Source organism: Ruegeria sp. HKCCD3925 (genome assembly GCF_057221175.1).
This window is the reverse complement of the sequence record NZ_JBWVBI010000001.1, coordinates 562149-619819: the sequence shown is the minus strand read 5'-3', so window position 1 is coordinate 619819 and position 57671 is coordinate 562149. Positions and strand designations below refer to the sequence as shown.

Annotated in this window: 54 protein-coding genes and 1 tRNA gene (2 of these 55 cut by a window edge); 35 read left to right on the top strand and 20 right to left on the bottom strand. The window is 56.5% G+C overall.

Annotation, left to right across the window (positions count from 1 at the left end):
* The 5 genes from AC2TEM_RS03120 to AC2TEM_RS03100 form a co-directional block, all read right to left on the bottom strand.
* On the bottom strand, positions 1-2191 hold the 5' portion of the coding sequence (locus AC2TEM_RS03120; protein WP_170421241.1) for a GcvT family protein. 227 nt of this gene lie to the left of the window's left edge; the window shows 2191 of its 2418 coding nt (coding positions 1-2191); it begins with the start codon at positions 2189-2191; its stop codon lies off the left edge, out of view.
* A 105-nt stretch (positions 2192-2296) separates the two neighbouring features.
* Positions 2297-3604, bottom strand: coding sequence for an HlyC/CorC family transporter (locus tag AC2TEM_RS03115; RefSeq protein ID WP_170393312.1), 1308 nt, complete (start codon positions 3602-3604; stop codon positions 2297-2299).
* A gap of 63 nt (positions 3605-3667) precedes the next feature.
* Positions 3668-4624, bottom strand: coding sequence for a site-specific tyrosine recombinase XerD (locus AC2TEM_RS03110; protein ID WP_170421243.1), 957 nt, complete (start codon positions 4622-4624; stop codon positions 3668-3670).
* Positions 4625-4626: 2 nt separating this feature from the next.
* Positions 4627-6153, bottom strand: coding sequence for a hypothetical protein (locus AC2TEM_RS03105; protein ID WP_170421245.1), 1527 nt, complete (start codon positions 6151-6153; stop codon positions 4627-4629).
* The gene (locus AC2TEM_RS03100; protein WP_170393309.1) at positions 6143-6292 is read right to left on the bottom strand and encodes a hypothetical protein; all 150 of its coding nucleotides are present in this window, start codon (positions 6290-6292) and stop codon (positions 6143-6145) included. The genes AC2TEM_RS03105 and AC2TEM_RS03100 overlap by 11 nt, the downstream gene beginning before the upstream one ends.
* A 79-nt stretch (positions 6293-6371) precedes the next feature.
* On the opposite strand from AC2TEM_RS03100, the gene AC2TEM_RS03095 reads away from it, so the two are divergent.
* Both AC2TEM_RS03095 and aroB read left to right on the top strand, forming a co-directional pair.
* Entirely contained in the window at positions 6372-6959 is a 588-nt protein-coding gene (locus tag AC2TEM_RS03095) for a shikimate kinase (RefSeq protein WP_170421247.1), read from the top strand.
* Positions 6959-8071: a 3-dehydroquinate synthase gene (aroB, locus tag AC2TEM_RS03090; RefSeq protein WP_170421249.1), complete on the top strand. Its 1113-nt coding sequence runs from the start codon at positions 6959-6961 to the stop codon at positions 8069-8071. The genes AC2TEM_RS03095 and aroB overlap by 1 nt, the downstream gene beginning before the upstream one ends.
* Positions 8072-8074: 3 nt before the next feature.
* Here aroB and AC2TEM_RS03085 read toward each other — a convergent pair whose 3' ends face one another.
* Positions 8075-9145: a site-2 protease family protein gene (locus AC2TEM_RS03085; protein ID WP_480855979.1), complete on the bottom strand. Its 1071-nt coding sequence runs from the start codon at positions 9143-9145 to the stop codon at positions 8075-8077.
* Between the two features lie 18 nt (positions 9146-9163).
* On the bottom strand, positions 9164-9649 hold the full coding sequence (ssb, locus tag AC2TEM_RS03080; RefSeq protein WP_170393305.1) for a single-stranded DNA-binding protein: 486 nt from the start codon (positions 9647-9649) through the stop codon (positions 9164-9166).
* A gap of 207 nt (positions 9650-9856) precedes the next feature.
* On the opposite strand from ssb, the gene AC2TEM_RS03075 reads away from it, so the two are divergent.
* The 3 genes from AC2TEM_RS03075 to AC2TEM_RS03065 all read left to right on the top strand — a co-directional run bounded on the left by AC2TEM_RS03075 (position 9857) and on the right by AC2TEM_RS03065 (position 12601).
* Entirely contained in the window at positions 9857-10435 is a 579-nt protein-coding gene (locus tag AC2TEM_RS03075; RefSeq protein ID WP_170421251.1) for a lytic transglycosylase domain-containing protein, read from the top strand.
* 87 nt (positions 10436-10522) lie between these two features.
* Complete coding sequence (locus AC2TEM_RS03070) at positions 10523-11485, top strand: LuxR C-terminal-related transcriptional regulator (protein WP_170393303.1); 963 nt, start codon at positions 10523-10525, stop codon at positions 11483-11485.
* A gap of 129 nt (positions 11486-11614) precedes the next feature.
* Positions 11615-12601 (top strand): MBL fold metallo-hydrolase, encoded by a 987-nt coding sequence (locus AC2TEM_RS03065; protein ID WP_170421253.1) that lies wholly within the window; start codon positions 11615-11617, stop codon positions 12599-12601.
* 115 nt (positions 12602-12716) lie between these two features.
* Here the strand turns inward: AC2TEM_RS03065 and AC2TEM_RS03060 are convergent, their stop codons facing one another.
* The 5 genes from AC2TEM_RS03060 to miaA all read right to left on the bottom strand — a co-directional run bounded on the left by AC2TEM_RS03060 (position 12717) and on the right by miaA (position 20458).
* A complete protein-coding gene (locus tag AC2TEM_RS03060) occupies positions 12717-14804 on the bottom strand; it encodes a dipeptide ABC transporter ATP-binding protein (RefSeq protein WP_170393301.1) in 2088 nt (695 codons plus the stop codon).
* 93 nt (positions 14805-14897) lie between these two features.
* Positions 14898-16361, bottom strand: coding sequence for an ABC transporter permease subunit (locus AC2TEM_RS03055; RefSeq protein ID WP_170393300.1), 1464 nt, complete (start codon positions 16359-16361; stop codon positions 14898-14900).
* A gap of 13 nt (positions 16362-16374) precedes the next feature.
* Positions 16375-17421 (bottom strand): ABC transporter permease, encoded by a 1047-nt coding sequence (locus tag AC2TEM_RS03050; RefSeq protein WP_170393299.1) that lies wholly within the window; start codon positions 17419-17421, stop codon positions 16375-16377.
* Between the two features lie 121 nt (positions 17422-17542).
* On the bottom strand, positions 17543-19213 hold the full coding sequence (locus tag AC2TEM_RS03045) for an ABC transporter substrate-binding protein (RefSeq protein WP_170421255.1): 1671 nt from the start codon (positions 19211-19213) through the stop codon (positions 17543-17545).
* A gap of 351 nt (positions 19214-19564) precedes the next feature.
* Complete coding sequence (miaA, locus tag AC2TEM_RS03040; RefSeq protein ID WP_170421257.1) at positions 19565-20458, bottom strand: tRNA (adenosine(37)-N6)-dimethylallyltransferase MiaA; 894 nt, start codon at positions 20456-20458, stop codon at positions 19565-19567.
* Positions 20459-20555: 97 nt separating this feature from the next.
* On the opposite strand from miaA, the gene pyrH reads away from it, so the two are divergent.
* The 11 genes from pyrH (at position 20556) to AC2TEM_RS02985 (ending at position 31846) form a co-directional block, all read left to right on the top strand.
* Entirely contained in the window at positions 20556-21308 is a 753-nt protein-coding gene (gene pyrH / locus AC2TEM_RS03035; RefSeq protein ID WP_170393296.1) for a UMP kinase, read from the top strand.
* 137 nt (positions 21309-21445) lie between these two features.
* Positions 21446-21655 (top strand): hypothetical protein, encoded by a 210-nt coding sequence (locus tag AC2TEM_RS03030; protein ID WP_170421258.1) that lies wholly within the window; start codon positions 21446-21448, stop codon positions 21653-21655.
* Entirely contained in the window at positions 21642-22868 is a 1227-nt protein-coding gene (locus AC2TEM_RS03025; protein WP_480855978.1) for an aminotransferase class V-fold PLP-dependent enzyme, read from the top strand. The genes AC2TEM_RS03030 and AC2TEM_RS03025 overlap by 14 nt, the downstream gene beginning before the upstream one ends.
* Before the next feature lie 47 nt (positions 22869-22915).
* A complete protein-coding gene (locus AC2TEM_RS03020; protein WP_170421262.1) occupies positions 22916-24340 on the top strand; it encodes a cryptochrome/photolyase family protein in 1425 nt (474 codons plus the stop codon).
* Positions 24341-24409: 69 nt separating this feature from the next.
* Entirely contained in the window at positions 24410-25618 is a 1209-nt protein-coding gene (locus tag AC2TEM_RS03015) for an SAM-dependent methyltransferase (protein ID WP_170393292.1), read from the top strand.
* A gap of 16 nt (positions 25619-25634) precedes the next feature.
* Positions 25635-26075 (top strand): TrgA family protein, encoded by a 441-nt coding sequence (locus AC2TEM_RS03010; protein WP_170421264.1) that lies wholly within the window; start codon positions 25635-25637, stop codon positions 26073-26075.
* A 29-nt stretch (positions 26076-26104) separates the two neighbouring features.
* Positions 26105-27223 (top strand): NUDIX domain-containing protein, encoded by a 1119-nt coding sequence (locus AC2TEM_RS03005; protein ID WP_170421267.1) that lies wholly within the window; start codon positions 26105-26107, stop codon positions 27221-27223.
* A gap of 66 nt (positions 27224-27289) precedes the next feature.
* Entirely contained in the window at positions 27290-28324 is a 1035-nt protein-coding gene (locus AC2TEM_RS03000; protein WP_170393289.1) for a cysteine synthase A, read from the top strand.
* A complete protein-coding gene (locus tag AC2TEM_RS02995) occupies positions 28324-30777 on the top strand; it encodes a DUF3772 domain-containing protein (protein ID WP_170421269.1) in 2454 nt (817 codons plus the stop codon). The genes AC2TEM_RS03000 and AC2TEM_RS02995 overlap by 1 nt, the downstream gene beginning before the upstream one ends.
* An 87-nt stretch (positions 30778-30864) precedes the next feature.
* Entirely contained in the window at positions 30865-31692 is an 828-nt protein-coding gene (locus AC2TEM_RS02990; RefSeq protein ID WP_170510728.1) for an exonuclease/endonuclease/phosphatase family protein, read from the top strand.
* A 64-nt stretch (positions 31693-31756) separates the two neighbouring features.
* Positions 31757-31846 (top strand) — tRNA-Ser (locus AC2TEM_RS02985).
* A gap of 107 nt (positions 31847-31953) precedes the next feature.
* Here AC2TEM_RS02985 and AC2TEM_RS02980 read toward each other — a convergent pair.
* Complete coding sequence (locus tag AC2TEM_RS02980) at positions 31954-32832, bottom strand: LysR family transcriptional regulator (protein WP_170421273.1); 879 nt, start codon at positions 32830-32832, stop codon at positions 31954-31956.
* 96 nt (positions 32833-32928) lie between these two features.
* Here AC2TEM_RS02980 and AC2TEM_RS02975 point away from each other — a divergent pair, with 96 nt between their 5' ends.
* On the top strand, positions 32929-34236 hold the full coding sequence (locus AC2TEM_RS02975) for an aminotransferase class I/II-fold pyridoxal phosphate-dependent enzyme (protein ID WP_480855977.1): 1308 nt from the start codon (positions 32929-32931) through the stop codon (positions 34234-34236).
* 58 nt (positions 34237-34294) lie between these two features.
* Here AC2TEM_RS02975 and AC2TEM_RS02970 read toward each other — a convergent pair whose 3' ends face one another.
* Complete coding sequence (locus AC2TEM_RS02970; protein ID WP_170405336.1) at positions 34295-34966, bottom strand: GntR family transcriptional regulator; 672 nt, start codon at positions 34964-34966, stop codon at positions 34295-34297.
* 128 nt (positions 34967-35094) lie between these two features.
* Here AC2TEM_RS02970 and AC2TEM_RS02965 point away from each other — a divergent pair, with 128 nt between their 5' ends.
* From AC2TEM_RS02965 to AC2TEM_RS02945, 5 genes are all read left to right on the top strand, one after another.
* Complete coding sequence (locus tag AC2TEM_RS02965; RefSeq protein WP_170421277.1) at positions 35095-36039, top strand: class II glutamine amidotransferase domain-containing protein; 945 nt, start codon at positions 35095-35097, stop codon at positions 36037-36039.
* Positions 36036-36749 (top strand): GltB/FmdC/FwdC-like GXGXG domain-containing protein, encoded by a 714-nt coding sequence (locus AC2TEM_RS02960; protein WP_170393282.1) that lies wholly within the window; start codon positions 36036-36038, stop codon positions 36747-36749. The genes AC2TEM_RS02965 and AC2TEM_RS02960 overlap by 4 nt, the downstream gene beginning before the upstream one ends.
* Positions 36734-38158: an FMN-binding glutamate synthase family protein gene (locus tag AC2TEM_RS02955; RefSeq protein ID WP_170393281.1), complete on the top strand. Its 1425-nt coding sequence runs from the start codon at positions 36734-36736 to the stop codon at positions 38156-38158. The genes AC2TEM_RS02960 and AC2TEM_RS02955 overlap by 16 nt, the downstream gene beginning before the upstream one ends.
* 50 nt (positions 38159-38208) lie before the next feature.
* Entirely contained in the window at positions 38209-38853 is a 645-nt protein-coding gene (locus tag AC2TEM_RS02950; RefSeq protein ID WP_170421279.1) for a type 1 glutamine amidotransferase, read from the top strand.
* An 89-nt stretch (positions 38854-38942) separates the two neighbouring features.
* Complete coding sequence (locus tag AC2TEM_RS02945) at positions 38943-39293, top strand: hypothetical protein (RefSeq protein WP_170421281.1); 351 nt, start codon at positions 38943-38945, stop codon at positions 39291-39293.
* Here AC2TEM_RS02945 and AC2TEM_RS02940 read toward each other — a convergent pair.
* Positions 39290-40429, bottom strand: a complete 1140-nt coding sequence (locus AC2TEM_RS02940; protein WP_170421283.1) for an FAD-dependent oxidoreductase — start codon at positions 40427-40429, stop codon at positions 39290-39292. The two genes, AC2TEM_RS02945 and AC2TEM_RS02940, sit on opposite strands and share 4 nt — an antisense overlap.
* A 92-nt stretch (positions 40430-40521) precedes the next feature.
* Here AC2TEM_RS02940 and AC2TEM_RS02935 point away from each other — a divergent pair, with 92 nt between their 5' ends.
* The 13 genes from AC2TEM_RS02935 to AC2TEM_RS02875 all read left to right on the top strand — a co-directional run bounded on the left by AC2TEM_RS02935 (position 40522) and on the right by AC2TEM_RS02875 (position 51906).
* Positions 40522-41814: a glutamine synthetase family protein gene (locus tag AC2TEM_RS02935; RefSeq protein WP_170405351.1), complete on the top strand. Its 1293-nt coding sequence runs from the start codon at positions 40522-40524 to the stop codon at positions 41812-41814.
* On the top strand, positions 41814-42080 hold the full coding sequence (locus AC2TEM_RS02930; protein WP_170421285.1) for a EutN/CcmL family microcompartment protein: 267 nt from the start codon (positions 41814-41816) through the stop codon (positions 42078-42080). Before AC2TEM_RS02935 ends, AC2TEM_RS02930 begins: the two co-directional genes overlap by 1 nt.
* 43 nt (positions 42081-42123) lie before the next feature.
* Entirely contained in the window at positions 42124-42432 is a 309-nt protein-coding gene (locus AC2TEM_RS02925; RefSeq protein ID WP_170393275.1) for a BMC domain-containing protein, read from the top strand.
* Positions 42433-42455: 23 nt separating this feature from the next.
* Positions 42456-43640: a hypothetical protein gene (locus tag AC2TEM_RS02920; RefSeq protein WP_170393274.1), complete on the top strand. Its 1185-nt coding sequence runs from the start codon at positions 42456-42458 to the stop codon at positions 43638-43640.
* A complete protein-coding gene (locus tag AC2TEM_RS02915; protein ID WP_170393273.1) occupies positions 43640-45019 on the top strand; it encodes an aldehyde dehydrogenase family protein in 1380 nt (459 codons plus the stop codon). Before AC2TEM_RS02920 ends, AC2TEM_RS02915 begins: the two co-directional genes overlap by 1 nt.
* Entirely contained in the window at positions 45016-45639 is a 624-nt protein-coding gene (locus tag AC2TEM_RS02910; protein WP_170421289.1) for a BMC domain-containing protein, read from the top strand. Before AC2TEM_RS02915 ends, AC2TEM_RS02910 begins: the two co-directional genes overlap by 4 nt.
* Positions 45639-46820, top strand: coding sequence for a malate dehydrogenase (locus AC2TEM_RS02905; RefSeq protein ID WP_170421291.1), 1182 nt, complete (start codon positions 45639-45641; stop codon positions 46818-46820). Before AC2TEM_RS02910 ends, AC2TEM_RS02905 begins: the two co-directional genes overlap by 1 nt.
* On the top strand, positions 46817-47227 hold the full coding sequence (locus AC2TEM_RS02900; RefSeq protein ID WP_480584880.1) for a Rid family hydrolase: 411 nt from the start codon (positions 46817-46819) through the stop codon (positions 47225-47227). Before AC2TEM_RS02905 ends, AC2TEM_RS02900 begins: the two co-directional genes overlap by 4 nt.
* Before the next feature lie 96 nt (positions 47228-47323).
* Positions 47324-48604, top strand: coding sequence for an ABC transporter substrate-binding protein (locus AC2TEM_RS02895; protein ID WP_170393270.1), 1281 nt, complete (start codon positions 47324-47326; stop codon positions 48602-48604).
* Positions 48605-48669: 65 nt separating this feature from the next.
* Positions 48670-49521: a branched-chain amino acid ABC transporter permease gene (locus AC2TEM_RS02890; protein ID WP_170393269.1), complete on the top strand. Its 852-nt coding sequence runs from the start codon at positions 48670-48672 to the stop codon at positions 49519-49521.
* Between the two features lie 2 nt (positions 49522-49523).
* Positions 49524-50471 carry a branched-chain amino acid ABC transporter permease gene (locus tag AC2TEM_RS02885; RefSeq protein WP_170393268.1) on the top strand — a complete coding sequence of 316 codons (948 nt, stop codon included), beginning with the start codon at positions 49524-49526 and terminating at the stop codon, positions 50469-50471.
* Positions 50468-51199: an ABC transporter ATP-binding protein gene (locus AC2TEM_RS02880; RefSeq protein ID WP_170393267.1), complete on the top strand. Its 732-nt coding sequence runs from the start codon at positions 50468-50470 to the stop codon at positions 51197-51199. The genes AC2TEM_RS02885 and AC2TEM_RS02880 overlap by 4 nt, the downstream gene beginning before the upstream one ends.
* Positions 51199-51906, top strand: coding sequence for an ABC transporter ATP-binding protein (locus AC2TEM_RS02875; RefSeq protein ID WP_170393266.1), 708 nt, complete (start codon positions 51199-51201; stop codon positions 51904-51906). Before AC2TEM_RS02880 ends, AC2TEM_RS02875 begins: the two co-directional genes overlap by 1 nt.
* A gap of 7 nt (positions 51907-51913) precedes the next feature.
* Here the strand turns inward: AC2TEM_RS02875 and AC2TEM_RS02870 are convergent, their stop codons facing one another.
* The 5 genes from AC2TEM_RS02870 to AC2TEM_RS02850 form a co-directional block, all read right to left on the bottom strand.
* Positions 51914-52666: an outer membrane protein gene (locus AC2TEM_RS02870; RefSeq protein WP_480790395.1), complete on the bottom strand. Its 753-nt coding sequence runs from the start codon at positions 52664-52666 to the stop codon at positions 51914-51916.
* Between the two features lie 82 nt (positions 52667-52748).
* Positions 52749-53993 (bottom strand): DUF3179 domain-containing (seleno)protein, encoded by a 1245-nt coding sequence (locus tag AC2TEM_RS02865; protein ID WP_170421293.1) that lies wholly within the window; start codon positions 53991-53993, stop codon positions 52749-52751.
* 45 nt (positions 53994-54038) lie between these two features.
* Entirely contained in the window at positions 54039-55706 is a 1668-nt protein-coding gene (locus tag AC2TEM_RS02860; RefSeq protein ID WP_170421294.1) for a sulfatase-like hydrolase/transferase, read from the bottom strand.
* A 99-nt stretch (positions 55707-55805) separates the two neighbouring features.
* Positions 55806-57446 (bottom strand): sulfatase-like hydrolase/transferase, encoded by a 1641-nt coding sequence (locus AC2TEM_RS02855; protein WP_170421296.1) that lies wholly within the window; start codon positions 57444-57446, stop codon positions 55806-55808.
* Positions 57443-57671, bottom strand: partial view of a hypothetical protein gene (locus AC2TEM_RS02850; RefSeq protein WP_170421299.1) — the 3' portion only. Its footprint extends 50 nt past the window's final position; 229 of the gene's 279 nt are visible here — the last part of the coding sequence; the start codon falls outside the window, past its right edge; its stop codon occupies positions 57443-57445. Before AC2TEM_RS02850 ends, AC2TEM_RS02855 begins: the two co-directional genes overlap by 4 nt.

The following is a 57671-nucleotide window of genomic DNA, read 5'->3' as shown; positions in this document are numbered from 1 at the left end:
CTGCATCTGCCGCGTCGACCTCAAAAGCCACCAAGCGGCGATCAGCGCCAGATGCGCGCTCGGCCTCCGCCGCTGCTCGGCCTATGAAATCGCTGCTCTTGGAGAATGAGATGAACCGATCCAACCCGGTTTCTGCAGCTGTATAGTCGGGTGAAAATTCTCGCATCCACGAGCCAAAGAACTTGTCCAGACGCAGACTCATCATTGCGCGCATGCCAAATGGGGTCATGTCATGGGCTTGACCCGCTTGCCACAAACTCCACCAGAGTTGCCGTTGGGCCATTGGGTCGCAATAAATCTCATAACCCAGATCGCCGGTATAGCTGACACGCTGAACGATGCAGTCGGTCATGCCAATTGTCATCTCGCGCACGTCGAGGAACCTGAGCGAGTTGACTGCTTCTCGGGTGCAGGCCGACAAAACCTCGGTGGCCTTGGGGCCTGCGATCTGAAACCCATTCAACCGGTCGCTGATGTTCTCGATGCCCACGCCACGGTCCTGGTTTTGCAGGAACCAGCGCATATGAAATGCCTGACTGCCGTATGAGGCGGTCAGGTGAAACAGGTCGTCGCCCAAGCAGGAGACGGTGAAATCCCCGATCAGCTTACCTTTATGCGACAACATTGGCGTCAGTGAAACGCGGCCTGGTTTGGGTATGCGGCCCGCCATGATGCGATCCAGCCATGCACGAGCACCGGCACCGGTAATACGGTATTTTCCGAAATTGTGGACTTCGTTGATCCCAACACCTCCACGCACGGCACGAACTTCGCGGCCGGTGGCCTCAAAGGCGTTGGAACGGCGGAACGAGGGTGTCTCGAAATCCGGTTCATCGCCTTGGGCAAAGTAGTTTGGTACTTCCAGCCCGTATTGCTGCCCCCAAACGGCACCGAGATCGCTGAAGATGTCGTACATTGGTGTGGTTCGGTTGGGACGCGCTGCAGGCAGTTCCTCGTTCGGATAAGCGACGCTGAACCGCTTCTGATAGTTCTCGATCACCTTGGGGCGCGTATAGCCCGGGCTGATCCAATCGCCAAACCGCGCCACATCCATGGCAAACACATCGCGTTCGGGTTCGCCTTCGATCATCCATTGAGCAAGGGTCAAGCCAACACCACCGCCTTGGCTGAAACCGGCCATGACACCGCAGGCTGACCAGTAGTTCCGCACGCCAGGCACCGGACCGACCAGAGGGTTGCCATCCGGGGCAAAGGTAAACGGCCCATGGATGACGGATTTGACACCCGCCTCAGCGAGAACAGGGAAGCGTTTGTAGGCGAATTCGATGCTATCGGTGATCTTGTCGAAGTCATCGGGCAGCAATTCATGGCCAAACTCCCACGGGGTGCCGTCGACCGCCCAAGGCTTGCAGGGCTGTTCGTAGAAGCCGATGCACAGTCCACGCCCTTCCTGCCGCAGATAGCTTTCGCCAGCGGGGTCCATCACATGCGGGTGCTCGCTACCTGCGTCGATGATGGCCTCGATCTCGGGTATGTTATCGGTGACCAGATATTGATGCTCCATCGGATGCAACGGGAAATAGATCCCGGCCATCGCACCGACCTCGCGCGCCCACAATCCGCCCGCATTGACGATATGTTCGGCGTGAATTGTACCCTTGTCGGTCACCACGTCCCAAGTTCCGTCCGGGCGCTGGTTGGTCTCGCGCACCATGCAATGTGTTTCGATCGTAGCCCCGCCCATACGCGCGGCCTTGGCGTATGCGTGTGTTGTACCCGACGGATCAAGGTGCCCGTCCAGCGGATCATACAGCGCACCAAGGATGCCATCGGTGTTGGTGATCGGAGCAATTTTTTTGATCTCCTCAGGCCCGACGATCTCGGTCTCAAGACCCATGAATCGGTGCTTGGCGCGTTCGGCAAGCAACATGTCGAACCGGTCTTGATTGTCGGCCAGCGTGACGCCGCCGACGTGGTGCAGGCCGCACGACATGCCCGTGATCTCTTCCAGCTCTTTGTACAGCCGGATGGTATAGCCCTGCAGGGCGGCCATGTTTGTGTCACCGTTCAGGGTGTGAAACCCGCCCGCCGCATGCCAGGTCGAACCGCTGGTCAGCTCAGACCGTTCCAGCAGCATCACATCCGACCAACCGAGCTTGGTCAGGTGATAGAGGACCGAGCATCCGACAACGCCGCCTCCGATAACTGCGACACGGGTGGTGGTTTTCACGATGTTTCTCCCTCGGCTTTTGGCCGAGCCTGCCGAGGGCTCTGGCGTATTACTGTTCCGTTCGCGACACCGCGCGTCGTTTGCTGAATACGCGCGCTGTAGGGCTTAGAGAGGACGAACCTTGAGGGCGGTGATCCTGTTGCCTTCGCGGGCCGTGACCTCAAATCGGAAACCGTGGAACGAGAATACTTGGCCCACAATGGGGATCATCTGAGCCTCGTGGATCACCAACCCGGCCAGCGTGTTGGCTTCTTCATCCGGCAGCGACCAGTCTAGCGCGCGGTTTGCGTCGCGGATGGTCATCGCGCCTTCGACCAGATACTGGCCGTCGTCAGATCGGGTAACGGGGACATCTTCGTCGATGTCGAACTCGTCTGCGATCTCGCCCACGATCTCTTCCAGAATATCTTCCAGCGTGATCAGCCCGCGCAGCGATCCGTATTCGTCGACAACCAAGGCAAAATGGCTGTGCATCCGAAGAAACTCACGCATCTGGTCGTCCAGAGTGGTGGTTTCGGGCACGAAATAAGGATCGTTGGCAACCTTCGCGATGTCGAAATTCTTAAGCCGCTCTGGATCACCATCCGCGCCACCTACCTGCGCATACATTGCGCGAAACAGGTCTTTGGCGTGCACGACACCCACGATGTTTTCCTGTTCTTCACGGAACACAGGCAGGCGGGTGTGCGGGCTTTCCAGACATTGTTTCAAGATCGCTTCGGGTTCGTCATCCGCATCGATCATCTCAATATTCGAGCGATGAAGCATGATCTCTTCCACCGCGCGGTCGCCAAGATCGAGCGCGCCCAGAATACGGTCGCGATCTTCTTTTTCGACCACACCTTCGGAATGGCCCAGTTGCAATGCGCCAGCGATTTCTTCACGGACCGCAAGGATGTTGCTATCAGGGTCGATCTGTACGCCGAACAGGCGCAATACACCGCGCACCAGCAGTCGGACGGCAGCCACCACCGGAGAGAACACCGTTACGACGACGCTGATAACGGGTGCCACCAAGGCGGCGGCTTTTTCGGCGTTGGTAATCGCGTAGGTCTTGGGCAGCACCTCGGCAAAGATCAGCACCAGAAGGGTCATCACGAGCGTCGCTAGCGCCACACCGCTTTCGCCGAACAGGCGAGTAAACAGGGCGGTTGCCAACGAAGCGGCAAGGATGTTGACAAGGTTGTTGCCGAGAAGGACCGAGCCGATCAGACGTTCGTTATCATCGGTGATTTCCAGCGCTTTTTTCGCCCCGCGCGAGCCTTTGTCAGCCTGCGCTCTCAGCTTGCCACGCGATGATGCGGTCAGCGCAGTTTCGGAGCCCGAGAAAAAGCCCGATAGGACAAGGAGAAGAAGAATGGATCCTGTCGTGATCCAGAATGCGCCATCAAGCAGAGAAGGAGTGGGTTCCATTGGTCCTAGGTTGTTCGTGTTGCTGCATTCGTTATGGGGGTGCGGGCCCGGCCAATCAAGGGGTTAGCCCTGATCTGTGGTGTCGTCTTTGGCCAGCGGGTGGTGTTCCAACACCAGTTCCGACAGGCGTTCATCCAGAACATGCGTATAGATCTCGGTTGTCGCCACATCTGCATGGCCCAACAGCGTCTGGATCGAGCGCAAATCCGCGCCATTGGCCAGCAGGTGCGTCGCAAACGCATGGCGCAGCGTATGAGGTGTGACTTTTTCAGGCAAAACACCGCCTTCGATCGCCAGTTCCTTGACCAGCAGAAAGAAGCGATGCCGCGTCAGGTGCCCGGACTTCCCGCGCGACGGGAACAGGAAACGTGACGCTTGCCCCCCTTTGGAAATGGCTTTTTCCTCCGCGGTATCGCGGGCTTTCAGCCAATCTGCCAACGCCTCGTGGGCAGGGGGGGACAGCGGAACCATCCGCTCTTTCCCGCCTTTGCCGAGAACCAGCAGCATGCGCGGATCACCTCTGGCTGAACTGACCGGCAGCGATACCAGTTCTGTCACCCGCATCCCCGTCGCATAGAGCAGTTCCATCAGGCACGTGTTGCGAATTTTGTCTGCGTCGGAACGACCCGTGCGCCGCGCTGCTGCAAGCAGGCGGTCAACTTCTGGCACGTCCAGTGTCTTAGGCAATCGCTTGGGGCGCCCTGGTCCCTTGATCTGGATGGCCGGGTTGCTTTCGCGCCAGCCTTCTTCGAAAGCAAATCGATACAATTGTTTGATCGCCGACAACCGCCGTGCCCTTGTCGAGCGCGACAGGCCCTGCGCATCGCAATCGATCAGGTAACCTTCGATCCGATCGCGATCCGCTTCGGAAAAGCCCGATTTCCGACGCGTCAACCAATCAGAGAAATCTTTCAGATCCCGGCCATAGGCGAGCAGGGTGTTGGTGGCAGCGCCAAGCTCGGCAGCTTGCGCTTCGAGGAAGGTGGAAATCCACAGCTCCTGAGACGCGGGCGCGGTCATGCTCAAGCCCCGTTCAATATCATCAACTGCAACGCGGCCCGACGTGCGGTGTCTTCAAGACCCACGCGGCGGAACGCAGCGATTGCAGCGGTCAGGTCGACCAGATTGCCGCGCGCGCCATGGGCGAACAATTGCATCGTTTCCAGAATGGCTTCGCCCAATTGATCGTTACTCAGCAGCCCGTCGATATCCGAAGGGATGGGCGCGGACCAGGCAAAGCCCTGCGAAATGGCATCCGCCAGAGGGGTTGGCGACGGCGCGCGTTGCGGATCGCCCTGTGCCAGGGCGGCCAGAAACATATTCGCATCGGAACCTTCGGGCACATCTTGCGCCGCGTCTTCATAAAGCTCGGACAACAGCAGAATACGCCACCGCAGATTCTCGGCGGCCGAACCAGATAGTTTCATTGCTGCCAGACGCGGGGCAAAAAGTTCGGCAAACGGAACCTCAAGCCCGACGGTTTTCATCTGAGCCCAGACCTCAACAAGAGTTTTGGAAACTGCCTCGGGATTTCCGGTTTCCAATGCGGTTTCGAACCGTTGGATGGCAGCCACGCGGTCCCAGACAGCACCCGAAGCAGCCGGCGAACGTTCGGTATATAGGCCAAGCAACTGATTGGGTGTCAGCGCCCCAATCCGCGTCAATCGTTCAGCAGCTTCGACCTGGGCTTTCCAGCCCGCCACATCGCGCAGATCGGCATTGGCGAACGCCCGTGGTAGTGAAGCCGTGGGCAAACGTTCACCAATGGCTTCGAACAGACGGAACGTAAGCGGATTCGGGTCGTCGGGCTGAGGAAGATACTCGGCCCCTTCGAACAATTCCGGGCTGAGAAAGCGATCGAGCAACGCAAGCTGGTCTTCGGGCAGCACCTGCAGCGCATGAGCGGCTTCGAGTGTCAGAGCAGCTGACGCCCAATCTCCACGACGGGCCTTGCAGAATATTTGCGCTGCGTAATCCCGAGACAAATTCGGCTGCGCGATCAGCGCGGTGCAACTCCGGTCTTCGTCACCCGTCAGCAACGTCGCATTGAACCAGCGTTTGAAACGAGCTTGCGTATCGGTCGGACCGGCCAGCTGAACCAGAGATTGTACCGGATCGGATGCGCCCAATTGCATAAGGCGGTCCAGTCGCGCCATCAGCAATTTGTCTTCTGCCTGTCCTCCGCTCGGGGGACGTGCCTCGGAAAGGAGCAGGGTGAACAGCAGCCGTTGCATTGCGGGGTTGGACTTGACCCGCACCTGCGCGATCAGTTCCGCCAAGCGATCCGCATCGCTGTTCTGCCACAAGTTGACCGGCAGACCTGTGACGGAAGAGGCCACCAAACCCAGCGGTGGCGACAGCGCTTCAAGCGGGGTGACCTGAATATCCGGCTGCAACCCTGTCTGGGTCACAGGCGGTTCCATCAGCACTGTGCCCGGCAGATTTTCTGGGGGGTCGGTCAGCCAGTCAATGATCGACAAGGGCTCCGTCGATTGTGCCTGCGCAGTTCCGGCCAGTAAAAACGCCAGAAGAGTGGTTCTAGTCGGCATTCAAGATGACCGGTTCGCGGACTTCACTTTGAGGAGCGGAAAAGTCCGCACCAAAAAACGGCCCGACATAGGCATACCCAACCAGCCCGATGAAACACAGGCAGATGAGGTAAATCAGGAACTTGATTAAACGGCCCATGGGTGAACGCTGCCTCAATTTTTGCTTTTGCCCAAGTTATAACTAGCATTTTTCTTAAGATCACGTCATTCACGACGAAATGAGCGAAATTAAGCATAACACGGTGCGTTCCGACACAGCGGCGCAGTTTCAACTGCACAAAACCGTCGTTTTGGTCGGAATGATGGGGGCTGGAAAGACTGCGGTGGGCCGGGCTCTGGCGGCTCGGCTCGGCGTTCCCTTTCTCGATAGCGATTCCGAGATCGAATCGGCGGCCAACATGACCATCCCCGAGATCTTTGCACGCGATGGTGAGGCGTTCTTTCGCAGCAAGGAAAGTCAGATCATCGGGCGGCTTCTGGACGAAGAAAAAGGCATCCTGTCGACCGGAGGCGGCGCGTTTCTGGCAGAAGGCAATCGAAAAATGATCTCAGATCGCGGTGCATCTGTGTGGTTGCGGGCCGATCTGAGCGTGTTGTGGAATCGCGTCAAACATAAAGACACGCGCCCGTTGCTGCGTACGGCAGACCCGTATGCAACGTTGCGCGGTTTGTACGAGGCGCGGGTGCCGATCTATGAACAGGCCGATCTGGTGGCTGACTCAGATGGCGAAACCGCAATCGAAGATATGGTGGATCGGGTGATTGCCGCATTGGTGACGCGCCCGGATATATTGGAACGAATTTAATGCATCAAACCGTACATGTTGATTTGGCCGAGCGTTCTTATGATGTAGAGATCGGCCCCGGCCTTTTGGCGCAATCAGGGGAACGGATTGCCCCGTTGTTAAAGCGCCCGCGCGTCGCGGTTCTGACTGATGAAACGGTCGCGGGCATGCATCTGGACGCCCTGCGCGATGGCTTGGCATCAGCCGGGGTCGGGATGAGCGCCCTGGCGCTACCAGCAGGTGAAGCGACCAAAAGCTGGCCGCATTTTGAGCGCGCTGTAGAATGGTTGCTGGCAGAGAAGGTCGAACGGAACGACATCGTCGTTGCGCTAGGTGGGGGTGTGATCGGTGATCTGGCGGGATTTGCTGCAGCAGTGATGCGGCGCGGGGTGCGCTTTGTTCAGATACCGACCTCGCTGCTGGCACAGGTCGACAGCTCGGTTGGCGGCAAGACCGGGATCAACGCGCCACAGGGCAAGAACCTGATTGGAGCGTTTCACCAGCCGTCACTGGTGTTGGCCGACACGGACGTGCTGGGCACGTTACAGGCGCGGGACTTTCTCGCTGGATATGGCGAAGTCGTCAAATATGGACTGCTGGGCGATGCCCAGTTCTTTGAGTGGCTTGAAGATAACGGGCCTCTGTTAGCATCCGGCGACATGGCTGCGCGCGTGCAGGCCGTCACACGCTCGGTTCAGATGAAGGCCGATATCGTGGCACGCGACGAGACCGAGCAGGGCGACCGGGCGCTGCTCAATCTTGGTCATACTTTCTGCCACGCGCTTGAGGCTGCAACCGATTATTCTGATCGATTGCTGCACGGTGAAGGTGTCGCCATCGGCTGTGCGCTGGCGTTTGAAACTTCTTCTCGGTTGGGGCTTTGCCCGCAAGAAGATCCAAGCCGTGTCAGGGCGCATTTGCGCGCCATGGGCATGAAGACTGATCTGGCCGATATTCCGGGTGAACTGCCGGATGCAGAAACACTGGTCGATCTGATGGCGCAGGACAAAAAGGTAATGGATGGCCAGTTGCGTTTCATTATGGCACGAGGCATCGGACAGGCGTTCGTCACTTCAGAAGTGCCGCGCGAGACAGTGGTCTCGGTGCTTGATGATGCGCTGGCCGCCTGCTGAGATTCAGCGCCCCTGGATTACCATCAGCTCGCCGATGTTTTCGCGGGTGATATAGCCAACCATGTGTCCCGATTTGGTACAAACAGCAATTGCGGGTGCACCTTTATGCAGGCCATTCAGAACTTGATCCAAACCGCTGGTGAGCGCGACTTGTGGTATGTCCTTATCCATAATCGACGCTGCAGGCTCGGATCGGGGATGGTCGCTTGCTAACGCTGCGAACAGTCGGTCACGGGTGACAAAACCCAAAAGGCTGCCATCCTCGGCCAAGACCGGAAACTCGTGCTGGGTCGTATGAATGACCGCTTGAGCCGCCGTCGCCAACGTATCATCGGGCGACAATGCCTTGAACTCGGTGATCATCGCATCCCGGGCCTTAACACGCCGCGCAACCGAACGTAGCGCAACGTCCTGGTTTTCGGAATTCGCGGCAATGAAGACAAAGACGGCGATCAGAACCAGTATCGGGTTGCCAGAGGTCAGCCCCAGAAAGCCAAGCCCGACCGCTACGATCTGACCGCCAAGGGCGGCGATCCGCGTGGCCTTGGTACGTTCCATCTTCATACATAGCAAGGCGCGGAATACACGCCCGCCGTCCATCGGAAATGCCGGGATCATGTTGAAGGCCGCCAGCAGCAGATTCACATAGGCCAGACGGCTCAATAGGTTCGTGCCTGCCGAGTCGATCTGGGCCAGCGATCCAAGTTGTATCCCCGCGCCTAAAACCACAAGGATGGCCCAGATGACGACGTTTACGGCCGGGCCTGCTAAGGCGACCCAAACCTCCTGCATCGGTTTTTCTGGCATCCGCTCAAGACGTGCCAGTCCACCGATTGGCAGCAAAGTGATATCAGGGGTGCGAATCCCGTATCGCCTTGCCATGAGCGCGTGACCGAATTCATGCGCCACGACACAAGCAAACAAAGCCAGAACGAACAGGATGTTGTTGAGCGCAGCGGGCCAACCGCCGCTGGAATACGCTGCAAAACCAACCCAGGCGAGCAGCAGGAAGAAGGTGACATGGACCCTCAGTTCCGAGCCGAGCAATCGGCCAAGTGAGAAGGACCATGCCATGTTGTTTCTCCGTTTGGTTTAGAACGGAATCTCGTCGTCATCGATGCCGCCGGATGCAGGGGCAGGGGCGCTGGACTGGCCGCCATAGGGATCACCATAGCCTCCTCCGGCCTGACCACCGCCATAGCCACCACCGCCGCCACCGCCTTCACCGCGGGCATCCAGCATAGTCAGCTCGCTGCGGTAAGGGCGCAGGACAACCTCAGTCGAATAGCGATCCTGCCCCGACTGATCCTGCCACTTGCGGGTCTCTAACTGGCCCTCGACATAGACTTTGCTGCCTTTACGCAAATACTGCTCGGCAACGCGAACCAGAGGTTCCGAAAAGATGGCGACTGTGTGCCATTGGGTTCGATCCCGACGCTCACCAGTGTTGCGGTCTTTCCATGTCTCTGACGTTGCGATGCGCAGGTTGCACACCTTACCACCGTTCTGGAACGACCGCACCTCGGGGTCGGCACCGAGATTGCCGATCAGAATGACCTTGTTGACTGAACCCGCCATATATTCCCTCGTTTTACTCTGACTGGATGGCGCCCGAATCTGGCGCTGTATTCTGGTGCTGACCCTATACGGGCTACGACTTGGTTGAAACATGATTGATCGTGCAACGCTGAGCAGGAAAACATTAGGACTGTCTTAACCAAGCTTTCATTTCCGGCTGATTTAACTATAATCTGATTGGTTGTTGAGGGTGCAGGATTGGCATTAATGCGTTTTCTGGTCGGCGGTATCTCGGTATTGGGTCTTTGTCTGACGTCGTTCGCGACGCAGGCAGAAACGCTGTCCACCAAGAATCGCAAGGCGATATTCCTCAAGCAATCCAAGGTTTTGGATAATCGGGCCGCTACGCAATATCGCGGCTCTGAACGGCTTAAACCCAAGACCGAGCGTGGGAAATTCGTCAAGCGTTACTCTGGTAACTATCGAGGCCAGTATCTGGATCATGCCAGAAAAGCAGCGCGGCAACATAACGTGCCGGAAGAACTTTTCCTGCGACTTGTTCAACAAGAAAGCGGGTGGAACCCGAATGCCAAATCCCACAAAGGGGCCTTGGGTCTTGCGCAACTGATGCCCCAGACCGCGCGGCTGCTTGGCGTCAATCCGCACGATCCGATCCAGAATCTGGAGGGTGGTGCGCGTTATCTTTCCTGGCAATACCGCAAGTTCAAGTCCTGGCGCCTTGCACTGGCAGCTTACAATGCAGGGCCCAAAGCAGTTGAAAAGCACGGCGGAATTCCACCCTACAAGGAAACCCAGAACTACGTAAAAGTGATCTGGGGGGGCTAGCTGCGCCGCAGCGTGTCTGTTTCTTGATCTACCGCCAAACGCTGTCCTAGTCTGATTGAATAACTTTTCGGACTGGTGCGAATTGCGATGATCCAAGATCGACCCAACATACCGCCCGAAACAATGGCGAACTGGCAGCGTTTGGTCGACCTTGTTTCGCAGCTGGCCGATGTGCCCGCCACTTTGATCATGAAGACCGAAGCGCCGGATCATGCGGTTCTGATCACATCGGATCATCCAGAAAACCCATACCCGGTCGGCATGAATTTTCGACTGAACCCCAAGCTCTATTGTCAGGGCGTTCTGGAACGCGACGGCGAATTTGTTGTCGAGGACGCAACCTGTGACCCGGCCTGGAGCGACAATGAGGACATGGAGCATGGTATGTCCTTCTATATCGGTTTTCCGCTGAAGTGGCCGGATGGTTCGGTATTCGGAACAATCTGCGTCTTGGACCGTCACCGCAATCGCCGAGCCTTGTTGTTTCGTGAAGGTTTGGCACAGTTTGCGCGCATGGTTGAATCGGATTTGGCTTTGATCCAAGAGGTTTACCTGCGCCGAGCGCTGGAAGTGAAGCTGAATGAAACTCTGGCGCAACTGGAGCACCGCGTCGCGGCGAGGACGCGTGAGCTGCAGGAAACAAACACGGCGCTACGGGTGCTGCTGACCAGTTTGGACGACGATCGGAAAGACCGGGATCAGGATATCGTAGATCAGGTTCGCACGTTGGTGTTGCCTTATCTGGACAAGTTGCGCGGGCTATTGACCGAAGGCGACGCCTCGCAAGTTTATCTGGATCTCGCCGAGCGTAATCTGCAAGAGATTACTTCAATGATTTCCGACAAACTATCGGATGCGTTTTCGGTCATGACGCCGACTGAGATCGAAATTGCTCAGCTGGTCATGTCGGGCAAAACCACGAAAGATATCGCCCGGGCGCTGTCGCGCGAAACTTCTACAATTGATTTTCATCGTAACAATATTCGTCGAAAACTTGGCCTCGAAGGCCGTGATCAGAACTTGCGAAGCCATCTTTTGTCGATTTCGTGATTTCTGAATATGGGGATTTCCCCCATATTCCCCCCCGATTTTTCTGATCTGAGCAACCTGTGCCACGCGCGCTAGGCTGGTCGCAAGGGTGCGGACCAAGCCGGGCCTTTTCAACTCGGGAGGATAAAAATGGATCGCAAAGATCTGAAACCCACAATTCTAAACGGAGAACGCGACACATTGGCAAGTGGTCTGTCGCGTCGGTCGTTCTTTATGGCTGCCGGGGCCGCCGGCGTCGGTGCAGGGGCCTCACTGTTGGGTAGCAAACCGGCCGAGGCGCAATCGCAGGCCTGGCTGCAGCCTGGCAATAATAACCACGTAATCGATCTACAGGGCTCGACTGGTCAGGCAAGCACGGGAGCGGTTGGAATAGATTATTACGGTCACTGCGCGATTAAAATCACCTCTCCAAACGGAGCGACCGTGTTGTTTGATCCTTGGCGCGATGATCCCTCCGGCGCATGGGGCCTGTGGTTCCGCAACGAGTTCCCGCAGATCCCAGTTGATATCACTATGTCCACTCATGCTCATTTTGACCATGACGCTATCGAGCGGCCAAGTTCCACAATGGTTTTAGACAGGATGGCGGGCAATTTTGAATTTGCTGATCTTAAGATCACAGGTTTTGCTGACAAACATGCCTGCGTTGCGCCGGGTTGGTACGAATGGACCAACGCCTTGGCCGAGTTTGGCGCGGAAGCTTGTCCGCCCAACAACGTCGGACATATGGATATGGTGGTCTACCTTGTCGAAACCGGAGGCATTCGCACCTTGATCTGGGGCGACAACCGCCACAATCCGCCTCAGGAGTTCTGGGATGCTATAGGACAGGTAGACGTGCTGACTTTGCCCGTCGACGGATCGGAACACATCCTTAGCTTCGATCAGGGCAACGATATTGTCGCCAAGCTCAAGCCCAAGATCATCATCCCGACGCATTACCTCAATGATGTTACGTCATACACGCTTACGACGCTGCAGACCGCAGACGATTGGGTAAAAAGCCAGCAGAGTTACAAGATGCTCGACAGCGCCAGTCTAAAACTGGAAGCCGGAGATGTGGCGGGTATGAATCAGGAGTTCATGCACTTCGGCAACAACGTGATGACGGGCTGATTACGATCAGAAACTGCCACTCACCCACGACCTGCGTCGCCTGTCTCCCCAAAAAACGTGACGCAAATTGAAAGGGCCGGTCTTTGACCGGCCCTTTTCTTTCGTTCGCGCGGATTTATTCGGCCGCAATTTTGATAACCGGCTCCATTTTGGCCAGAATGTCTTCGGCAAGGTGACATTTCACCTGATGACCATCCGCAAGTGTTTGCACCGGAGGCACATGGGATTCGCATCGCCCATCCGGCACTTCTGATTTCCAGCGACAGCGTGTTTGGAACGGGCAACCCGGCGGCGGGTTCATGGCCGAGGGGATATCGCCCTCAAGCACGATGTGCTGTTTTTCGATCGATGTGTCCGCGATTGGAACCGCACTTAGCAATGCCTCAGTGTAGGGATGATAGGGTGGGCTAAAGACCTGATCGGTGGTGCCCAGTTCAACCACATGCCCCAGATACATCACCATCACACGGTCACTGAGATAGCGCACGATTGAAAGGTCGTGACTGATGAACAGCAGCGTGGTTTTGTGCTCGCGCTGAATCTCCATCAACAGGTCCGTAACGGCAGCTTGTACAGATACGTCCAGTGCCGACACCGGTTCATCCGCAACCACGATCCGTGCATCACCGGCAAAGGCGCGGGCGATACCGACGCGCTGCTTCTGACCGCCTGATAGCTGGCGTGGCATCCTGTCCGCGAAGGCGCGGGGCAATTTCACGAGATCCAGCAGTTCCAGCATCCGCTTCTTGCGATCGGCCTCGGAGTCACCGACGCCAAAGATTTCCAGCGCCCGGATGATTTGACGGCCTACGGTCATCGACGGGTTCAGCGTGTCGAACGGGTTCTGAAACACCATCTGCACTTCGCCAACGGTCTTGGCGTCGCGTTCTTCGATGGGCACGTCCTCGATATTGCGATTGTCCAGCAGGATCTGCCCGTCGGTGGCTGTTTCTAGCCCCATCAAAACCTTCGCAAAAGTGGATTTGCCGCAACCGGATTCGCCGACAATGGCAAGCGTCTCGGATTCATGCGCTTCAAAGCTTAGCGTCTCATTGGCCTTGACCACTTTGGTTTCACCACCGCCGAACAATGCATTCGCAGCCACCTCATAGTATTTCTTGAGGTTATCCATTTTCAGAACAGTCCGGCCAATCTCGCCTTTCTCTTTCTGCTCACCTACTGTGATCGGTGCGTTCCAGTCGATTTCCTGGAATTTCAGACACCGCGTATGATGGCGGTCATTGCCCGGCACCGCCTCCATCAGAATGTCTTTTGCGTCACAGCGACCTTCTTCGAAATAGTCACAGCGCGGGCCAAAATTACAGCCTGGGGGGCGCTCATGGGGCAGGGGAAAGTTCCCCGGGATGGCAACCAGCGGGCGCGAGTTCTTATCTGCCCCCGGCAGCGGGATCGAGCGGAACAGCGCCTGCGTATACGGGTGCTGCATTTCGTCGAATACATCCTTGATCGAGCCACGCTCGACGGCCTCACCTGAATACATCACACACAGCCGGTCGCAGGTTTCCAGCACCAGACCCAGATTGTGCGAAATGAACAGCATCGAGGTGCCGTATTTCTTGCCCAGATCCTTGACCAACTCGACCACGGCGGCCTCGACCGTCACGTCCAGAGCGGTTGTTGGCTCATCCAAGATCAACAAGGCAGGTTTCGACATCAGCGCCATCGCAATCACGATCCGCTGCTGCTGACCGCCTGACAGCTGATGCGGGAACGAGTTCAGCATCCGCTCAGGGTCGGGCAGGCGTACATCGGTGACCACTTCCAACGCACGAGCATAGGCCTCTTCGGCACCAACGCCCTCATGAATCATTGGCACTTCCATCAGCTGTTTGCCGATCTTCATCGCCGGATTCAGCGAGGCCATCGGCTCCTGATAGATCATCGCGATTTCATTGCCACGTATGTCGCGCAGCTCTTCGGTGGTCATTTCACCCAGATCACGCCCTTTGAACTTGATCGAGCCACCGACGATGCGGCCATTCTTGCCCAAATCCTGCATGACACCCAGCGCCACGGTAGATTTCCCACAACCTGATTCACCCACCAAACCGACGGCTTCGCCGGGTTGCACACTGACCGAGAAATCCATCACGGCAGGGATCTCACGAAGGCGGGTAAAGAAGGAAATCGAAAGCTTGTCGATCTCCAGGATTGGCCCGTCATAATCCGCCAGTTTGTTCATCTTATTACTCCTCGCGAGAGTCCGGGGGTTCCCCTTCATCTGGCTAAAAATATCTCGGGGGTCCGGGGGCAGAGCCCCCGGCCTCGATCACAATCAGTCCTTCAGACTTTCTTCGCGCAGACCATCCGCCAGCAGGTTCAAGCCAAGAACCAGCGACAGCAATGCCAGCGCGGGCGGCAGTGCGGGATGTAGATAGATCGACAGAAGCTTGCGCCCCTCGTTGATCGTCGAGCCCCAGTCCGGGCTTTCCGGTGGCAGCCCCAGCCCAAAGAAACCCAAGGTTCCAAGCAGGATGGTCGTGTAGCCGATGCGCAGGCAGAAATCGACGATCAGCGGACCACGCGCGTTGGGCAGGATTTCCCACAGCATGATGTACCATGGACCCTCGCCGCGCGTTTGGGCCGCAGCCACATAGTCGCGAGTTTTGATGTCCAGCGCCAGTCCGCGCACGATGCGGAACACGGTCGGTGAGTTCACGAAGACCACCGAGACGAACACCACCAGAATACCGCCTGGAATATCGAACAGATCAAGGTAGGTCGGGAGACCCCAGATGCGGTAGCTGTCGGTGTTGATGATGTAGCCACCGGTCGAAATCAGCGACAGGTAGAGCCAGAGCGCAACACCCAGAACCCCGATCAACAAAGGCGTTCGAAAACTGGGACGCGTATAGAAACGCGAATTCAGCAGAACGCCGAGGAAGATGATCGGGAACACGAACAGGATCGCGGCCATATAGTTCGGCACGCCGGTCGCTACGATCTCGGGCGTGACCAAAAGGTAGAACAGCAAGATCACGGGAAAGGCCAGGATCAGGTTCGCGAGGAATGACAGGAGCGTATCCAGACGCCCGCCATAGTAGCCTGCGGGTAAACCCAGAGTGATACCAACCATGAAGGCAAACATCGTCGCCAGCGGCGCGATCTGCACGACGATCCAGGCACCTTTAACCATACGGCTAAAGACGTCGCGCGCGAGGTTATCTCCACCCAGCAAATACCAAGCGTATTGACCGTCCTCCAGATTGGGAAGCGGGGTGCCCGGCACCTTGTTCTTCATGCCTGAGACCTGCGACAGCGGATCGTGGGTTACGATCAGATCGAGTGCGCCAAATATGCCGGTGAACACCCAGAACATCACAAGGCCAAAGCCGATCATACCAATGGGGCTGTCGAACAGCTTGCCGTATAGGCCCAGCTTGCGCTTGAACGCAATCGACATCGCATAAAGGATGATCAGCGACAGCCAGACGGGCAGAAACTGCTGAGAGATTGCGCCGATGATGCCAGCACTGGTCCCCATCAGGATGCCAAGGACAATGTACGCCACCGCAATTCCCACACTTGCCAGAAAGCTATATCGCAGCGCCGATTGTATCAGGATTCTCAGGCCAGAGCTCGAACTGAGCGTCCCATCGGCATTCACAATCATCTGATCTTCGGGCAGCACGATACTTGCCAGCATCCAGACAACGATGGACAAAAGCATCAGTCCCAACGCAAGCATCAACAGCGGGTTCAGGAAGGCGATAGAGCCGGTCCAGGTAAGTGGTTCCATGATCTATCCCTCCTTACGAAATGCGGATGCGCGGGTTGAGGTAGACATAGCCGATATCCGAGATCAGCTGCGTCACCAGCACCACAAAGACCGACACGACCGAGATCGCCAGCAGAAGCTGTATGTCATTGTTGCCCGCCGCCTGTACAAGCGCCCAGCCAAAACCCTTGTAGTTGAACAGGGTCTCGACGATCACGACACCATTCAGCAGCCATGGGAACTGCAGCATAATGACAGTAAAGGGCGCGATAAGCGCGTTGCGCAGCGCGTGTTTCATGACGATATTCGGGAATGACACGCCTTTCAGACGCGCCGTCCTGATGTATTGCGCCGTCATCACCTCGGTCATTGAGGCGCGGGTCATCCGGGCGATATAGCCCATCCCGTAAAGCGCGATGGTCAGAACTGGTAGGAAGAAGTTCTCGAACGTCGGGTTCTCCATCGCTTGCGTGGCGGTGCCTTTGAACCATTTCAACCCGACGGCGGAGGATGTGAAGATCGCTATGAAGATAACGCCCGAGACGTATTCTGGCGTCGCCGTCGTCGTGATGGCAAAGGTTGAAAGCGTCCGGTCAGTGGCCGAACCTTCCTTCATCCCGGCCAGGATGCCCAGAATGAGTGCCGAAGGGACCATCAGCAGCATCACCCAGAACATCAGCCGTCCGGTCAGTGCCAGCCGGTTGCCAACAACGGTAGAGACCTCTTCCTTGAAGACAGTTGAATATCCCCAGTACCCCTGCAGGATACCGCAGAAATTCGGAGATTCCTCGGCAGTTTTGCCTGGCAGGATACATCTGCCCTGAACGGTACCGTCCTCATTCGTGTGTCGGAACGAGGGCAGGACACCCAGCCATTCACCGTATTTGATCGGCGTGGACTGGAGGTAGCCGTTTTTCTCTAGATAGCTTTCGACCTGTTCATCAGACATCCGGAAATTGCCCTGCGTCTTCGCAAGTTTTTCCAGGTTCGGATAGAGATTGGTAAGGAAGAAGACCAGGAATGTCAGGCACAACGCTGTAAGCAGCATAATCCCCACACGCCTTAGAATGAAAAGTCCCATGTTAGCCCCTGTTGATCGGCTGGCGTGACAGGCATTTCGCCCCACGCGTTGCTATTATTCTGGTCGCCGTATTGAGGACGAAGGGCCGCGCCAGTTCGGCGCGGCCCTTGTAGGTTTCGGCTTAGGAAGTCAGGCCGAACTTATAAAGCTGCGGCAGGTCCGCAATGTGCTTTTCGACACCGACCATATTGTCGCGGTGGTGACGCATCGCGGTCCGCCAATAGGGCTGGATGACCACGCCTTCGTCGATCATGATCGTCTGCAGCTTCGCCATCACCTCACGGCGCATATCGACATCCGCGATCGAGTTCGCCTCGGCCAGCAGCTTGTCGAACTCTTCGTTAGCAAAACCAGATTCATTCCAAGCGACACCCGACTTATACGCCAGTGCCAGAACCTGCGTGCCCAGCGGGCGGTGGTTCCAGTTGGTCGAGGAATACGGGTACTTGGTCCAGTCGTTCCAGAATGTCGAACCGGGCAGAACCGTGTGCTTTGCCTTGATGCCCGCATCGTTCAACTGAGCCACTACCGCAGCCGTGGTATTGCGACGCCAGTCATCGTCGATCGACTGCACTTCGTGCTCGAAATCGCCCATACCCGCTTCGTCCATCAGCGCCTTTGCGCCTGCCGGATCGTAAGGGATACGCGTCACAGCCGAGTCGTACTCGGGGTGCATCGGGCCGACATGACAGTTGTCGGCAGTGATGCCGTAGCCGGACATGCCAAGTTCAAGGCAGACGGCGTTGTCAACTGCCATGGCAAGGGCCTGACGGACCCTCTTATCGCCATAGATTTTGTTGCCATCGGCGTCTTCAGCCAGCTGGTTGGGGCGAATGACAATGGTAAAGCCCGATGGGATTTCCGAGCGGACAAGGCCAATACTGTCAAAGATGTCGACAAACTCGCCAACCGATTCCCAGTTCATATCGATCTCTTCGGCCTCATAGGCGGCCAGGAAAGCAGCAGGGTCAGTGCCATAATCGATGAATTCGATCCGGTCGATATAGCCGCCTTTACCAGCTTCGTAGCCCCACCAATCAAAGCCTTCGTTGCGGACCAGTACGCCCTTCACGCCGACCTCATGGCTTTCGGGCATCATGAAACCCGTACCAACTGGGTTGGACAGCATATCATTTGCATCAAAGCTGCTGTGTACGATTGCACCCGGATAATCTGCCATGCCGGGGATGATCGTGATATCCGGCGCGTTGCACTTCAGCTTGACTGTATGCGAGTCGACAACGGTGATGGCGCCATCTGCGGCTTTCTGAGTGCTCTCATCCATCAGTGAGGCCATGCGCGAGGCCATCGAGTTCCCTTCCAGAGACCCGTCGCACCAACCTTCGATATTGCGAGCTACGTCTTCGGCAGTGAAATCGTCACCATTGTTCCACTTCACACCTTTGCGGACGTTCAGCGTGTATTCAGTGGCGTCATCATTGGCTTCCCAGCTTTCCAGCAGCATGGGTTTGAACGAGCCGTCATTATTGTATTCGACAAGATATTCCAGCCAGCCAGCCGTGAAGGTTGCGATCTGCGTCCAGTCATATGTGCGCGGGTCTTTCAGTGCGCGCACTTCCATTTGATAGCGGATGGTGCCGCCACGCTGAGGTTCGGCAGCGGCTGCCGGTGACTGCAGGCCAATCATGCCATATGCGGTCGGTACGGCAACGCCCAGCGCGGTTACACGGGCCAGAAATTCACGACGGCTCAGATTGCCCTCACGATATTCCTTGGCGTGCATCTCTGCCGCCCAATGCATCGGCTTTCCGTTGATTGTCTGGTTTTCCATAGATGTCTCCCTGTGACACATAATTTTTTTAGATTTCGTGTTTCTGATTGATAGAGCCGGGCACTACAGGGACCGTTTGGTCTCGGTTGGTAGGGCCACGGGCTTGGATTTACGATTTATCAACATCCCCATAGCCGCATTCGGCACCAGTTTTTTCCCTGCGTCAATGTTGGAAATCGTCATAGATGGTACAAAAACGACATCCGGGCAGAAAGTGAGGTTCGGAAAGTTTCAATGTGAAAGGAACCGAGTCGCGTTGTGACGGATAGATGGATACATATCTATCCCTCACCATAGTGCTGATTAAAGCGTTGTTATATTAGGCTTTATCGTCTCCGGCGACTGCAGCCTTCAACACGCAGCGTCAAGGTGATGCCAGAACTTCATGCGCGCACGGAACCATGTGCGTTGGCGCTTGGCAAACTGACGTGTCGCGATCGTCGCTTTTTCGCGCGCCTCATCCAGTGTCATGCGGCCGTCCAGGTAGCCCATTAGCTCCGGAACGCCGATCGCTTTACAGGCGGGAAAAGAGGGGTCATAGCGATCGCGCATGGCCTCCACTTCCTCTATAGCTCCTTGGTCCAACATCAGGTCGAACCGTCGGTTGATGCGATCCAGCAGCCAGTCTTTTCTGGCGTCGAAAACAATCGGTACCGTGTTTTGAATATCCAGTATCGGGGCGGGTGTGTCAGCCTGCCAATCCGAAAGGGATCGCCCGGTTGCGTTCTGAACCTCCCAGGCGCGCTGAACACGCGCGCGGTTTTGGGTGTCGATCCTCTGCAGGGTCAGACCGTCCAAACCCGCGATCAGTTCTTGCAACGGCAACTTATCCGCGTGTTCCCGGATTTCCGGCGGGGTTGCAGGGATATCGGCCATCCCCTCGGTCAGAGCTGTGAAATACAGACCGGTCCCTCCGACGATTATCGGACGAGGGCGTTGCGACAGCATCGGCGTGACCTCTCGCAGCCAATGACCAGTCGAATAGGTCTGGTCATAGGCAACATGCCCATACAAACGGTGCTGTGCGCGGGCCTCATCCTCGGGCGAGGGTCGGGCCGAGATAATACGCCAGCAGTCATAGATTTGACTGGCATCGGCGTTGACAATCACGCCTCCGAAACGCTCGGCGATCAACAGCGCCAGCGCCGATTTGCCCGAGGCAGTGGGCCCGGCGATCAATACAGGTTTGTCATCGGGAATCGACGGCAATTGCGCCAAAAGCCGGTTCTCAGAGTTGTCGGCCATGACTGGTTGCCCCGTTCCTGACTATCCGCATTGAACCTGCGGAGGTTTTGCTTCATTTTGCGCCGGAAAATAACCCCGTGCCAGCCCGGAGCGCAACATGAGCCTTTCCCCTTCCGTCGAGACCACCGAGACCCCAAAAACAACATATGACCGTGTCATGTTGAAGATTTCCGGCGAGGCGCTGATGGGAGATCAGGGATTCGGACTGCATCCGCCCACCGTTCAGCGCATCGCGCAAGAGGTCAAATCGGTTCATGATCTTGGTGTTGAGATTTGCATGGTCATCGGGGGTGGCAATATCTTCCGTGGTCTGTCTGGATCTGCGCAGGGGATGGAGCGTACGACAGCCGACTACATGGGCATGCTGGCGACTGTCATGAACGCGCTGGCGATGCAATCCGCTCTGGAGGGGGTAGGGGTCTTTACACGTGTAATTTCGGCCATTCGGATGGATGAGGTGTGCGAGCCTTACATTCGCCGCCGTGCTGTTCGTCACCTTGAGAAAAAGCGGGTTTGCATCTTTGCCGCAGGAACCGGGAACCCCTATTTCACCACCGATACCGCTGCGACTCTGCGTGCTAACGAAATGGCGTGTCAGGCGATCTTCATGGGCAAGAACGGTGTGGATGGCGTATATGACAAAGACCCCAAGGTGCACGCGGATGCAGTGCGCTATGATCAGGTTTCTTATGACGATGTTTTGGCCAAGCGGCTGCGCGTGATGGACGCATCGGCCATTGCATTGGCGCGCGACAACAATCTGCCACTGATCGTCTTCGGTCTGGATGAACCCGGCGGGTTCCGCGGCATCCTGGCGGGTGAGGGGACTTATACCAAAGTTCAGGGCTAATGCTGATTTGAACAACACTGAGCCGGGCATCTCTGCCCGGCATTTTCGTACTTAAAAGAAACTGAGCCCGGCGTGAGCCAATGACGTCGTCAGTGCACGCATTGCGTGGCGGCAAAAAATACCATTAACGCAATCACTTGACCCAACCTTCTGCCTCTGGCTATCTGGCCGGGTCCGCTGGTGGTGATGGGGCCATCATGGGGGCTGCCGTCGATCCTTACCCGTTCCAAGGACCTGCGGCTGGGCTGGAAGACCTGCCTTGTTTTCGGGGATGTCCGGACTTTGCGCTGGCAACAACCCGGACTGTAGTGCATGATAAGGGAGAGAGATGCGATGGGCGCTCTTGATATTGAATTCGTTCGGGCACAGTTCCCGGCCTTTTCGGAACCCAGCCTTCAGGGACAGGCCTTTTTTGAGAATGCAGGTGGATCCTATACCTGCAAACCTGTGCTTGTTCGGTTGAGCCGGTTCTACACCCAGCGAAAGGTTCAGCCCTACGCGCCCTATGAGGCGAGCCGTGCGGGTGGCGCGGAAATGGACGAAGCACGAGCGCGACTTGCCGCGATATTGGGGGTGGAAACAGATGAGCTGAGCTTTGGCCCTTCGACGACGCAGAACACCTATGTACTGGCTCAGGCATTCCGGCAGTGGATGCAGCCGGGCGAAGCGATTGTCGTGACCAATCAGGACCACGAAGCAAACTCGGGGCCCTGGCGGCGATTGGCCGATGAGGGGATCGAAATTCGGGAATGGAAGATTGATCCGGAGAGTGGGTCTTTGAACCCGCAAGATTTGGAGAATTTGCTGGACGAGAAAGTGCGGCTGGTGTGCTTTCCGCATTGCTCGAATGTCGTTGGGGAAATCAACCCGGTCACGGAAATCACCGCGATCGCCCATGCTGCGGGTGCTTTTGCCTGTGTCGACGGGGTTTCTTACGCACCGCACGGGTTCCCCAATGTCGGTGATCTGGGCCCTGATATCTATCTGTTTTCCGCCTACAAAACCTATGGCCCGCATCAGGGTTGCATGGTTATTCGACGAGCTTTGGGTGAATTGCTGCCCAACCAAGCGCATTATTTTAACGGCGACACTCTTTTTAAGCGGTTCACACCAGCCGGGCCTGACCATGCTCAGATCGCGGCCAGCGCAGGCATGGCGGACTATGTGGACCTGCTTTGTGCCCATCATGGAGGACCGGAAACAGGAGCTTCGGCAAGGGGGTCCTTTGTGCATGATCTGATGCGGGAACACGAGGTCACTTTATTGCAACCTCTGCTGGACGCGGTCAAAGACCGGAACGCTCTGCGCCTCATCGGACCGTCTGATGCCAGCCGGCGTGCACCGACGGTAGCGTTAAGTCTGAATAAGAAGGCCGAGCCTGTTGCTGCCGAGCTTTCCAAACACGGTATCATGGCAGGTGGCGGTGATTTCTACGCACATCGCCCGTTGCAAGCGATGGGCGTTGACGCAGAACAAGGGGTCTTGCGCCTTAGCTTTACACACTACACCAGTCGACAGGAAATTGATCAGCTTTTGGAGGCGCTTGACCGCGTTTTGTGATCCAGTTTCTGCGGCGCTTCGTAGTTCGAAGAAAACATGGGGCGGACATGAATTTTGATCATTCTCCGATCATTTTGTGGTTCAGGCGCGATCTTCGGTTAGGAGATCATCCGGCGCTGAGCGCGGCGGTGCAATCAGGTCGACCCATCGTGCCCGTATTTGTTCTCGATCATCAGGTTCAGACTTTGGGTGCCGCGCCGAAATGGCGCCTTGGTCTGGGCCTTGACGCTTTTGCCGGCAGGCTTGAGCAGCTTGGCAGCAAGTTGATACTGCGCCAGGGTCAAGCACTGGATGTTCTTTGTGAACTGGTCAGAGAAACTGGGGCAGGCTCCGTATTCTGGACGCGGGCTTATGATCCGGAGGCGATCAACAGGGATACCCAGATCAAGGCCGCTTTGACCGAACAGGGTATCCAGGCACAGTCTTTTGCTGGCCAACTTCTGTTTGAGCCTTGGACGATCGCCACCAAAACCGGCCAGCCGTTTCGGGTCTTCACTCCGATGTGGCGATCAGTGCAGGGGCGCGAAGTCTCTTTGCCCGAGCCCGTGCCCACGCGGCTTATGACGCCGAAAACCTGGCCTGCGTCCGATCAATTGTCTGATTGGCGACTGGATCGGGATATGCAGCGCGGGGCCGCAGTGGTCCGCCCGTTTGTCCACCCGGGCGAAAATGCGGCGCTGGACCAGTTGGATGCGTTTCTAGAACGTATTGATCAGTATCGCGAACAGCGGGACCAACTGGATCAATCTGGAACCTCTGATCTTTCAGAATACCTTGCTCTGGGCGAGATCGGGCCGCGTACAATCTGGCATCGAGTGCAAATCGCCGACCAAACCGGGGCGCATGGTGGTGAAGGCTATCTGCGTCAGCTTGTGTGGCGTGAGTTCGCATATCACTTAATGTACCACTGGCCGCATCTTCTGAGTGCCAATTGGAAGCCTGAATGGGACGCATTCCCTTGGAATACTGATCCCGACACGCCCGAAGTGCGCGCGTGGCGTCAGGGAAGAACCGGAATTCCGCTTGTCGATGCCGGTCTAAGACAAATGTATGTCACCGGACGCATGCACAACCGAGCGCGGATGATTGTCGCGAGTTATCTGACAAAGCATCTGATGACGCATTGGAAAATCGGCGCCGACTGGTTCGGGGATTGCCTGATCGACTGGGACCCAGCTGCAAATGCGATGGGATGGCAATGGGTGGCCGGTTGCGGCCCTGATGCCGCACCGTATTTCCGTATCTTCAATCCCGACACACAGCGCGAGCGGTTTGATCCAAACTCAGGTTATGTGCGTCGCTGGATTGCCGAGGGCCAATCCGAGCCGCCATCGACCGCGCTGGCCTATTTTGATGCCGTGCCGCGATCATGGGGGCTTTCTCGTGACCAGATGTATCCCGCACCGGTGGTGGGGCTGAAGGAAGGCCGCGCCCGTGCGTTGGGCGCGTATAATGCCGGAAAAGACCAGTAAGGAACTGAAAACTTGCCAGAAACCGAATCCCGTCCTAGCTTTGACCCGCAACCGCAGAGGGGAGAGCGGATGTTCCTGACGAGCACCGAAGGGCAGGAAAACCTGCCGAGATATTTTACACAAGTCTTCAAGATGCTGAAGAGGATGGAGCGCGGCCGACTTGACATCGCGCTGCCAGACGGACGCATTTTCCGCGCGGATGCGCCCCAACCAGGCCCCGTGGCACATGTGGACATCCACGACCCCGACGTCTTTTCCCGGCTGGTTCGCGAGGGAGAGCTGGGCTTCTCGGACGGCTACCTTGAAGGCGATTGGAGCACACCGGACCTACGCAGTTTCATGGACCTCGTGCATCTGGGAACTGAAACGGTCTACGATGATTTTACCGGACAGTTTCTTGTGCGAGCCTATGAAAGACTGCGGTTCTGGTTGCATCGTAACAACCGGTCGCAGGCGAAAAAGAACATCTCGTATCACTATGATCTCGGCAATGACTTCTATGGCCTGTGGCTGGATGACACGATGACCTATTCCAGCGCCATATTTGAAACGGGTCAGGAAAGCCTCGAAAAGGCGCAAACTGCGAAATATGCCAGCCTGGTGGATGAAATGGGGGCCAAACCGGGGGATCATATCCTTGAGATCGGGTGCGGCTGGGGTGGGTTCGCCGAATATGCCGCGAAAGAGCGTGGGTTGCGCGTCACCGGGCTGACCATTAGCCAAGAGCAGTTGAAGTTTGCTAGAGAGCGAATTGAAAAAGCAGGGCTTTCTGATCTGGTGGAGTTCAAACTACAGGACTACCGCGATGAGCAGGGTCAATATGATGGAATTGCCTCGATCGAGATGTTCGAGGCGGTCGGTCAGAAATATTGGCCCGCATATTTCAACACGGTCCGTGATCGGTTGAAGCCGGGTGCCCATGCCACTTTGCAGATCATCACGGTCGCGGATCATCGTTGGGATATTTACAAGAACGGCGTTGATTTCATTCAGAAATACATCTTTCCCGGCGGGATGTTGCCAGCACCGTCTATCCTTAGAGATCAGATCGATCAGGCGGGGTTGACCGTTGTACGCTCAAAAGAGTTTGGCAAAAGCTACGATCTGACCCTGCGGCGCTGGTACGAGACCTTCAATGCCAAGTGGGATCAGATATCGGAGATGGGGTTTGATGAGCGTTTTCGCCGCATGTGGAATTATTATTTGACCGCATGTGGCGCAGCCTTTGACACCGGTAATTGTGATGTGACACAGATCACGATAGCCAAACCCAGTTGAAGAACGGAAAAATCGGATGCCTACAGCCTCACGTCTCACCGCCGCGTTGTGTCTGCTGGTGATCGCGTTCCTTGTGTCGGGCATGATCATCGACAACGGGGAAGAGGGTAAAGACTATGGTTATTTCACCTACGTGAACATAATCCTGGGTTGGATCTGCGGCTGGGTCGTCATGGGTAAACGTGCTGGCCGTGGCTGGACCGCGGCCGTCAACAACGGTTTGACCGGTGTTGCGGCGCTGGTGTTCTGGGGGCTGTTCGTTCAGGGCACCTACGAGATGTTCAGTCAGGCGATGCGCCATCGGTTTGGTGGTCCGTTTGAGGCTCTGCTTGCCATCTTTCAGATCGGGATTGGCTATGGTGAACAGCTTCTGGCACCGGAAATCCTGCTTACGCTGGGTTTTGGTGCTGTTCTCAGCGGGATACTTACCGAAATTGCCTTTCGCCGCTGGCGTTAAATCTGATCTGCCAATTTGGGGCCTCTGCTTTGTCCAATCTGTTTTTCTATGGCACTTTGCGCCATGTCTCTTTGCTGGAACTCGTCATGGGTCGCAGCGCAGGCGATTTATCGGCGATGCAGGCTGTTTTGCCGGATCACGCCGTATACGCGGTTCAAGATCAACCCTTTCCAATGATTGTCACCGAAAAGGGCAGTAAGGCCAGTGGCGTTCTGGTGCAGGGCCTAGGTGACGTTGAGCGTAGTCGATTGGCCTTCTATGAAGGCGGTTTCGAATATGAACTGCGCCAGGAGACAATCGTGACTGAGGATGGAAAAGAACATCAGGCCTTGGTGTTCTTTCCGGATACTGACATTTGGAAAAAAGGCGCACCGTGGGATCTTGAAACCTGGATCAGGGATTGGGGTGCGCTTTCGGTATTCGCAGCAGACGAGGTGATGGCCCATTACGGAAGAGTCGATGCCTCGGACATCGTGCGCAGCTTTCCAGCCATAAGAACACGCGCCTGGGCCAGATTAGCAGCAAGACAACGTGGAACGGGGGATGAGCGGAGCGTTGCGGATGACGTGATCGTTCATGACCGCAAGCACGCCTATATAAATTATTTTGGGATGGATGAAATTGAACTGCAGCATCGTCAGTATGACGGCGCCCTGAGCCCGGTGCTGCATCGCAGCGGGTTGATGCAGGGGTCTGCAGTGATCGTCCTGCCTTATGATCCGGTGCGCGATACGGTGTTGCTGGTAGAGCAATTCCGTGCGCCCGTGTTCCTGATCGACGACCCCGAGCCGTGGATGTGGGAGCCTGTGGCTGGCATGATCGATCCGGGCGAAACACCTCAGCAGGCGGCCACCCGCGAGGCCATGGAAGAAGCGCAGATTTCACTATGCCAACTGGAATATGCAGGTGGTGCCTATTCATCCAGCGGATCGTCAACAGAATATGTTTATCTCTATGTCGGTCTTGGGGATCTGACTAGTACGGTTGAAAGCGGTGGCCTCGCTTCGGAAGGTGAGGATATCCGCAGCAGAATTCTGCCGTTTGATGAATTCATCAACATGGTAGATGCTCATGTTTTCAAGGATCTGCCGCTTCTAACTCTTGCTTATTGGCTGGCGCGGAACCGCGATCGACTGCGCGCTAAGTGATCCCTGCTTGTGATCGCGTCAGGGCACCTGTAAATCTGCTGCAATACCATATGACAAGAGGATGCCATGCGCATTGCACGAGACCTTGCCGACGCCGTCGGTAAAACACCTTTGATCCGGCTGCGTCGCGTCAGCGAAGAAACGGGATGCGAGATCCTCGGCAAGGCCGAATTCATGAACCCGGGTCAGTCCGTCAAAGACCGTGCTGCGTTGTTTATCATCCGCGATGCGATTGCGCGCGGTGATCTGAAACCCGGCGGCACGATTGTTGAGGGTACGGCCGGGAATACCGGCATCGGTCTGGCGCTGGTTGGTGCCTCGATGGGGTTCAAGACGGTGATCGTCATTCCTGAAACCCAATCCGAAGAGAAAAAGGATATGCTCCGCCTGGCGGGGGCTCAGCTTGTGCAGGTGCCTGCGGCGCCGTACCGTAATCCCAACAACTTTGTGCACTATTCGCGCCGTCTGGCCGAGCAGTTGGCTCAAACCGAACCAAATGGCGCGATTTGGGCCAATCAGTTCGACAATGTCGCCAACCGTCAGGCACATGTGGAAACCACTGGTCCCGAAATCTGGGAGCAGACCGGCGGTAAAGTCGATGGCTTCATCTGTGCCGTTGGATCGGGTGGTACTCTGGCCGGGGTGGCCGAAGCGTTGCAGCCCAAGGGTGTCAAGATCGGTTTGGCTGATCCGATGGGGGCGGGGCTCTATTCCTTCTACACCACTGGTGAGATCGCGATGGAGGGTGGTTCTATCGCAGAAGGTATCGGACAGGTGCGGATTACCAAGAACCTCGAAGGGTTCACACCTGACCATTCCTGGCAGATTACCGATAGCGAAGCGCTGCCCTATATCTTCGATCTGCTGCGCGAAGAGGGTCTGGTGATGGGCGGGTCAACCGCGATCAACATTGCCGGTGCCGTCCGTTTGGCGAAAGAACTGGGGCCAGGGCACACCATTGTTACGATTTTGTGTGACTACGGCACCCGCTATCAATCCAAACTGTTCAATCCTGAATTCCTGCGTGAAAAGGAACTTCCCGTACCCGATTGGATGACCGATGCGCCGCGCAGTATTCCTGGCGTGTTTGAGGACGTGTGATGCTGCAACAGGTCCGCCTGTGTCTGGTTCTGGTGCTATTCTGCTTGATTGGGTTGGGCGGGATCGCCTCTGCCCAACTTACTGACCGGCAGAGCGAGTATTATCAGGGCTGGGTCAGCACGGCGGACCGGGCGGAATCTGTTATTCGCGCGAACCGTGCATCCAACGCAGCATTAGAGAATTTGCGTTCGGAAATAAATGAGTATCGCGAAGACTTTAATAAAGCCCGAGGTGCCAACACCGATCGTATTCAGACGCTGGAAAGCCAACTCAAGGCGCTTGGCCCAAAGCCGGCTGACGGGGAAAGCGAGGCCGAAGACATTGCCAAGCTGCGCGCGCAACTCGAAACCCAGCTGAACAGTTTGCGTGTTCCCCGCATCATCTCGGAAGAGGCTTTCAGTCGCGCGAATGGGCTGATCAGCGAAATTGATCGGATAGTCCGAGACCGACAAAAGAAAGAGATGCTGAAACGCGGGCCGTCGCCGCTCAACCCCGTCTATTGGGGACCAGCTTGGGTCGACATCAAAGAGGCGACGCACAGCCTTATTAACGAAACCATCGAAAACTTGCGCTCTGATGTGGTGCGCGAACAAATCCGCGAGCGCGGTCTTGGCATTCTCGTGCTGTTGGTTGTTTCAGCAGTTCTATTGCTGTTTGGGCGCAAATGGTCCGAGAAAGGCGGCGAATATCTCCGCTCGCTAGGAGGTAGCGGCAGCGGGGTCTGGACCTTTATTGTCTCGCTGTTGCGCATTCTATTGCCTTGGTTGGGCGTGTTGGCGTTGGTCACCGCCGTCGTGCTAACTGGCGTGCTGGGCCTGCGCGGTACACTTTTGTTCCAGCAAATCCCCTATTGGGCCGCGATTATCTTCTATTTTGATTGGATCGGCCGGCAGGTCTATCTGATGGGAGCGGCGCAGAACTTCCAAAGACTGTCCGCAGGCAAAATCAGAGAATTGCGGGTTTATATAGACCTGTTGGCGGTCATGCTTATTTTGCACGAGCTGGCGCAATTGTTCGAGCAGATCGAGAATATCTCTGACGCGACCCGCGCCGTTGTTGGCTTCCCGATCGTTGTGGTGTCTGCTCTTCTTCTGCTGCGTGTGCGTCAGGTTCGCCAATCAGAGCCTCAGCAAGAACAGACGGACCAGGAAGCTACCCGCCGTGGCGCAGGGTTCAGCCAATTGGTCGAGTTCTTGCGGCGCGCCTTGTTCATGCTTGGGATTGCGACTCCGATCTTGGGGGCCTTTGGATACATTAACGCTGCCGAAGCTATCGTATTTCCTGCCATCAAAACGCTGGTTCTGATTGCAGCACTGGTGATCGTGCAGCGATTTATTGGTACGGTATATGGCTGGCTTTCAGGGCAGGGCGACGCCGCGCGCGATTCACTGTTTTCGGTTCTGGTCGGGTTCGCGCTTGCCATTCTGGCGTTGCCGATATTGGCGCTTTACTGGGGCGCGCGCCAGACGGACCTGCTTGAAGCTTGGTCGCGATTGTTGCTGGGGTTTGATATTGGCGGGGTTACGATTTCACCCAGTAATTTCCTGACGTTCGTTGCCATTTTCGCCATTGGATATACGCTGACCCGTTTGCTGCAAAGCGGGCTGCGCAATTCACTGCTGCCGAAGACCAGCATTGATCCCGGCGGGCAGAATGCCATCGTGTCGGGTACCGGATATGTCGGAATTTTTCTGGCGGCACTGATCGCTATCATGGTTGCCGGTTTTGACCTGTCCTCGCTTGCGATCGTGGCGGGTGCTTTGTCGGTCGGCATCGGTTTCGGTCTTCAGACCATTGTATCGAACTTTGTCTCAGGGATCATCCTACTGGTTGAGCGTCCTATTTCCAAAGGTGACTGGATCGATGTGAACGGTATGATGGGATATGTGCGCGATATCTCAGTCCGGTCGACGCGGATCGAGACGTTCGACCGGACGGATGTGATCGTTCCGAACTCGGACCTGATCAGTGGGGTGGTTACGAATTACACCCGGGGCAATACGATTGGCCGAGTGATCGTGCCTGTAGGCGTCGCCTATGGTACCGATACCCGCAAGGTCGAAACTATTCTGGGCGAGATCGCAAACGGGCACCCGATGGTTCTGGCCAATCCCGCGCCCAGCGTAGTGTTCCAGGGCTTCGGTGCAGACTCGTTGGATTTCGAAATCCGCGCGATCCTGCGGGATGTGAATTGGGTGCTGTCTGTCAAATCCGACATGAACCACGAGATCAATCGCCGGTTCGTTGAGGAAGGCATCGAGATCCCGTTCGCGCAGCGTGACCTGTGGCTCCGTAACCCTGAGGTGCTGACGGGTCAGTCCGATCCGTCCAATGATGCTTCTGCCGTGGATGACGACCTATCACCCCAAGCGCCATCGACAAAACCAGTGGACATGACAGCAGACGATCTGGACGCGGCAGGGGATCAGGACGGCGAGGGCGACAACCACTGAGCGTGATGCGATCGGCATTTTCCCGCAAATGGTTATCGGACTGTTTCATTTTGATGTAGTCTGAAGTCATTTGCAGGAGGAATTTTGATGGTTACATTTTCACACAGCCTCGCGCGTATTGCCGTCTGGAATCTGGCCGGCTTCAATCCAGTAAACACAAGTCTGGGTATTCCAGCCAGCAGTGACCGGGTCACCCATCAAATCGAAGGGCTGGCCCTGCTGGACGCCGAACTGATCACTCTGGTCGAGGTCAGCCCCATCGAACATATCGATCGGCTGGCCTTGGGTCTGGCCGATAAGGGGCTAGACTATCAGGTCAAGATCCTGCCGCAGCCCAACGGCAATATCCATATCGGGTTTCTGCACAAACCGGGGGTCTCGGTGACAGGTTTGCAGCTGATCGACGGCTCGGAAGGTGACGATCCCGGCGGACGTCAGGCCCTGATCGCCGATGTCGAGGTCGGCAAATTCAAGGCCAAACTGATCGCTGTGCATCTTAAATCCGGACGAGACCGGCCCGAGCAGCAGATACGTGACAGCCAATGCAGGATTATCGGAGACAAGATCGCCGAGATCCGCTCGACCCCCGGTCTGACACAGCGCACGATCCTTCTGATGGGTGATTTCAACATGATCCCCGGTCAGGACGTCAGCAATTTCCACCATCTTGGTGGGGATGACATGATGGACTTTGTTTCGTGCTGGGACTTGCAGGATCGGTTCTCGCATATTCTGGATAAGGGTCGCGCCAATTTACTGGACGGTTTTGCCGTATCACGCACCTATTCCACCGATTATGTCCGCGGCAGCCTGCGGCTGTTTCCAATGCACTGGACCATGAATATGGGGCGCGAGGCGTTCAAGGATGAGGTGTCGGACCATCTGCCTTTTGTCGCTAGCTTTCGTATTTTCTGACCCGTCCATTTTTGCGAAAGGGGCCTTGCACTCGGTTCAGAAATTCGCATAAGTCACCTCTACCGGAGAGGTGGCCGAGTGGTCGAAGGCGCACGCCTGGAAAGTGTGTAGGCGGGAAACCGTCTCCAGGGTTCGAATCCCTGTCTCTCCGCCATATACCCCATGAAATCTGAGATGCCTTGCGGTCTATGCGAGACTGTTTTGTGCACGGCTTTCAATGTGAAGTGTCGTGCACAATGCACCGGATTGATGAGATTTGACTCAATCTGACAACAAGGCGATGACTTGATCGGTTTCAGGTCTTCGTCGCGATGCCACTGGCACTTGAACCGCTAGAGCACGCCCTGTCGGGCAGGATTGCGCGTGGGCCGTTACGAGTGCACCAGATTTCAATGGCTCTTCGAGTAAGCATAGGTGCCCCATTAGCACGCCAGCTGCGGCCTTGGCCTCTTCCACGGCAAGGCTGTAAAGCGAAAAATGCGGGCCAGTTTTGACATCTGGGACCTCACAACCTGTGCTTCGCGACCATGTGGACCAATCGCTGCTCCACGTCTGATCGTGCAACAAGGGAGTGCCTTGAAACCCGTTGTTGCCGGTTAACTGATCCAGCAGAGCAGGGGCGCAAACCGGTTGGGTTTCATCCTCGCACAGCACAATTTGGTCAGGTGCTTCGTCCAAGGCCGCGAAGAAGATCGCCAAATCGAACATCTCACGCGAAAGGCTGGGTGGTGTTTCCAGCGCCGTGACCGAAAAATTGATATGCGGAAAACACTTTCTGATCCGGCGTAATCGTTTGGGCAACCAGAGTTGGGCAACAGCAGGCAAGGCGGCGATGTGAAAATCGGCATTTGGCTTGAGGTTCCGAAGGGCCCGAGCGGCATCGCCCATCTGATCAAAGGCTGTGGTGAAGACCGCGACAAGTGATTGACCTTGGGGCGTCAGTTCAACCCCTTGCGCGTTGCGGCGAAACAGCGGCGCACCTGCCCAACCCTCCAACGCCTTTACATGTTGCGAGATCGCCCCCGGTGAGACGTTCAACTCTTCCGCCGCCGCGACAAAGCTGACATGCCGCGCTGCTGCCTCGAACGCCCGCATTGCGTTCAGCGGAGGTCCCTTGGGGCGTTTGGGGGCGACACTCATTGATCTAGCCTTAGTTTTTCTACGCCAAGAAATAACAATTCTGCTTTGCGGTGTCACGCGAAAGCCGCCAAACTGCGAAAAACAGGAGGATGTCAGATGACACTTGTACAAAGAGACTGGGTGCCTGCCGCAAGCGAAACCCTGATTCAGGATATCGCGAACAAGGCCGCATCGACGTCGTCTGGCGATTTACTGGCCCGGATCGAGAATTTGGCAGAGGAAAACCGGCGCATCCACGAAAAAGAGTGCTTCAATCTCAACCCGGCGACAAATGTCATGAACCCAAGGGCCGAGGCACTTTTGTCGTCAGGCATCGGGTCCAGACCATCGCTGGGATATCCTGGTGACAAATATGAAATGGGGTTGGAGGCGATCGAAGAGATCGAAGTCATCGCAGCAGAGTTGTGTGCCCATGTTTTCGACGCGCAATTCGCCGAGGTTCGCGTGCCTTCGGGCGCAATTGCCAACCTCTATGGTTTTATGGCGACCTGCAAACCCGGTGATGCGATAATCGCTCCGCCAGCATCGATTGGTGGCCATGTGACTCACCATTTGGCGGGGTGTGCGGGGCTGTTTGGTCTGCGCACTATTGAAGCCCCCGTCAATGCGGATGGGTATACCGTTGATCTGGAACGGTTGAGGGCTTTGGCGAAAGCCGAACGCCCCAAGCTGATCACGATAGGCGGCAGTCTGAACCTGTTTGAGCATCCCGTGGCCGAAGTGCGTGCCATAGCGGATGAAATCGGCGCAAAGGTCATGTTCGACGCCGCCCACCAGTGCGGGATCATCGCCGGGCATGCGTGGTCCAACCCGCTGAAGGAGGGTGCGCATTTCATGACCATGAGTACCTACAAAAGCCTTGGCGGACCGGCCGGGGGGCTGATTGTGTCAAACGATGCGGAAATCGCCAAGGCGCTGGATACAATTGCTTTCCCCGGCATGACAGCCAACTTTGATGCAGCCAAAACGGCTGCACTTGCCGTCACCATGCTGGATTGGAAAGAGTTCGGATCAGCCTATGCAGATGAAATGATTGCGATGTCCAAAGCACTTGCTGCCGCGTTGGATGCGCAAGGTGTTCCGGTCTTCGCGGGTGGAGAGGGTTTCACCAATTCTCATCAATTCGCGGTACTGGCAGCGCCGTATGGTGGGGGTCAGACTGCCTCCAAACTGCTTCGAAAATCCGGGTTTCTGGCATGTGGCATCGGATTGCCAGTTGAGCCGGTGGAAGGCGACATGAATGGCCTACGGATCGGCACGCCCGAGCTGGTCCGGTGGGGTATGACAGCAGGAGATGCAGAGCGTCTGGCAGAACTGATCCGACGTGGCTTGGGCGGTGAATCCGTTCTATCCGAGGTATCTGGATGGCGCAGTGAGTTCGATAGGTTGCATTTTGTGATTTGAACCAGTTGCGGCCAATCAGGTCTCAGGCCCTGATTGGTCGCTCGATCAGAAACGCGGTTTAGCCGTTATCCGCTTCTTTCAGACCTTCGATCTGAAGGTCGAAACCTTCCTGAATGTGGCTGGTGAAAGTTTCCAGCGCTTCGGTGACATCACCCGTCGCAATCGCGTCAACGAGCGTCAGGTGGTTTCCGAGCGATTTAGAGATATCGACGTTTTCAATCGCCGAAAACAGATGGAACGCCATTGCTTTGCCCCAAATCATATCGAACATGTCGATCAGAAATTTGTTGCCCGCCTCAACCATGAAGGCACGGTGAATGCGCCGGTTTGCGATAAAGTAGTCTCGGGTCGTCGGCTGGCTCAGATCTTCTTCGCGACGAATGAGTTCGCGCAATCGATCAAGAACCTCTGGTTCAGCGTGTACCGCAAGTATGCGCGCGGCTTGTCCTTCGATGGCTGCACGTGCCTGGTATAGTTGCCGCACCTCGGTCTGGTCCATGCGCGCCAGTCGAAATCCGCCGCTGGCGGCCACTTCCAACACGCCTTCAGTCTCCAACCGCATGAGCGCTTCACGTACAGGCGTCCTGCTGATGTTCAACTCGGCGGCCAGCTTTTCCTGCACCAGCCGATCTTCACCGGTGATCTCGCGACTCATGATGGCTTCGACCAGTTGGTCATAGACCTCGTCCGCCAGGCGTCTGCGTTGTGTTTTGATTTGTTTCAGAGCCACTCGGAGCCTCTCTTTCTGTCCTTCATGAATTCTGTATTCAATAAAACAACTGCTGCCAAGGCGAATGGGGTTGCTATTGTTCGTGTACTGTATACAGTATACAAGAAAGAATGAACAGGGAGCTCTTCATGTGTGGAATTGCTGGTAGAATACTGGCCGCGCCCGGGAAGGTTGGGGCGGATCTTGTTGACCTGATGGATGCGCAGGAACATCGAGGCGCCGACAGCACTGGCTTCGCCGTTTATGGTTTGCCACGAGAAACGGGATACGTTTTACGCGGAATGGGATTCGACAAGTCTCAACAGGATGCGGATCTCTCCGCGTTTGAAACGATATTGCGTGAACACGGAAGCAGCTTTCTGTCTGACCCCCAAATCGTAACGGACCAAAGTCGTCACTATTGCTTTCGGATGGAAATTTCAGACCCAAGGAATCTTCAAGCCTGGGTCGCGGACGCGGATGAGCTGACAGACCGCATTGAAGTTCAATCCTGCGGCCGCAGTCTTGAGATCATCAAGGATATTGGTGGTGCCGAAGCCGTGGCCGAAAAGCACGGCGTTCGCGATATGATAGGAACACATGGGCTGGGGCATGCGCGGCTTGCGACGGAAAGTTCGGTATTGCCTAACGCATCGCATCCGTTCTGGGCGCGCCCATTTTCGGATGTCGCGATCGTACATAACGGGCAGATCACCGATTACTTCACTTGGCGCGATAAGCTGACCCGAATGGGTTATCGGTTCTTGACTGAGAATGACAGCGAGTTGATTGCCGTCTGGGTCAGCGACCAGATGAAGGCGGGCCTGACCATGGAGCAGGCGCTAAAGAAGTCCATTACCTCTATCGATGGTGTGTTTACCTACATGATCGCAACGCCAAACGGGATTGGGTTTGCCAAAGACCGATTTGCAATGAAGCCTCTGGTCGTCGTCAACCGCAATGGCGATCTGGCGGCTGCGACCGAAGAACAAGCGGTCCGCCGGGTGATGACCGAGGAATGCGATGTGATCAACTACGACGGCCCGTCGCTGACCGGTATCTGGGGCGTCGGAAACCGGAGTTTGGCGGCATGAATGAGGTGGCTGCAAAGATGGATGAGATCGTCATCGAAGTCGGCAAGCGACATATCCGCGAGGTCAATCGTGAGATAATGGAAGCCTGCACAATGGGTCGGCCGATCCGCGTGGTAGATACGCTGTCTCGTCATAATTTGGGCGTGGGTCTGCCAGACAATGTGGATATCACATTTGAGGGCTCTGTGGGGTACTACTGCGGCGGCCTCAACACCGGGGCGAACATCACAATTGAGCGCAATTGTGGGTGGGCCGTTGGCGAAGGTATGGCCAAAGGGCACATCACTGTCGGTGGCTATGCCGGTATGTCCTGTGGTGCTGCGATGATCGGCGGCACGATCCATGTCAAAGGCGATGCGGGCCCAAGGGTCGGCGTTGCGATGAAAGGTGGAAACATCGTCGTCGAAGGAAAGATTGGCTATCAGTCCGGCTTCATGGCGCATTCCGGTCGGATCATAGCGCTTGGCGGAGCGGGGGAATCCTGTGCTGATGCGCTTTGGGAAGGTGAGGTCTGGGTAGCTGGCGAGGTCGACAGCCTGGGTGTGGATGTCGACGTGATCGAACCGACTGCTGAAGAAGTGGCCGAGGTCGATGCGATCCTCGACCCGCTCGGGCTTGTCGACAGTTCGCGAAATTGGCGCAAAATGGTTTCGGGCCAGCGTCTTTGGTATTTTGAAAGCAGGGACGCAAGCGCATGGCTCATGATCTGAGTAAACCTTACGAATATCCGTTCGACGTTGCCTCGGAAGAGGAAATCAGGTTCCGCGATGCGGGAGCGATCGACGGCCGCCCGGCTGGCGTTCCTTCGTCGTATGATGAAGGAGGTTCGACCCGCTGGACACCCGAGGCGATCTCGGAAGTTCACGCGCTGGCGCAGCTTGGGCGCTATCAGGTACGTGGATACAACACGTTCAACAAGCAATTGCCGACCTTTGATGATCTGACATTCGTTCCTGCAACGATGACCCGCCTGCCGCTGGAAGGCTATCGCGAGAATTGCGATACGACGACCGTACTGGGTGGAGGGCGCGGCCTTGTGGAGCGCCCGCTTGAATTGAAGATCCCGATCTACATCGCTTCAATGTCCTTTGGTGCTTTGTCGGCATCGGCCAAGGCATCGCTGGGTTATGGGGCCTCGAAAGTAGGAACCATGACTTGCACGGGTGAGGGTGGCATGCTGGAAGAGGAGCGCGAAGCCTCCCAACGCCTGCTCTATCAGATGTCACCCGCGCGGTATGGTGTGGATCTGGATCATCTGCGCCGCGCGGATGCCTTGGAACTTGTCGTGGGGCAGGGTGCGAAACCCGGAACCGGGGGTCTGTTGCTGGGTATGAAGGTCAGCCCGCGCGTCAGCCAGATGCGAACTTTGCCCGAAGGCGTGGATCAGCGATCTACGATCCGCCATCCAGATTTTCTCGGCGCTGATGATTTGGCAGTGAAGATTGAAGAATTGCGCATCGCCACCAACTATCAGGTGCCGATCTTCATCAAGATGGGTGCGACACGTCCCCGGTTTGACGTGGCAGTTGCCGCCAAAGCGGGTGCTGATGTTGTAGTAGTTGATGGTGCCGAAGGTGGTACCGGCGCGTCTCCGGAGTTGTTGTTAAACCATACCGGTATCCCGACGATGAGCGCCATTCGCGCTGCGCGTGAAGCATTAGACGAATGCGGCATGACCGGCAAAGTCTCTCTGGTCGCTGCCGGTGGCATTCGGTCCGGTGTGGACGCGGCGAAGTGTCTGGCTCTCGGTGCTGACGCTGTGATGATCGGCAACGCGGCTATGGTTGCGCTAGGGTGCAACAGTCCGCGCTATCTCGAAGATTACGCGGCCTTGGGAACATCCCCCGGTGCCTGCCACCATTGTCACACAGGTCGCTGCCCGGTCGGGATTGCGACGCAGGATGAAAGTCTCGAAGCTCGTATGAACCCGAATGCAGGGGCAGAGCGCATTGCGCGCTATTTGACGGCCATGACCATGGAGATTACAGCGCTTGCGAAAGCCTGCGGAAAGTCCTCGGTACACAATCTGGAAACCGAAGACTTGCGTGCGCTTAGCTTTCAAGCGTCAGCTTTCACTGGGGTGAAAATGGCTGGAATTGACAGGGCTTTTGACTGGTGAAAATCGCAGTTCTTGAGTTGACTAGCCACCCGCTGCCATTGTTGGAGGGAATGCCGCGGACTTCACAGCAGATTCAGGAGTGGATCGCCCCACACCTACCGGAAGCCGAGTTCGTAGTAGTAGGGGTTGTTGATGGAGAACCGCTCCCGGACGAGAGCGATTTCGACGGCGCTATAGTCGGCGGATCTGAATTTGGTGTTTATGATGACACGGATTGGATGCAGCCGCTACGTGCCTTCCTGGACCGTTGTCGAGAAATCCGAAAACCAGTCTTTGGTATCTGTTTCGGTCATCAGATCATGGCTGACGTCTATGGTGGTCGGGCCGAGAAAGCCGAGGTAGGCAATGTCGTTGGCGCACGGCCCTTCGACTATGGCGGAGATAGCGTGGATGCATATGTCTGGCATCAGGATCAGGTAACAAGCATTCCGGACTCGGCTCGGGTGACCGGATCGGCGAGCCACTGTCCAGTTGGTGCACTGGATTATGATTTTCCTGCCCGCTCTGTTCAGTTTCATCCCGAATACAAGGCGCATCACTTGCGCGATCTGTTCACCAGAGGTCGAGAGGTGCTTTTGTCAGCTACGGAGGCGGATGATGGGATGTCCTCGATCAACGCGGCAAAGGTGCCGGACGATATTGCAGCGCTTCAAGCAGTAGAGCTTTTTCGCGGTACGTACGTCCCTGAACAATAAGCCTTTGAGCGAACGGCTCTTGATCCTAATCAAGTCCAGCCAAGCCGCATTATGTATACTGTATACAAAATCGGTTGGGAGAGTTGGCAATGACGGGATACAAGGATTTCTTTGAGAGGATTGCGCGGATTGTGAATGCTCCACGCGAGGGAAGTATCAGCGATCTGGAGCTATCGGATCTCGGCCTGTCCCGCGCTGATTTGGCCATGTTGCGCTCTGGCGCGCCCAATGCGCGAGAGCGTATCCTTTCTATGGCAAGTCAGTTTGGTCTTAGCGAAGATGATCTCAATGCACATCCTGAGCTTAGCCTTGAGCTTGCAGAAAAATGTGGGCATTGCCGTCAGGCGAAAACCTGCCGCGATGCAATTCGATCAGGTAATCGCTTGCCCCAGGAGGAGTGCCCGAACTCAGGTTTTTATAGTGCTCTGTCGGACCTTTAACGCCCGCTTGGACTTTCTTTTGGGCTCAGTTTTCTTCGACCAGTGATCTTGAAACGATCAGCCGTTCCGAAATCCTTCATTCCAACACCTGCCGCAAACTCTGCAAAGACCGGCGCGTGTTTGAACAGATGTCCCGAGCAGCCCCCGGCGAACAGCACGTTTCCATGCTCGGGGTGCCAATCGACAATAAAGTGTGTGTCAGGTGTCAGGATGATCTGGTTGAATTTGGAATCCACAACCCGCTCACCCTCAAGGCCGGGAAGACGATGACGGATGTAGCTGCGAGTGCGTCCCAGCGTTTCCTGTCGGATCAGCCTTTCGTCATTGTCTAGGTCGATCTTGTCCGGAATCACGACCGCAGCTTTCACGCCTGAACCTTCGGATGAGGGTAGCCCGAATGAGCCCTGACCATGATCGATCCAGCAGGGCATCCGGCTCATATCGAACTCCTCGGACCCATCTGGCGTCGAGGTATAGAGGACATTCACACCAACCACCGTCGATATTGGCTTGATCGTCCTGGGGAACATGTCCGCCATCCAGGGGCCGGTTGAGACAATGATAAGATCAGCCTCAAGCGGCTTTCCATCCAGCATTGGGCGCTCTGATCCATCGGTGGTCACGCGACCGCGCTGTACGATCCCGCCCGCTCGACGAAACAGCTCAAGCCCGGTCAGGACGCAGCGATGCGCCATCAGCATTCCGGCTTCGGGTTCGAACAGGGCGTATTCGATGTCAGGAACGCGAAACTGCGGAAATCGCGATTCGATGTCCTGCCGCCCGAACTTGTAGTAGGGCACACCAACGCGGTCGAAGGTTTCGGCTGTGGCATTCTCCCAGTCGCAATGACCGCCTGTTGCAAGAATCAGCGCACCGCATTCATACATCAGGTTCTGGCCGCTCTCGGCTTGCAGTTCCAGCCAGCGCAGGCGGCTTTCGCGGGCCCAACGTGTATAGAACTCATCCCGCCCGGAAATCGCACGGATGACACGGTTGTAATCCGTTGAAGATGCACGGGAATGTCCCGGTTCCCAGCGATCTATCAAAGTCACTGCCTCACCACGTCGTTGCAGTGTAAGCGCCGTCATGACGCCGACGATGCCGCCTCCGACAACGATGACCGAGTTCTTGGACATGATGCAGATTTTCCTTGTTTATCGATTGTCTTTGTGAATACTGTATACAGAATACAACAATTATAAAGCCAAAAAACAGGGAGAGCGCATCAATGAGTTCGGGATTTGATCTGCCCGAAGGCACGCACACCGTCATACTTGGTGTGGGTGACCTCAACGGCATCATGCGCGGCAAGCGCATTCCGGCCAGCCACTGGGACCACGTCTGCAAAAGCGGCAATGCGCTGTCGATTGCATTGATGGCGATCGATATGACGTGCGACGTCTGGGATACGCCTTATGTCAATTTCGACAACGGCTACCCCGATATGCACGTCTTCCCAATGACCCAGCCCGTCGCTGTGCCGTGGGAGCCAGGCGTCGCAGTTTGCTTTGGTCGGGCGGAAGGTATGGATCACAAGCCTGTTCCGATCGATCCGCGTCAGGCGTTGGTGCGTCAAGTTGAACGGGCCCGCGAAATGGGGTTCGAGGTCAATGTCGGTACTGAACTTGAATTCTATCTACTGGATCCGGAGACCGGACAGCCGCGCGATAGCGGGATCCAGGTCTACGGTCTGGGCCGTGCTGCGCGGATGGAGCACATCGTTGGGCCGATCCGCCAACAGATCAACGAGTGCGGTATTCCAATCGAGCAATCGAACCCCGAATACGCTGCGGGTCAGATTGAGGTGAATATCCGTTACGGCGAAGCGCTGGCAGCGGCAGATCGTGTCGTCTTGTTTAAGTCGCTGATCCGCCAGCTGGGAATCGCCCACGGCTATCTGGCAACCTTCATGCCAAAACCGTTCTTCGATCAGTCCGGCAACGGCTTCCACACACACTACTCGCTTTGGAAAGACGGCAAGAATGTCTTTGCCGATAACGGCAAGATAAACGATACTGGCAAATCCTTCATCGCCGGGCTGCAACAACGCATGTGCGAAACTGCAATCTGTGGCAGTGGCACCGTCAATGGTTATCGACGCCGTCAGCCTTATACTTTCTGCCCGATCAACACGAGCTGGGGTTATGACAACCGGACCGTTGGTATTCGGGTCATTGAAGGATCCGACAGCGCGGTGCGCGTAGAAAAACGTGACGCTGGTGCAGATGCCAATCCCTACCTTCTGCTGGCGGCCGAGATTGCAGCGGGGCTGGACGGGATCGAGCAGGGCCTGGCTCCGTCAGAGCCGACAACCGGCAACGGTTACGAAGAAGGGATCGGCGATCCGATCCCGACCGACTTGCCAACGGCGATCGAACTGGCGCGAGGATCCGAATGGCTTCGCGATCTCATGGGCGAAATGCTGTGGGAGTTGGTATTGCAACAGGCCGAGCGCGAGCTTGAATTCTTCAATCAACAGGTCACTCCGGTTGAGTTGGACCGTTACCTGAGGACCTTCTGATGCATTTGGGCAAGGTCGTCGGGACCGTCACAGCCACGGCCAAAGAGGCAAAACTGGTCGGAACGAAACTGCTGGTGACGGATTTGGTCGATAGCAAAGGCAAGGTGATCGAACCGGCGCGGGTCGCCGTCGACACCTGCGGTGCCGGGGTGGGGGATACGGTTCTGCTGGTCAACGGCTCGGCGGCGCGTATGGCCGCCGGTCTGTCCACCGCGCCCGTCGATCTGGCGATCATCGCGATTGTGGATCGCGTGTCCACGACCTGAACCAAGAACACCAAACATCTAAATTTCTTTGGAGGAACGAAAAATGGCGAAACCAGTGGCGGGGCAAATGGCCCTGGGCATGATCGAAACGCGCGGACTGGTCGGCGCGATCGAAGCGGCAGATGCGATGGTCAAGGCGGCCAGCGTTTCGATTGTCGGCCAAACCAAGGCTGGCGGAGGCCTAGTCACCACCCTTGTGCGTGGTGAAGTCGGCGCAGTCAAAGCCGCCGCGGATGCCGGTGCGACAGCGGCAAACAAAGTGGGTGAAGTCGTATCCGTCCACGTGATCGCGCGCCCACATGATGAACTTGAGGCCATAATCGACAGCCTTGGTGCTGGCTCTGCGGCTTAGTCCGTCTGTCTTGAGGAGACGCTATGTCAGCCGGTTTCGAGGAATTCACGCGTGCAGCGACACGTGGCTCAACCCGGGGTGCACCTGAACATCCCAAGCTCGACCGGATATCGGTGTTGGGCGGCGGGGCTGATGCACGCCTGTTGGCAGCTCTTTGCCTTGCCGAAGGGGCTGAGGTCACACTGTTTTCGGCCTATGGGGCCGAACTGTCGCTGTTGGCCCAGTCCTCGGGCATCTCGCTTCGGGGTGAGGGTCCGGTCGGGACCTATCAAGTCGATCGGGATGGGCCGTCGGTGCGCACAACTGCTGAGCTGGATGCAGCGGTGCGCGATGCACAGGTGATATTCCTGACCGGACCGCTTCACAAACAGCGCACGTATGCGATGGTGCTGGCCGATCACCTCAGCGACGGGCAAATCTTGGTCCTTGCGCCAGGACGATCTCTGGGGGCTGTGGAAACAGCCTGGTTGTTGCGTATCGGAGGCTGCGCGGCGGACGTCACGCTGGTCGAGGTTCAGGGTCTGCCATACTGGTTCCGTTCCGAGGGCGCAGCTTTGACGCTTTCGCAGGCGGCACCGATGGCTGCGGCAACCTTGCCGCGCGGTCGGGAAGAGGTTCTGGACACCGTGTCCGCCTATTTGTCCAATGTTCAGGCGGTCGACTCGGTTTTGTCGTGCGGCTTCAACGATCTGTCGGCCGCAGTCGAGATACCTGCACTGATCCTCGGCGGTGCCGCAATGGGGACAGGTGGTCCTGACATTCCAATGGGTGGTGTTCCGCTTGAGGATAACCAGACCTTTGCGTCTCTGATTGGTCCGGACCAGACAGAGGTCATTCAGGGGCTTGCAGACGAACGGCGACGCATTGCTGCTGCGTTTGGAGTTCGCAACCTGCCGGAGACAGGGCAGTGGATATCCACTTTTGTCGGCGCCGAACGTGGCTCGGGCGCGCGTCCGATCCCGGATCAGCAAACGTCGCGCGGTATGATGCGGGATGGCGTGTTGGGCTCGCTTGTACCTTTGGTCTCAGCGGGTGAGCTTGCGGGTATCCCGAGCCCGTTGACGCACAGCCTGATCGCGATGTCCGACCGAATTTTGGGGGCGGATGTGGCTGCCGCTGGACGGCGCCTCGAAGCCATAGGGGTTTCAGCGGGCGACGTTGATCAAGCGCGCCGTATCTTTGACACCATCGTCACCGGAGCTACTTGATGGATGCAGATCTGAAATCAATCGCCGCCGCACGGCGTGCCGCAGATAGCGCTTTCGAGGCTTATCGCGCCTTTTTGGGCACTGACCCGGCGCAGGTAGACGCAATAGTCGACGCCATGGCGCGCGCCATCGAGCCCGAGGCCGAACGGCTGGGGCAAATGGCCGTCGAGGAAACCGGATATGGGAATGTGCCGGACAAGCGCGTCAAGAACCTGTTCAACGCGCTTTCAGTCGCGGATTATCTAAGAGATGTGACAACGCTGGGATTGCTTTGGCGCGATGATGCGACAAAGATCGCAGCCTTCGGTGAACCGATGGGCGTTGTGGCAGCTCTGATCCCGGTGACGAACCCCACTTCAACCATCATCTACAAAGTGCTTTCTGCGGTGAAGGCAGGCAATGCGATCGTGTGTGCGCCGCATCCGCGTGGTGTGAGTTGTGGCATCGAAACGGTGCGAATTATGGCGCGCGTGGCTGAACAAATTGGTGCGCCCAAGGGTCTAATCCAATGTCTGGATTCCGTGACAATTCAGGGCACAGCCGAGTTGATGAAACATCGCCGTACCTCGGTTGTGATGGCAACCGGTGGTCCTGCCATGGTCAAAGCGGCGTATTCCAGCGGCAAACCCACGCTCGCGGTCGGTGCGGGCAACGTGCCGTGTTACGTACACAAGTCGAAAGCACGCGATCTGGCGGAAGTCGCCGAGATGATCGTGACGTCGAAGAGCTTTGACTACGGGACCGCCTGCGTCAGTGAGCAGGCCGTCGTCGCTGATCCCGAGATCGCACGTGATTTGCGCCACGAGCTAAAATTGAAAGGTGCCTATTTCTGCACTCCGGCCGAAGCGGATCGTCTTGCCGGGGTGATCTTCAAAGGCGTGCAGACCATGGACCCTGAGAAGGTGGGGCAAAGCCCGCAGGCGCTGGCGGATGCTGCCGGTTTTTCCATCCCACCACGCACCCGGTGCCTCGTCTCGGAAGAAACTGAAGTAGGTTGGCAGCGCCCGCTGTCTGCAGAAAAGCTGAACCCCGTTCTGGCGTTCTACGCGGCGAAATCCACAGACCATGGGATCGAGTTGGCGCAATCCATCGCCAAGTTCGAAGGGTGGGGTCATTCCTCGGTCATCCATTCGGACGACCCTGAGATCGTGGCCCGTTTTGCCACCGTGCCGACGGGTCGGGTACTGGTGAATACACCGGGCATCATGGGCGGTATGGGATATTCGACTGATCTGGAACCATCCTTCATGTTGGGCACCGGCACGTGGTCAGGTTCGATCACTTCGGACAATGTGACAGCCCTGCATCTCATCAACATCAAACGGGTAGCCTATGAAAGCAGACCCTGGCGCGACATTTACGAGGAGTATGGCGCATGAGCGAGATTACCATCCGGGCGCTGATGCAGATCGACAACCTGCAACCAAAATTCGCCGCGTACAATGGCGCGACGGTGCAAGGGTCGGTGCCCTTGTCCGGGGATACGGTTTTGATCGGAGAGTTTGCGCCGGGTAACGGAGTATTCTCGCTGATCGACCGGGCGCTCAAGGCATCTTCGGTTGAGGCGACAACACAGATGGTCGAGCGCGAGTTCGGGTTCTTTATCCTGCGGTCTCCGTCGAATGCGGAGGTGTCCGCCGCGCGCGATGCGATGCTGGCCGAGCTCGGCGCAACAATGTCTGACCGGTTGAAGCCGGCGATCAGTTCCACGCAGATTATCACCAGCGTCGAACCCTATCAGGCACAGTTGTTGAACAAATGGCGCAAAGGGGCTCTGATCGTTCCAGGGCAGACGTTGGGCATCGTCGAGTGTGCCCCGGCTGCTTATATCTCGATTGCCGCGAATGAAGCGGAGAAGGCGGCAGAGATCGATATTGTCGAAGTGCGCGCCGTGGGGCGGTTTGGCCGCCTGTTCATCTCGGGGTTTGAAAACTCGGTCAAGACCGCCGTCGAGGCCGCAACCCGCGCCATAGAGGCGGTGGACGGGCGAGCCAACTGATGGCAGCGCCGCGCGTTATAGGTTCAGAGGCGGTTGAAGATGCCCGCCGTCGCGGTCGGATCGTGTTTGAAGTCCTGCCCGACGATATCGTGACGGCCTTGGCACGCGAAACTGCCGAGCGTGTTGGCATAAAGCTTGTCGACGGACCGCTGGAAAAGCCACAACCAACGCGTACAGACGCTACTATTTCAATGCAGCGTGTGTTGTATCGCCGCTCGCCCAAATGGGTTGCTCCGGTGCGTTCGAAACGCAAGGCCCGAAGGCTTGGCAAACTTGCCATGATCGGGGCAGGGGGCGTCGGGGGCAATGTGGCGCATCTGGCGGCGATGCAGGATATCGCGGATGAGATCGCGCTGATCGATATTGCGCCCGGAATGGCCGCTGCTACGGCGTTGGATCTGAGCCACACGTCAGGCATTACCGGCGCTCGGTCACGATGTGTTGGCGGCGAGTCGCTGGACCTTGTGGCAGGTGCTGAGGTGGTCGTGGTGACCGCAGGCCGTGCCCGGCGTCCAGGTATGAGCCGCGCGGATCTGATCGATGTGAATGCGCGCGTGATCCGCCAGGCCGCTGAGGCCATACGCTCCGCTGCGCCTGATGCCATCGTCATCGTGGTGACCAATCCGCTTGACGAAATGACCGTAGAAATGCTGCGCGCAACCGGGTTCCCTCGTGAACGGGTGCTGGGAATGGCCGGTACTCTGGACAGCAGCCGGTTTCGCAACGCCCTTGCTATGGCTGCGGGAGTAGCGCCCGCTGATGTCGAAGCCTTCACGCTCGGAAGCCACGGGGACGAGATGGCGCCAATCCCAAGCCGGGCCAAAATTAAGGGCAGGGCATTAGACGTGTTTTTATCGCCTGATCAGATTGAGGCTTGCGTTCAGGACGCCGTGACCGGCGGTGGGCAGGTAGTTGCCCTGAAGAAATCCGGTTCCGCAACCATAGCACCGGCGCACGCGTCGATCGAGTTGATCGACCATATCCGGGGCGCACGCACCGGCCCGGTTCCGGTCTCGGTCATGTTGCAGGGGGAATATGGCATCGATGGGGTTGTGCTTGGTGTTCCTGCCCATCTGGGGTCTTCCGGGTTGGTCGAAGTCGAGGAGTTGAGGCTGACCGATCAGGAACAAGCAGCCTTGCAGAAAGCGGCGGATGCCATCCGATCGAGGTTGGGCCTGTGACCCTCCGCATCTGGAAGTCAGGCGGGCGGTTCGAAGAAGTTGCGTCTTATTCCCGCGCAAAGCGCGTCGGTCCCTTCGTTTGGGTCGCAGGGACCACAGCGATCGAACCCAGCGGGCGTATTCATGCGCCAGGAGATGTGGGAGCCCAGACAAAATACATTCTGTCCCGTATAGAAGAGGCGCTTAAGGCCGTCGGTGCCGAGATGCGCCATGTAGGCCGGGTCCGCGCATATCTGACCGATCTGTCGCGCGCGGGTGAATTCGCGAGCGTTCACGGAGAGGTATTCAAACATATCGATCCTGTTCTGACAGCCGTTCAAGCCGGGCTGACGCAACCCGGTTTGACGGTGGAAATCGATGTGGATGCGGTAATTCACGACGAAAACGGCGAAATCAGCGGAATCTGAACATGAGTCACCAAGAAAGGATTTGATCGAACTATCGTCTTGTGTACTGTATACAGAATACAAGAAGGGCACAATAAGACACAGGGAGCTAATGTGATGATCAAGACAGCGCTACTCAGCGGAACATGTATCGCGCTTGTGGCCTCGGCGGCCGCAGCTGAAATCAAGGTGGGCTTTATTGGATCTCTTTCCTCAGACACCGGTCTGTCGACGCTGCGTGGTGCAGAGATCGCGATTGAAGAGCTTAATGCGAATGGCGGCGTTATGGGGGAACAGATCACTCTGGTGTCTGCCGATACCGGTCAGGACCCGACTGAAGGTGTGCGGGCCTATGAATATCTGGCGGAAACCGAGGAAGTAGATTTCATCATCTCAGGCTCTATCGATGATGTTTCGTTGGGCTGGCTGCCGCGAATGCAGGAATACCGGATTCCGACGCTGGACACATGGACGTCATATATCGGCATCATCGACATGGTGGTCGAAGATCCCGAAAGCATGGCACCATATTTCATGAACATCGCCTCAGACGAGGCGCTTGCCACGCTTTATATCAATTTCGGTGCGGATGTTCTGAAGGAAAAGATGGGTTGGGACTCCGTTGTCATTCTGGCTGAGGATACAGCGTTTGGCGAGGCAATCACAGGATTGGTGACCGAGGCGCTTGCGCCGGTTGCGGGGATCGAGGTCAAGGACATCATCACCTATGATGTTGCCACCGTTGATTTTGCGCCGATCTTCAGCCGTGCGCAGGACACTGGGGCGGATTTCATCTACCAGGTCTCATCCGTAAATTCTCAGGTGGTCTCGTCGCAATATGTGAAACTGCAGGTGCCCATGGCGATGACAGGGGTGAACGTAGCTGCATTGGGTATGGAATATTGGGAAGACACTGGCGGAGCCGGGGGCGGCATCTCGACCCTGTCACCGATCCCGTCTGTAGGGTTCAAACTTGACCCGGCAAGCCAGACCTTTGTCGACACCTATCAGGCCAAGTATGACAGCCGCCCACTGCTGCCGCATTTCAATGGTTTCAACGCCTACCACGGTCTGAAACAGGCTATGGCTGCCGCGGAAGAGGCGGGTGGCTTCGACAATGTCGAAGGCTGGGCCGACGCAATGAAGAAGCAGGATCTGGTTCTTGAGATGGATGGTCAGCTTTGGCTGCGCTACGCCTTCTGGGGCGATGATGAGGTCGAGCCTGTGACAGGCCGCACCTATCCTCACAACATTCGCTTTGATCTGTCCGAGCCGTTTGATGATGCGGCCCCGTCAATGGTCGTTGTTCAGTGGTATGAAGACGGCACTGCCGCAGTTGTGTACCCCGAGAAATACGCGACGGGCGAATTCACGCTTCCCAGCTGGGTCAAGCCGTAACCCGGTCGCGTCGTTAGCTTGAAACGGGTGCGCGGCAGCGCGCACCCGCAGCCAAGGATCCATTTATGTTGCAGATACTGATTCAGGGGCTTTTGCTCAGCGGTCTCTACGCGCTTATAGCAATGGGGTTTACGCTGATCTTCAGCATAGGCCGCGTTCTGAATCTCGCCTATGGCGCCTATCTGATGGTCGGCGGCTACATTTACTTCTGGATATCGCAGTCACTTGGTATGCCAAAACTCATGGGCGTTGCCGTTGCCGCTGTGCTGGGTGTTTTGATGGGAGTTCTGAAGTACCGCCTGATCGTCAAAACGCTCAAAGGGGATCACGTGGCTGTCGAGATTTCGACGTTGATCCTTGCTGTCGTCATTCAGGCCGGGATCGTTTTGGTCTTTGGCGACAGCAGCAAAATCCTTTTGCCGATTGTCCCCGGTGTGATCAATGTGGCCGGGGCCTCGGTCACGTATAACATCCTGATTGCAACCCTTATTAGCTGGGCAATTCTGCTAGGGCTCTATGCCTTTGTGCGGCTCACACATACCGGACGGGCGATGCAGGCGGTGTCGATGGATGCTAAAGGCGCTGCAATTTCCGGGATCGATCCGGATCGCATCAATCTGATCACCTGGGGTATCTCTGGCGCATTGGGCGCAATCGGAGGCGTCTTCTTTGCCAGCTACACTCAGCTATCGCCATCCATGTGGGTGGCTCCGCTAATCATTTCGGTGGCTGTGGTTATCGTTGGCGGGATCGGATCGATCCTGGGCACTTTGGTGGTGGCGCATATTGTGGGCTTCCTCGAAGTCATCGTTGTGGCGACGCTTGCACCTGAGTTGCGCGGTGTTTTCACGATGCTGTTGATCATCGGGGTGCTGGTCACGCGACCGCAGGGCCTGTTCGGCCGAGAGGAGCTGTGACGATGGGGCTACGCTGGTTTCACTTTGCACTCTGGGGTGGCTTGATCGTCGGAATGTTCCTGCTTCCGCAATTCGTCTCGAACGGGACGATGCGCACGATGATCTTTGCCAACTACCTGGCGATCTTCGCTATCAGCTGGGACGTGTTGTCTGGCCGAACAGGCTATGTGAGCTTTGGTCATCCATTCCTGATCGGTATCGGGGCCTACACCACGGCAATCCTGACCAAGCGCTTTGACGTCGCTGTCGAAATCTCGATCCCGATCGCCGTACTTGTTACCATGATCGCGGGCCTATTGGTGCTGCTACCAGCGCTGCGTATCCGTGGAAGTTATTTTGCGCTCGTCACGCTGGCGTTCATGGAGTTGCTCTACCAACTGGTTCAGGTCATTCGCCCGGATCTGACCGGCGGAACACGCGGCATGTCGGGTATTCAAACTCTGACGCGCGGCGCGGCGAACGGGTATTATCTGTCCACGACGCTGATGTTGGCGATCGCCGTTAGCATGTGGCTTTTGATGAAGACGCGACTAGGTACGGCCTTGTCTGCCATCGGAATGAACGAGGAAAGTGTGCGCGGTTCGGGCCTCAGCACCACGCGCCTCAAAGCTTTTGCCTTTCTGACAAGTGCGATGATCGCGGGCTTGGGTGGTGCCTTCTACGTTCACTATCTGGGATCGCTCGCGCCGCGTGCGTTGTTTGATATTAACTTCCTGTTCACAATCATCGTTGCGGCACTTCTGGGGGGAACCTCGACCATCATTGGCCCCATGATCGGCGCGTTCTTCATGACATTCCTGTTGGAGTATCTGCGACCGGTCCTTCCTGGCGCCGAACGGTATTTCGTCTACGGAGCCATAGCGCTGCTCCTCTATATGTATCAGCCGAAAGGCATTGTTGAGCTGGTTCGGCGTGGTTTCAAAGGCCTGGGCAAGGGGCGGACGACATGAGCGTGGCGTTACAGGTTTCAGGTCTGGTAAAACGTTTCGGCGGATTAGTCGCGACGAATGATCTTTCGTTCTCTCTCAAAGAGGGCGAGTCGCTTGGCTTGATCGGTCCCAACGGGGCAGGCAAGACGACCGTGTTCAGCCAGATCATGGGTGAGTTGCGGCAAAACGGCGGAACGATCGAACTGTTCGGGCAGGAGATTTCGACACTGTCGACGCCACAACGCATTCGGGCCGGGGTCAGCCGAACCTATCAGATCCCACGCCCGTTTGGTGATATGAGCGTTGCCGAAAATATCCGGGTTGGCCTAATGCCCGACAATATCTGGCAGATGATCGTCTCACCCCCAGATAAAGAACGTGAGCGAGAGCTTGCGCTCAGCGTCGGGTTTACAGAAGCGGATTTGAAACGCGCGCCAACAGAACTGGCCATGGGTGATCTGCGTAAACTTGAGATGGCGCGCACAATGGCAACCGCGCCCAAGGTGATGCTGCTGGATGAAGTGTTTGCGGGTCTCACCACAGGAGAGATCGCCCAAATCTCTGATCTCATTCAGTCGATGCGCAAAGATGGGATGACTTTTCTGATCGTCAGCCATGATTTGCCTGCGCTTGAGCCATTGGTCGACCGCGCGATCGCCATTGAACGGGGCACGATGATTGCCGAGGGCTCGTTCAGCGAAGTCATGAACGACAAGGCTGTTCAGGCCTCGTATCTGGGGGGCGCGTAATGTCGTATCTGGAAATCGAAAACCTGTCGGCATTCTATGGCAAGGCGCAAGCGCTGACCGACATCTCGATCACCGTCCAACCCGGTGAGATTGTCGCTGTGGTGGGTCCAAATGGGGCTGGAAAATCGACCTTGCTGGACAGCATCATGGGGCTAGTCAAAATCGAGGGCGATATCCGGCTCAGGGGGCACAGCCTTGCCGGTCGGACGCCTTCCGAAATTGTACGACATGGCGTGGGTTATGCGCCCGAACGCTTCAACCTGTTTCCCTATATGTCAGTGCGTGACAACCTAATGGTCGGTGCCTTCACGGCCCGCGAAGACATCCAGAGCAATCTGGCAATGGTACACAGCCTGTTCCCGCGTCTCGAAGAGAGGGAAGGGCAGGAGACCTCGACCCAGTCGGGCGGGGAACGTCAGATGGTCTCGTTCGGACGCGCGCTGATGACCAGCCCCGAGCTGTTGCTCGTCGACGAACCGACGATTGGTCTGGCCCCGAAAATCTGTCACGAAATCGCCGAGGTGGTGCGCAAGCTCAACAAGGAATACGGGCTGACGGTTGTGATCACCGAGCAAAACGCCAACTTCGCGCTTTCGCTGGCGAGCCGGATTTACGTGCTCGAGTCAGGACGCATGCAGACATCAGGCACCGCAGACGAGTTGCGGAATGATAAGCGATTGCTTGAGGCCTACTTTGGCGGTCACTAGAAGCCGCTCAAAAGCGGTAAGTCGCGCCAATCAGTGGACCGGATTGGTCGAACTTGAAATCGTTTCCGTCGATGTCGTGGTCGAATGAGATATAGCGGTATCCACCGCGGATCAGCCAACGATCATTAATCGCATAGTCGGCTGTCAGCAGAACCTGCCATGTCTCGCTGCCGCTGCGGAAGCCGCCATAGTCTACAAACCCAGTTCCTGACCATTTGTCCGAGAACTTGACGCGTGCGCGGGCCCCGATCACGGGATCGGTCCAGCTTGAATCAACCGTTGTTCGACGGCCGAGGGCCGCGCCTGGTTGCAATTCAAAGTCGGTTTCCGTGCTGAACCACCTGAATCCACCGACAATATCCACATTCGCGGTTTGATCCTCGTAGACCCTATAGCCGACATAGCCGCTGAGAAATTGCGTGGTGAAGGATGTGTCCAAGCCTGAGCTGGCAGGGCCGGGAGTGTCGCTGCTGAAAGACAGATTGGTATAGTTATAGTCGGCCAACAGGGACCACCGGCCATTTGTGGCGGCAAACGCGGCCATGAAGGCAAAATCGAGATTGTCCAACGCATCGGAAAAACTCAGGGTGCCATCCAGTGTACCCATCGGTGTGCTGAGTGAGGTCTCAGTTTCCGGCATGAAAAGATAGATTGAGGCCTCATATGACCAGTCCGACTGTTGGGCCAAGGCCATTGGTGCCATCGAACCTGCCATTGTGAGGCCAAGCGCCAATCCTGTCCACTTTACTGTCACATCCATTTTTCCGTCTCCCGCCAAGAACCTTGAATTGAAATTCCGTTGTCGCCTCATGCCAATCTAGCCAAGCGCAATGTTCATTCTTTCATGCTGCCACGTCTTCGGATTTGCCTGCGCCGTCACCGACACGATTGATATCGGTGCTGGGAAAAAACTCGGACCAGACATGCCAGAACACGCCTGCGCGCAGGGTTTCGACCCGTTGCAGTTGGCCCTGATCAGACATTCCCCAAAAGTCACATTGGGTCACGGGTTGACCGCTGTCATTGTACCAAACGCCCAAGCTTTCAAATTTCGGATCGAGGCTGACGACGATATCCCGCCCGCCGACACGCGCGTTGACGATCCAATCGTTGTCGACAACGAAATCGTCGGTCCAGCAGGTGGCATCCTGTCCGATTGTGATCCCCCAGACATAGGTTTTATTCGGCAGCCGATTGTCCGAACGGTCCATGTTGTCCATCACCGGAGCCTCTTCCTGATGCTGGCGGCCAATGCCCCAGCCGAACGTGATCTCGGTCATCATGTCCAGCAGCCGCAGCAAGGGGTTTGGGGAGGGTTTGTTCAAAAACACCTCTCCATCCGGGAAAGCCTTTTGAAATCCACGGAAAGTCATCCGATAGGTTGGCCAGGGTGTCATCTGCGCTTCGGGCCGCAGAGGGCACGCGAGACCGTCTGAATTTGTGTCACGATCCGCTTCGCGAAAACCGTATATGTGCTGGATGGGCTCGCCAGTATTGTTGTCCCGCAGGATCAGGTTGTTGCCATGCTGGGCGAGAACCTCAAGGTTCAGCCGTTTGCCTTCGATGCTTGGCGCATAGCCCTGACCGAGATTGGCCATGGCGCAATAGGTCATCACGACGTCTTCTCCGCCCAGCCCTTTGTCGTCGCCCGCCAAATGTGGGCGCATGATTTGTGCATCAGGATGGGCTCGGGCATGGCCGTCATTCTCAATCACCATCACGGGGGCAGTCGGCCCGACATATTTGCGGGCCTCGTCGATGGGAAAATACTGCGCGTCATTTAGCTGATTTCTCAGACCTAGATGAACCCAGACATAGGGAAAGCCATAGAGAAGTAGAACAAGTAAAGCGGCAATGAGCCAAAGCCAGAACGGCCCGGCTCCCAGGGCGAAATGCGCGAGCGTTGCGAGAGCAAATGCGCCCAACCCGATGGCAATCAAGCGGTATTCATTGCGGATGAAACGCACCATATTCTCGCGCTTTACCTTCAACAGCATCTGGGACACGTCGCCCAAATCACGGAAATAGACGAACCCGATCCCAAGTGATCCGATTAAACCCAGTGCGAATAGGAGTAATCCAAGCATGTGATGATCCTAGAAACTTGAGTGAATGACGACGGCGACACCGTGCTATTGCTGCGGGGATTGGCTTTTGATCAGGAAAGCCTCGACCGCTTGTTGGGTTTCGGGGCGCAGGTTCTCGATCCCTTCATAGGGCACGCCATACGCGGGTGGCGTGTCGGGGAATTTCTCTTTGCGGGCCATGTGTCGGCCAAGGATGCGTGCGAATTCCTGCCCGCCCCAGGCGCCAACCTCGGTCGAGACTGAATATTCCTCGCGCGTGTCCCGGTAGAGATCAAAGAACTTTGCAAGAATGGCGCTTTCCCCGGCTCCCGGCAGCTTCAGCTTAAGCTGGTCCTTCACGATCGCCTCGGGTTTGTTCACCGAATAGATGATCACGTGATCTCTGCGCGCTTTGGCTTCGTCCGCAAACAATAGCGCTGCGGATTGATCGACGCCATCCACCAGACGATCTCGCGGGATGTATTGCTCGGCCCCCGCAAAACGTGAAAGCGTTGTATAAAGGTCCGACACGTGAATGATGCTGTTCAGCAAACCATCTGCCTGAATCATCCCCGGCCAGCGAATAAAGGCATCGACCCGAACACCGCCCTCGGTCGTATCCCCTTTGCCACCAGCATAAATCATCGGAGTATAGCCCGATTGCGGGGCGTATTTGGTAAAGTGGCCGTTGTCCCCCATAACGATGACGATGGTATTCTCGCTGACCCCCAACTCTGCCATGCTGGCGAACAAATCACCCAGCCATTGATCCAAAAGTTGCATCTTGTCGACATAGAGACCGCCATTCGCGCTTTCGGGACCAGAACGTCCGGCGCGGGTATTATCCAGAGGGATCATCGGCCAATATTGCAGGAAGAAGGGGGTATCGTCGCTGGCAAGACGTTCAAGCTCAGACAAGGTTTTGTCCTGAAAGGCTTGGTTCATCTCATCGTATTTGGCCGCATTCCAGCGCTCCCCTGACTCCATCCGAATTTCGCGAATTGGACCGCCTGTTTCGCCTTCGATGACGGTCATCATCGCTGAGGCGTCCGGCCTGAACCAACCGTCCAGCGTGTATTTGTCATCATAATCTCTGATCGCGACCGAGACCTGCTCTTTGATTGCATCATCATTGAAAATCGTCAGCTGACCCTGCTGGTGAATTGCGTGTTGCGCATAGTCAAAGCCTTGGTTCATCGCCCAACTTTCCGCGATATCCCCCATGTGCCACTTGCCAACATGGCTGGTTGCGTAGCCAACCTGTTTCAGCACTTCGGCCAATGTCACTTCTGCCCCCGGCAGGCCAAAGCCGGCAATATCAACGGTGGTATCACCCATTCCCATGCGTACAGGCAGCCGCCCTGTCATTTGGGCGACGCGAGTAGGGGTGCAAGAGGGTTCGGTATACATCCGAACCATGCGCATTGCGTCGTCGGAGAAATCGTTGATATTCGGCGTCGAATAACCCCGAACGGCGTTCAACTCGGGTATCCCCATGTCGCCGAATCCCAGATCATCGATCAGAACGCTGATGATGTTCGGTGGCTTACCGTTGTTGCCTTCGCGAAATGCAGCCAGGGCTTCATCCACAGCCATATCATCCTGGGCCCATTGCTCTGCGCGCTGTGCTTGCAAGATATAGAATTCGGCATCGTGTTGGATTGGGTTTTCTTGCGCGAACGTGCTGCGCGCGGCAAGGCCGACGAATAAAACCAATACCCCTGAAATCTTCATTCGATATCCCCCGATCGTGTACTGGGCGGAACGCAAACACTCCTGCCGCTGATTTCACATTAAAACATTATCATATTTAAACAGGAATTTCTGTAGCCTTCACTGCTGCCAGCTGGTGAACACATCGCGAGCCAGTTCAGATTCCGGGCGCAGGTTGTCGATGCCCTCGTAGGGGATGCCGCGCCCGATTTCGGAATGCGGGTGTTTCGCGATCATCTTCTGATGGCGTTTGATCATGTCCTGAAACGACGCTCCGGCCCAAAGTGAGTAACCGACCAAAGGGTGCAGTTCGCGTGGATCACGATAGATGTTGAAGGTCGGGGCCGCCGCTCCGGGTTGGCCGGGCGCGGGCAGGTGCATTTTGAATTCCTGCTTGACCACCGAGCGCAAAACCGGGCCTTCATAGACATATACATAATCGCGGCGACCGTTGCCTTCACCGTTCAGCAGCAGGGCGGTCTGATCGACACCATCGATGATGCGGTCGCGTGGGATATGATCAGTCGCGCCTGCGATCCGAGCCATTGTGGTATAGATATCAGACACATGAAAGATATCTCCGGCGGCGCTGTCAGCCTCGATTACTCCGGGCCAGCGAATGAATGCATCCGTGCGTACGCCACCTTCCAGATGTTGGGTCTTACCGCCACGATAGATCAGTTGATTGAGCCCCGAAGTTCCTTCGTAGTGGTACATCAGTCCATTGTCGGCCATCAAAACCACAATCGTGTTGTCGGCTTCTCCGGTTTCTTCGAGCTTGACCAGCAGGTCACCGATCCAGCCATCCAGTAGTTGCAGTTTGTCAGCATGAAACCCGCCGTTGCGAGAGATTGCGTTCTCGGCATGAACGAAATTCAGCGGGTAGAGCGGCCAATATTGCAGGAAAAACGGTTCTTCCTCGGCTGCGGCACGCTCCAATTGCTCAAGAGCCTGACGCTGATACCTCTCGTTCATCGCTTCATACTTGGCTTGGGTCCAGACCTCGCCCGGTGACATATCCACCTCTCGGGCGGTGCCGCCTGCTTCTGCCTCGACACCAGTCACCAGTCCGTAGGGTTTGAAACGCTCATCCAGCAGAAACTGATTGTTCTGCCCCTCAGGCACGTATCCGAGCATATTATTCGCGCGCATCGCCTCGGGGGTCATGAGGCTCAGTTGAACTTGTTGATGCAGGGGGAAGGCGGCCCAATCGAAACCTTGGTTGTGGGGGTAGGCCTGTTCGATGTCACCTTGGTGCCACTTGCCAACATGCACGGTGTTGTAGCCAACCTCTTTTAGGATCTCGGGCAGGGTCACCTCGCTGGCTGGAAGGCCTTCGCCTACCAGAGCCACTTTGACTTCTGTCACACCGGCACGCACCGGATGTCGCCCGGTCAGCATCGCCGTTCGGGTCGGCGTGCACGAGGGTTCCGTGTACATTCGCATCAGCGACAAACCTTCGGTGGCGAACTGGTTGATGCTGGGCGTTTCGATGCCCATGACGTAGTTCATCTTGCGATCACCCATCTGACCAAAGCTGATGTCGTCGATCAGGATGTACAGGATATTGGGTGGTTTGCCCCCGTTTGCGTCGCGGATTTCGGCCAGTTTCGCGTCAATCTCAATGTCCTGGGCATCCCAGACCGCGCCGAACTGGGCACGCAGAAATTCGAACTCACCATCGTGAATAATCGGGTTCTGTTGGGCATATGCCGAAGCTGCAGTCAGGATTAGCGCGGGCAAAATGTGTTTCAGTGTCATTTCAAGCCTTTCGTTTTATCCAAATGCCCGGGCGTACCCGGAACGTCTGACAGCTTTGCTTCGATAGAGCTTCGCAAATCAGTAACGGTTTCCGCCAGATCCGCGAGGTACCGAGGGCGAACGCCCGTGTCGGAAAGAGGAGACTGAGCCAGCTCGGTCATCATCTCCTGATAGTCGAGGCAAATCCGGTCGAACTCACTGTCTTGGGCGCGCATGTTTCGCAGC

Excerpts from the sequence above, each read along its gene's own strand:
- AC2TEM_RS03115 (WP_170393312.1), bottom strand. The coding sequence starts at position 3,604 with ATGGAACCCACTCCTTCTCTGCTTGATGGCGCATTCTGGATCACGACA.
- AC2TEM_RS03110 (WP_170421243.1), bottom strand. The coding sequence starts at position 4,624 with ATGACCGCGCCCGCGTCTCAGGAGCTGTGGATTTCCACCTTCCTCGAA.
- AC2TEM_RS03105 (WP_170421245.1), bottom strand. The coding sequence starts at position 6,153 with ATGCCGACTAGAACCACTCTTCTGGCGTTTTTACTGGCCGGAACTGCG.
- AC2TEM_RS03100 (WP_170393309.1), bottom strand. The coding sequence starts at position 6,292 with ATGGGCCGTTTAATCAAGTTCCTGATTTACCTCATCTGCCTGTGTTTC.
- AC2TEM_RS03095 (WP_170421247.1), top strand. The coding sequence starts at position 6,372 with ATGAGCGAAATTAAGCATAACACGGTGCGTTCCGACACAGCGGCGCAG.
- aroB (WP_170421249.1), top strand. The coding sequence starts at position 6,959 with ATGCATCAAACCGTACATGTTGATTTGGCCGAGCGTTCTTATGATGTA.
- AC2TEM_RS03085 (WP_480855979.1), bottom strand. The coding sequence starts at position 9,145 with ATGGCATGGTCCTTCTCACTTGGCCGATTGCTCGGCTCGGAACTGAGG.
- ssb (WP_170393305.1), bottom strand. The coding sequence starts at position 9,649 with ATGGCGGGTTCAGTCAACAAGGTCATTCTGATCGGCAATCTCGGTGCC.
- AC2TEM_RS03075 (WP_170421251.1), top strand. The coding sequence starts at position 9,857 with ATGCGTTTTCTGGTCGGCGGTATCTCGGTATTGGGTCTTTGTCTGACG.
- AC2TEM_RS03070 (WP_170393303.1), top strand. The coding sequence starts at position 10,523 with ATGATCCAAGATCGACCCAACATACCGCCCGAAACAATGGCGAACTGG.
- AC2TEM_RS03065 (WP_170421253.1), top strand. The coding sequence starts at position 11,615 with ATGGATCGCAAAGATCTGAAACCCACAATTCTAAACGGAGAACGCGAC.
- AC2TEM_RS03060 (WP_170393301.1), bottom strand. The coding sequence starts at position 14,804 with ATGAACAAACTGGCGGATTATGACGGGCCAATCCTGGAGATCGACAAG.
- AC2TEM_RS03055 (WP_170393300.1), bottom strand. The coding sequence starts at position 16,361 with ATGGAACCACTTACCTGGACCGGCTCTATCGCCTTCCTGAACCCGCTG.
- AC2TEM_RS03050 (WP_170393299.1), bottom strand. The coding sequence starts at position 17,421 with ATGGGACTTTTCATTCTAAGGCGTGTGGGGATTATGCTGCTTACAGCG.
- AC2TEM_RS03045 (WP_170421255.1), bottom strand. The coding sequence starts at position 19,213 with ATGGAAAACCAGACAATCAACGGAAAGCCGATGCATTGGGCGGCAGAG.
- miaA (WP_170421257.1), bottom strand. The coding sequence starts at position 20,458 with ATGGCCGACAACTCTGAGAACCGGCTTTTGGCGCAATTGCCGTCGATT.
- pyrH (WP_170393296.1), top strand. The coding sequence starts at position 20,556 with ATGAGCCTTTCCCCTTCCGTCGAGACCACCGAGACCCCAAAAACAACA.
- AC2TEM_RS03025 (WP_480855978.1), top strand. The coding sequence starts at position 21,642 with ATGGGCGCTCTTGATATTGAATTCGTTCGGGCACAGTTCCCGGCCTTT.
- AC2TEM_RS03020 (WP_170421262.1), top strand. The coding sequence starts at position 22,916 with ATGAATTTTGATCATTCTCCGATCATTTTGTGGTTCAGGCGCGATCTT.
- AC2TEM_RS03015 (WP_170393292.1), top strand. The coding sequence starts at position 24,410 with ATGTTCCTGACGAGCACCGAAGGGCAGGAAAACCTGCCGAGATATTTT.
- AC2TEM_RS03010 (WP_170421264.1), top strand. The coding sequence starts at position 25,635 with ATGCCTACAGCCTCACGTCTCACCGCCGCGTTGTGTCTGCTGGTGATC.
- AC2TEM_RS03000 (WP_170393289.1), top strand. The coding sequence starts at position 27,290 with ATGCGCATTGCACGAGACCTTGCCGACGCCGTCGGTAAAACACCTTTG.
- AC2TEM_RS02995 (WP_170421269.1), top strand. The coding sequence starts at position 28,324 with ATGCTGCAACAGGTCCGCCTGTGTCTGGTTCTGGTGCTATTCTGCTTG.
- AC2TEM_RS02990 (WP_170510728.1), top strand. The coding sequence starts at position 30,865 with ATGGTTACATTTTCACACAGCCTCGCGCGTATTGCCGTCTGGAATCTG.
- AC2TEM_RS02980 (WP_170421273.1), bottom strand. The coding sequence starts at position 32,832 with ATGAGTGTCGCCCCCAAACGCCCCAAGGGACCTCCGCTGAACGCAATG.
- AC2TEM_RS02975 (WP_480855977.1), top strand. The coding sequence starts at position 32,929 with ATGACACTTGTACAAAGAGACTGGGTGCCTGCCGCAAGCGAAACCCTG.
- AC2TEM_RS02965 (WP_170421277.1), top strand. The coding sequence starts at position 35,095 with ATGTGTGGAATTGCTGGTAGAATACTGGCCGCGCCCGGGAAGGTTGGG.
- AC2TEM_RS02960 (WP_170393282.1), top strand. The coding sequence starts at position 36,036 with ATGAATGAGGTGGCTGCAAAGATGGATGAGATCGTCATCGAAGTCGGC.
- AC2TEM_RS02955 (WP_170393281.1), top strand. The coding sequence starts at position 36,734 with ATGGCTCATGATCTGAGTAAACCTTACGAATATCCGTTCGACGTTGCC.
- AC2TEM_RS02950 (WP_170421279.1), top strand. The coding sequence starts at position 38,209 with ATGCCGCGGACTTCACAGCAGATTCAGGAGTGGATCGCCCCACACCTA.
- AC2TEM_RS02945 (WP_170421281.1), top strand. The coding sequence starts at position 38,943 with ATGACGGGATACAAGGATTTCTTTGAGAGGATTGCGCGGATTGTGAAT.
- AC2TEM_RS02940 (WP_170421283.1), bottom strand. The coding sequence starts at position 40,429 with ATGTCCAAGAACTCGGTCATCGTTGTCGGAGGCGGCATCGTCGGCGTC.
- AC2TEM_RS02935 (WP_170405351.1), top strand. The coding sequence starts at position 40,522 with ATGAGTTCGGGATTTGATCTGCCCGAAGGCACGCACACCGTCATACTT.
- AC2TEM_RS02930 (WP_170421285.1), top strand. The coding sequence starts at position 41,814 with ATGCATTTGGGCAAGGTCGTCGGGACCGTCACAGCCACGGCCAAAGAG.
- AC2TEM_RS02925 (WP_170393275.1), top strand. The coding sequence starts at position 42,124 with ATGGCGAAACCAGTGGCGGGGCAAATGGCCCTGGGCATGATCGAAACG.
- AC2TEM_RS02920 (WP_170393274.1), top strand. The coding sequence starts at position 42,456 with ATGTCAGCCGGTTTCGAGGAATTCACGCGTGCAGCGACACGTGGCTCA.
- AC2TEM_RS02915 (WP_170393273.1), top strand. The coding sequence starts at position 43,640 with ATGGATGCAGATCTGAAATCAATCGCCGCCGCACGGCGTGCCGCAGAT.
- AC2TEM_RS02910 (WP_170421289.1), top strand. The coding sequence starts at position 45,016 with ATGAGCGAGATTACCATCCGGGCGCTGATGCAGATCGACAACCTGCAA.
- AC2TEM_RS02905 (WP_170421291.1), top strand. The coding sequence starts at position 45,639 with ATGGCAGCGCCGCGCGTTATAGGTTCAGAGGCGGTTGAAGATGCCCGC.
- AC2TEM_RS02895 (WP_170393270.1), top strand. The coding sequence starts at position 47,324 with ATGATCAAGACAGCGCTACTCAGCGGAACATGTATCGCGCTTGTGGCC.
- AC2TEM_RS02890 (WP_170393269.1), top strand. The coding sequence starts at position 48,670 with ATGTTGCAGATACTGATTCAGGGGCTTTTGCTCAGCGGTCTCTACGCG.
- AC2TEM_RS02885 (WP_170393268.1), top strand. The coding sequence starts at position 49,524 with ATGGGGCTACGCTGGTTTCACTTTGCACTCTGGGGTGGCTTGATCGTC.
- AC2TEM_RS02880 (WP_170393267.1), top strand. The coding sequence starts at position 50,468 with ATGAGCGTGGCGTTACAGGTTTCAGGTCTGGTAAAACGTTTCGGCGGA.
- AC2TEM_RS02875 (WP_170393266.1), top strand. The coding sequence starts at position 51,199 with ATGTCGTATCTGGAAATCGAAAACCTGTCGGCATTCTATGGCAAGGCG.
- AC2TEM_RS02870 (WP_480790395.1), bottom strand. The coding sequence starts at position 52,666 with ATGGATGTGACAGTAAAGTGGACAGGATTGGCGCTTGGCCTCACAATG.
- AC2TEM_RS02865 (WP_170421293.1), bottom strand. The coding sequence starts at position 53,993 with ATGCTTGGATTACTCCTATTCGCACTGGGTTTAATCGGATCACTTGGG.
- AC2TEM_RS02860 (WP_170421294.1), bottom strand. The coding sequence starts at position 55,706 with ATGAAGATTTCAGGGGTATTGGTTTTATTCGTCGGCCTTGCCGCGCGC.
- AC2TEM_RS02855 (WP_170421296.1), bottom strand. The coding sequence starts at position 57,446 with ATGACACTGAAACACATTTTGCCCGCGCTAATCCTGACTGCAGCTTCG.